Annotated in this window: 55 protein-coding genes and 6 tRNA genes; 25 read left to right on the top strand and 36 right to left on the bottom strand. The window is 60.9% G+C overall.

Annotated elements, in window-relative coordinates:
• Positions 1-231 precede the first annotated feature (231 nt).
• On the bottom strand, positions 232-768 hold the full coding sequence (locus tag IE111_RS16255; protein ID WP_189610647.1) for an energy transducer TonB: 537 nt from the start codon (positions 766-768) through the stop codon (positions 232-234).
• A gap of 474 nt (positions 769-1,242) precedes the next feature.
• Here IE111_RS16255 and IE111_RS16250 point away from each other — a divergent pair.
• Together IE111_RS16250 and IE111_RS16245 are read left to right on the top strand one after the other, a co-directional pair.
• Positions 1,243-1,318: transfer RNA gene (locus tag IE111_RS16250), tRNA-Asn, on the top strand.
• Positions 1,319-1,376: 58 nt separating this feature from the next.
• A tRNA-Asn gene (locus IE111_RS16245) sits at positions 1,377-1,452 on the top strand.
• 103 nt (positions 1,453-1,555) lie between these two features.
• On the opposite strand, the gene bamJ is transcribed toward IE111_RS16245, so the two are convergent.
• Together bamJ and IE111_RS16235 are read right to left on the bottom strand one after the other, a co-directional pair.
• Positions 1,556-2,308, bottom strand: coding sequence for a BamJ family beta-barrel-assembly machinery protein (gene bamJ, locus IE111_RS16240; RefSeq protein ID WP_189610644.1), 753 nt, complete (start codon positions 2,306-2,308; stop codon positions 1,556-1,558).
• A gap of 205 nt (positions 2,309-2,513) precedes the next feature.
• Positions 2,514-3,995 carry a hypothetical protein gene (locus IE111_RS16235; protein WP_189610643.1) on the bottom strand — a complete coding sequence of 494 codons (1,482 nt, stop codon included), beginning with the start codon at positions 3,993-3,995 and terminating at the stop codon, positions 2,514-2,516.
• Positions 3,996-4,175: 180 nt separating this feature from the next.
• On the opposite strand from IE111_RS16235, the gene IE111_RS16230 reads away from it, so the two are divergent.
• Complete coding sequence (locus IE111_RS16230) at positions 4,176-5,573, top strand: hypothetical protein (RefSeq protein ID WP_189610641.1); 1,398 nt, start codon at positions 4,176-4,178, stop codon at positions 5,571-5,573.
• A 143-nt stretch (positions 5,574-5,716) separates the two neighbouring features.
• On the opposite strand, the gene IE111_RS16225 is transcribed toward IE111_RS16230, so the two are convergent.
• Positions 5,717-7,147 carry an NAD(P)H-hydrate dehydratase gene (locus IE111_RS16225; protein ID WP_189610639.1) on the bottom strand — a complete coding sequence of 477 codons (1,431 nt, stop codon included), beginning with the start codon at positions 7,145-7,147 and terminating at the stop codon, positions 5,717-5,719.
• Positions 7,148-7,422: 275 nt separating this feature from the next.
• Here IE111_RS16225 and IE111_RS16220 point away from each other — a divergent pair, with 275 nt between their 5' ends.
• The gene (locus IE111_RS16220; protein WP_189610636.1) at positions 7,423-8,040 is read left to right on the top strand and encodes a TetR/AcrR family transcriptional regulator; all 618 of its coding nucleotides are present in this window, start codon (positions 7,423-7,425) and stop codon (positions 8,038-8,040) included.
• Positions 8,041-8,175: 135 nt separating this feature from the next.
• On the opposite strand, the gene IE111_RS16215 is transcribed toward IE111_RS16220, so the two are convergent.
• Genes IE111_RS16215 through dapA form a run of 5 tightly spaced genes read right to left on the bottom strand, consistent with a single transcriptional unit; the run spans position 8,176 to position 12,022 of the window.
• Positions 8,176-8,991 (bottom strand): TIGR04219 family outer membrane beta-barrel protein, encoded by an 816-nt coding sequence (locus IE111_RS16215; RefSeq protein ID WP_189610634.1) that lies wholly within the window; start codon positions 8,989-8,991, stop codon positions 8,176-8,178.
• 58 nt (positions 8,992-9,049) lie between these two features.
• On the bottom strand, positions 9,050-9,763 hold the full coding sequence (gene purC, locus IE111_RS16210; RefSeq protein ID WP_189610632.1) for a phosphoribosylaminoimidazolesuccinocarboxamide synthase: 714 nt from the start codon (positions 9,761-9,763) through the stop codon (positions 9,050-9,052).
• Between the two features lie 15 nt (positions 9,764-9,778).
• Complete coding sequence (locus IE111_RS16205; RefSeq protein WP_229805395.1) at positions 9,779-10,546, bottom strand: MBL fold metallo-hydrolase; 768 nt, start codon at positions 10,544-10,546, stop codon at positions 9,779-9,781.
• 2 nt (positions 10,547-10,548) lie between these two features.
• A complete protein-coding gene (locus IE111_RS24540; RefSeq protein ID WP_229805394.1) occupies positions 10,549-11,145 on the bottom strand; it encodes a hypothetical protein in 597 nt (198 codons plus the stop codon).
• A 1-nt stretch (position 11,146) separates the two neighbouring features.
• The gene (gene dapA / locus IE111_RS16200) at positions 11,147-12,022 is read right to left on the bottom strand and encodes a 4-hydroxy-tetrahydrodipicolinate synthase (RefSeq protein ID WP_189610628.1); all 876 of its coding nucleotides are present in this window, start codon (positions 12,020-12,022) and stop codon (positions 11,147-11,149) included.
• A 332-nt stretch (positions 12,023-12,354) separates the two neighbouring features.
• Between dapA and IE111_RS16195 the strand changes: the two genes are divergently transcribed.
• Positions 12,355-12,837 carry a peroxiredoxin gene (locus tag IE111_RS16195; protein WP_189610626.1) on the top strand — a complete coding sequence of 161 codons (483 nt, stop codon included), beginning with the start codon at positions 12,355-12,357 and terminating at the stop codon, positions 12,835-12,837.
• Between the two features lie 62 nt (positions 12,838-12,899).
• Here IE111_RS16195 and IE111_RS16190 read toward each other — a convergent pair whose 3' ends face one another.
• Both IE111_RS16190 and IE111_RS16185 read right to left on the bottom strand, forming a co-directional pair.
• Positions 12,900-14,039, bottom strand: a complete 1,140-nt coding sequence (locus tag IE111_RS16190; RefSeq protein ID WP_308427549.1) for an AI-2E family transporter — start codon at positions 14,037-14,039, stop codon at positions 12,900-12,902.
• A 1-nt stretch (position 14,040) separates the two neighbouring features.
• The gene (locus IE111_RS16185; protein WP_229805393.1) at positions 14,041-14,289 is read right to left on the bottom strand and encodes a sulfurtransferase TusA family protein; all 249 of its coding nucleotides are present in this window, start codon (positions 14,287-14,289) and stop codon (positions 14,041-14,043) included.
• A 74-nt stretch (positions 14,290-14,363) separates the two neighbouring features.
• Between IE111_RS16185 and IE111_RS16180 the strand changes: the two genes are divergently transcribed.
• Positions 14,364-15,764, top strand: coding sequence for a M48 family metallopeptidase (locus IE111_RS16180; RefSeq protein WP_189610624.1), 1,401 nt, complete (start codon positions 14,364-14,366; stop codon positions 15,762-15,764).
• 130 nt (positions 15,765-15,894) lie between these two features.
• Here IE111_RS16180 and nadA read toward each other — a convergent pair whose 3' ends face one another.
• The 15 genes from nadA to aspS form a co-directional block, all read right to left on the bottom strand.
• On the bottom strand, positions 15,895-16,944 hold the full coding sequence (nadA, locus tag IE111_RS16175; protein WP_189610622.1) for a quinolinate synthase NadA: 1,050 nt from the start codon (positions 16,942-16,944) through the stop codon (positions 15,895-15,897).
• 431 nt (positions 16,945-17,375) lie between these two features.
• Positions 17,376-17,451: transfer RNA gene (locus tag IE111_RS16170), tRNA-Lys, on the bottom strand.
• A 130-nt stretch (positions 17,452-17,581) separates the two neighbouring features.
• Positions 17,582-17,657, bottom strand: a tRNA-Lys gene (locus tag IE111_RS16165).
• 113 nt (positions 17,658-17,770) lie between these two features.
• Positions 17,771-18,445, bottom strand: a complete 675-nt coding sequence (gene queC / locus IE111_RS16160; RefSeq protein ID WP_189610619.1) for a 7-cyano-7-deazaguanine synthase QueC — start codon at positions 18,443-18,445, stop codon at positions 17,771-17,773.
• 78 nt (positions 18,446-18,523) lie between these two features.
• The gene (ybgF, locus tag IE111_RS16155; RefSeq protein ID WP_189610617.1) at positions 18,524-19,291 is read right to left on the bottom strand and encodes a tol-pal system protein YbgF; all 768 of its coding nucleotides are present in this window, start codon (positions 19,289-19,291) and stop codon (positions 18,524-18,526) included.
• 10 nt (positions 19,292-19,301) lie between these two features.
• Positions 19,302-19,868: a peptidoglycan-associated lipoprotein Pal gene (pal, locus tag IE111_RS16150; protein WP_189610615.1), complete on the bottom strand. Its 567-nt coding sequence runs from the start codon at positions 19,866-19,868 to the stop codon at positions 19,302-19,304.
• Between the two features lie 87 nt (positions 19,869-19,955).
• Positions 19,956-21,266: a Tol-Pal system beta propeller repeat protein TolB gene (gene tolB, locus IE111_RS16145; protein WP_229805392.1), complete on the bottom strand. Its 1,311-nt coding sequence runs from the start codon at positions 21,264-21,266 to the stop codon at positions 19,956-19,958.
• A complete protein-coding gene (tolA, locus tag IE111_RS16140; protein WP_189610612.1) occupies positions 21,263-22,195 on the bottom strand; it encodes a cell envelope integrity protein TolA in 933 nt (310 codons plus the stop codon). Before tolA ends, tolB begins: the two co-directional genes overlap by 4 nt.
• The gene (gene tolR, locus IE111_RS16135) at positions 22,182-22,619 is read right to left on the bottom strand and encodes a protein TolR (RefSeq protein ID WP_189610609.1); all 438 of its coding nucleotides are present in this window, start codon (positions 22,617-22,619) and stop codon (positions 22,182-22,184) included. The genes tolA and tolR overlap by 14 nt, the downstream gene beginning before the upstream one ends.
• Entirely contained in the window at positions 22,616-23,326 is a 711-nt protein-coding gene (gene tolQ / locus IE111_RS16130; RefSeq protein ID WP_229805391.1) for a protein TolQ, read from the bottom strand. Before tolQ ends, tolR begins: the two co-directional genes overlap by 4 nt.
• Positions 23,327-23,446: 120 nt before the next feature.
• Positions 23,447-24,460: a Holliday junction branch migration DNA helicase RuvB gene (gene ruvB, locus IE111_RS16125; protein ID WP_189610608.1), complete on the bottom strand. Its 1,014-nt coding sequence runs from the start codon at positions 24,458-24,460 to the stop codon at positions 23,447-23,449.
• Between the two features lie 191 nt (positions 24,461-24,651).
• Positions 24,652-25,257, bottom strand: a complete 606-nt coding sequence (gene ruvA, locus IE111_RS16120; protein WP_189610606.1) for a Holliday junction branch migration protein RuvA — start codon at positions 25,255-25,257, stop codon at positions 24,652-24,654.
• Between the two features lie 461 nt (positions 25,258-25,718).
• Positions 25,719-26,243 (bottom strand): crossover junction endodeoxyribonuclease RuvC, encoded by a 525-nt coding sequence (gene ruvC / locus IE111_RS16115; RefSeq protein WP_189610604.1) that lies wholly within the window; start codon positions 26,241-26,243, stop codon positions 25,719-25,721.
• 34 nt (positions 26,244-26,277) lie between these two features.
• Positions 26,278-27,009, bottom strand: a complete 732-nt coding sequence (locus tag IE111_RS16110) for a YebC/PmpR family DNA-binding transcriptional regulator (RefSeq protein WP_189610602.1) — start codon at positions 27,007-27,009, stop codon at positions 26,278-26,280.
• Between the two features lie 37 nt (positions 27,010-27,046).
• The gene (gene aspS / locus IE111_RS16105) at positions 27,047-28,819 is read right to left on the bottom strand and encodes an aspartate--tRNA ligase (RefSeq protein WP_189610600.1); all 1,773 of its coding nucleotides are present in this window, start codon (positions 28,817-28,819) and stop codon (positions 27,047-27,049) included.
• A 666-nt stretch (positions 28,820-29,485) separates the two neighbouring features.
• On the opposite strand from aspS, the gene IE111_RS16100 reads away from it, so the two are divergent.
• The gene (locus tag IE111_RS16100) at positions 29,486-30,055 is read left to right on the top strand and encodes a lytic transglycosylase domain-containing protein (protein WP_229805390.1); all 570 of its coding nucleotides are present in this window, start codon (positions 29,486-29,488) and stop codon (positions 30,053-30,055) included.
• Here the strand turns inward: IE111_RS16100 and IE111_RS16095 are convergent.
• Positions 30,052-30,324, bottom strand: coding sequence for an acylphosphatase (locus IE111_RS16095; RefSeq protein ID WP_229805389.1), 273 nt, complete (start codon positions 30,322-30,324; stop codon positions 30,052-30,054). The genes IE111_RS16100 and IE111_RS16095 overlap by 4 nt on opposite strands.
• 230 nt (positions 30,325-30,554) lie before the next feature.
• Between IE111_RS16095 and IE111_RS16090 the strand changes: the two genes are divergently transcribed.
• The 15 genes from IE111_RS16090 (at position 30,555) to fnr (ending at position 44,857) form a co-directional block, all read left to right on the top strand.
• Positions 30,555-32,015, top strand: a complete 1,461-nt coding sequence (locus IE111_RS16090; RefSeq protein WP_189610598.1) for a cyclic-di-GMP receptor FimW-related protein — start codon at positions 30,555-30,557, stop codon at positions 32,013-32,015.
• A 196-nt stretch (positions 32,016-32,211) separates the two neighbouring features.
• Positions 32,212-33,651: a cytochrome-c oxidase, cbb3-type subunit I gene (gene ccoN, locus IE111_RS16085; RefSeq protein WP_189610596.1), complete on the top strand. Its 1,440-nt coding sequence runs from the start codon at positions 32,212-32,214 to the stop codon at positions 33,649-33,651.
• A gap of 16 nt (positions 33,652-33,667) precedes the next feature.
• On the top strand, positions 33,668-34,273 hold the full coding sequence (gene ccoO / locus IE111_RS16080) for a cytochrome-c oxidase, cbb3-type subunit II (RefSeq protein ID WP_189610593.1): 606 nt from the start codon (positions 33,668-33,670) through the stop codon (positions 34,271-34,273).
• A 3-nt stretch (positions 34,274-34,276) separates the two neighbouring features.
• Entirely contained in the window at positions 34,277-34,462 is a 186-nt protein-coding gene (locus IE111_RS16075) for a cbb3-type cytochrome oxidase subunit 3 (RefSeq protein WP_189610591.1), read from the top strand.
• Complete coding sequence (ccoP, locus tag IE111_RS16070; protein ID WP_189610589.1) at positions 34,455-35,351, top strand: cytochrome-c oxidase, cbb3-type subunit III; 897 nt, start codon at positions 34,455-34,457, stop codon at positions 35,349-35,351. The genes IE111_RS16075 and ccoP overlap by 8 nt, the downstream gene beginning before the upstream one ends.
• Positions 35,352-35,487: 136 nt before the next feature.
• Positions 35,488-36,897 (top strand): cytochrome c oxidase accessory protein CcoG, encoded by a 1,410-nt coding sequence (gene ccoG / locus IE111_RS16065; RefSeq protein WP_189610587.1) that lies wholly within the window; start codon positions 35,488-35,490, stop codon positions 36,895-36,897.
• Between the two features lie 16 nt (positions 36,898-36,913).
• Complete coding sequence (locus IE111_RS16060; RefSeq protein ID WP_189610585.1) at positions 36,914-37,429, top strand: FixH family protein; 516 nt, start codon at positions 36,914-36,916, stop codon at positions 37,427-37,429.
• Positions 37,426-39,834 (top strand): heavy metal translocating P-type ATPase, encoded by a 2,409-nt coding sequence (locus tag IE111_RS16055; protein WP_189610583.1) that lies wholly within the window; start codon positions 37,426-37,428, stop codon positions 39,832-39,834. The genes IE111_RS16060 and IE111_RS16055 overlap by 4 nt, the downstream gene beginning before the upstream one ends.
• Before the next feature lie 257 nt (positions 39,835-40,091).
• Positions 40,092-40,298 carry a cbb3-type cytochrome oxidase assembly protein CcoS gene (gene ccoS / locus IE111_RS16050; protein ID WP_189610581.1) on the top strand — a complete coding sequence of 69 codons (207 nt, stop codon included), beginning with the start codon at positions 40,092-40,094 and terminating at the stop codon, positions 40,296-40,298.
• The gene (locus tag IE111_RS16045) at positions 40,288-40,929 is read left to right on the top strand and encodes a sulfite exporter TauE/SafE family protein (protein ID WP_189610579.1); all 642 of its coding nucleotides are present in this window, start codon (positions 40,288-40,290) and stop codon (positions 40,927-40,929) included. The genes ccoS and IE111_RS16045 overlap by 11 nt, the downstream gene beginning before the upstream one ends.
• A gap of 14 nt (positions 40,930-40,943) precedes the next feature.
• Positions 40,944-41,537, top strand: a complete 594-nt coding sequence (locus IE111_RS16040; RefSeq protein ID WP_189610577.1) for a gamma-glutamylcyclotransferase family protein — start codon at positions 40,944-40,946, stop codon at positions 41,535-41,537.
• Between the two features lie 126 nt (positions 41,538-41,663).
• Positions 41,664-42,206, top strand: coding sequence for an adenine phosphoribosyltransferase (locus tag IE111_RS16035; RefSeq protein WP_189610575.1), 543 nt, complete (start codon positions 41,664-41,666; stop codon positions 42,204-42,206).
• Between the two features lie 337 nt (positions 42,207-42,543).
• Entirely contained in the window at positions 42,544-43,023 is a 480-nt protein-coding gene (locus IE111_RS16030; protein ID WP_189610572.1) for a hypothetical protein, read from the top strand.
• Positions 43,024-43,108: 85 nt separating this feature from the next.
• The gene (ttcA, locus tag IE111_RS16025; RefSeq protein ID WP_189610570.1) at positions 43,109-44,005 is read left to right on the top strand and encodes a tRNA 2-thiocytidine(32) synthetase TtcA; all 897 of its coding nucleotides are present in this window, start codon (positions 43,109-43,111) and stop codon (positions 44,003-44,005) included.
• Positions 44,006-44,116: 111 nt separating this feature from the next.
• The gene (fnr, locus tag IE111_RS16020) at positions 44,117-44,857 is read left to right on the top strand and encodes a fumarate/nitrate reduction transcriptional regulator Fnr (protein WP_308427548.1); all 741 of its coding nucleotides are present in this window, start codon (positions 44,117-44,119) and stop codon (positions 44,855-44,857) included.
• A gap of 27 nt (positions 44,858-44,884) precedes the next feature.
• Here the strand turns inward: fnr and ccoM are convergent, their stop codons facing one another.
• The 3 genes from ccoM to IE111_RS16010 form a co-directional block, all read right to left on the bottom strand.
• Positions 44,885-45,010, bottom strand: a complete 126-nt coding sequence (ccoM, locus tag IE111_RS24665; RefSeq protein WP_268245034.1) for a cytochrome c oxidase subunit CcoM — start codon at positions 45,008-45,010, stop codon at positions 44,885-44,887.
• 477 nt (positions 45,011-45,487) lie between these two features.
• Positions 45,488-46,303 (bottom strand): NAD(+) diphosphatase, encoded by an 816-nt coding sequence (gene nudC / locus IE111_RS16015; protein ID WP_189610566.1) that lies wholly within the window; start codon positions 46,301-46,303, stop codon positions 45,488-45,490.
• Between the two features lie 11 nt (positions 46,304-46,314).
• A complete protein-coding gene (locus tag IE111_RS16010; protein ID WP_189610564.1) occupies positions 46,315-48,999 on the bottom strand; it encodes a bifunctional acetate--CoA ligase family protein/GNAT family N-acetyltransferase in 2,685 nt (894 codons plus the stop codon).
• 31 nt (positions 49,000-49,030) lie between these two features.
• Between IE111_RS16010 and IE111_RS16005 the strand changes: the two genes are divergently transcribed.
• Positions 49,031-49,975 (top strand): histone deacetylase family protein, encoded by a 945-nt coding sequence (locus tag IE111_RS16005; RefSeq protein ID WP_189610562.1) that lies wholly within the window; start codon positions 49,031-49,033, stop codon positions 49,973-49,975.
• 432 nt (positions 49,976-50,407) lie between these two features.
• Here the strand turns inward: IE111_RS16005 and ylqF are convergent, their stop codons facing one another.
• Genes ylqF through IE111_RS15990 form a run of 3 tightly spaced genes read right to left on the bottom strand, consistent with a single transcriptional unit; the run spans position 50,408 to position 52,907 of the window.
• Positions 50,408-51,274 (bottom strand): ribosome biogenesis GTPase YlqF, encoded by an 867-nt coding sequence (gene ylqF / locus IE111_RS16000; protein ID WP_189610560.1) that lies wholly within the window; start codon positions 51,272-51,274, stop codon positions 50,408-50,410.
• A 52-nt stretch (positions 51,275-51,326) separates the two neighbouring features.
• Entirely contained in the window at positions 51,327-52,202 is an 876-nt protein-coding gene (locus IE111_RS15995; protein WP_189610558.1) for a 1-aminocyclopropane-1-carboxylate deaminase/D-cysteine desulfhydrase, read from the bottom strand.
• 12 nt (positions 52,203-52,214) lie between these two features.
• Entirely contained in the window at positions 52,215-52,907 is a 693-nt protein-coding gene (locus IE111_RS15990; RefSeq protein ID WP_189610556.1) for a hypothetical protein, read from the bottom strand.
• Here IE111_RS15990 and IE111_RS15985 point away from each other — a divergent pair.
• Positions 52,890-53,219, top strand: a complete 330-nt coding sequence (locus tag IE111_RS15985) for a hypothetical protein (RefSeq protein WP_189610554.1) — start codon at positions 52,890-52,892, stop codon at positions 53,217-53,219. The genes IE111_RS15990 and IE111_RS15985 overlap by 18 nt on opposite strands.
• Before the next feature lie 2 nt (positions 53,220-53,221).
• Positions 53,222-53,647 carry a hypothetical protein gene (locus IE111_RS15980; protein WP_189610552.1) on the top strand — a complete coding sequence of 142 codons (426 nt, stop codon included), beginning with the start codon at positions 53,222-53,224 and terminating at the stop codon, positions 53,645-53,647.
• Between the two features lie 416 nt (positions 53,648-54,063).
• On the opposite strand, the gene IE111_RS15975 is transcribed toward IE111_RS15980, so the two are convergent.
• From IE111_RS15975 to IE111_RS15965, 3 genes are all read right to left on the bottom strand, one after another.
• A complete protein-coding gene (locus IE111_RS15975; protein WP_189610550.1) occupies positions 54,064-56,082 on the bottom strand; it encodes an NADPH-dependent 2,4-dienoyl-CoA reductase in 2,019 nt (672 codons plus the stop codon).
• A gap of 396 nt (positions 56,083-56,478) precedes the next feature.
• Positions 56,479-56,555 (bottom strand) — tRNA-Asp (locus tag IE111_RS15970).
• 6 nt (positions 56,556-56,561) lie between these two features.
• Positions 56,562-56,637: transfer RNA gene (locus IE111_RS15965), tRNA-Val, on the bottom strand.
• Between the last annotated feature and the right edge of the window lie 52 nt (positions 56,638-56,689).

Raw genomic sequence — 56,689 nt, 5'->3', positions numbered from 1 at the left:
GTAAATCCGTCCATGGAGCCTAGACCGCAGCATCCCTGCTGCGGACTTCCCCACAGGGGTAGCCCCGGCATCCGCCGCTAGTCTACTCGGCGAACTCCGAAACTTGAGCAACCCACCAATTGCCTACCCGGCCACTTTCAACAACCCATACGCCAACAAAAACAACACCGCCACCACAAACCCGGTCAACCGGACCTGCTGACACCGGCGACACGGTTTCTTCGCCATGGCTTACGCGGCCTTCCTGGGCATGTACCGCGTGCTCAGGGCGTCAAAAAAGCTTTCGCGCAGTTGTGAGATCTCGCGTTTGACTTCGTCGAGGCTGTGCATCTCTTCTCCGCTGAACTGCTGTTTCTCGGCATGCACCTGGCGGCGCAGGTTGACGATTTTGGAGCCGTAGATGCGCAGGGCGCGTTCGAGTTTTTTCTCGCCGAGCAGCAAGAGGGTGCTTTCGGCTTCGGTGAGGTCGCGGAAGACGTCGACCAGTTCCTGGCCGACGCGGCTCATTTCGTCGCGACGGGATTTTGGCCAGTGCTGTCCGTAGCGGGTGAATTCGGTGGCGAGGGCGAGGTATTGCTGGTAGACGTGGTGGACGCGGCCGACGTTGGCGGCGACCTGTTCGAGCAGTTCCCGGCGTTTGCGGATGTCTTCGACGATTTTCTGGTCCAGGGTACGGTGGCGACGCAGGTACCACCAGAAGACCAAGGCGCTGAACAGCATTCCCGCTGCGATTTTGACACCGGCATCGACCATTTCCAGCGTGATCATAGGCTTCCTCGTTGATATTTTGACGGTTATTGGGCCAATAAGGGTGCTGAGCAGGTTTCGTGCCTATTTTTTGTTGGTTTGGTGCCTGGGGCCGCATCGGTGTGGGAGTAGGGGTATCCAGGGTCGCCGTAAATACGTCCTTGTAGGCTAGACGGCGGCATCCATGCCGCCGACTTCCCTGGATACCCCTACTCCCACACCGCTGCTTTCCTAGGTGCCATCCATAAACACGAACCTGGGGTTTCTTTGTAGGGCAGAAGAGCGACAGCGTTATCTGCCAAGTGGGCGACAGCCCACCCATGCCCCCCACGAACAACAAATGGCACAATAAGAACGCTAACGCGTTCCCGGCAGATTACGCCTTAGGCTCTTCTGCCCTACATGTGAATTGGGGATACACGCAAAAAACCTAAAAAAAACAAGGCATTAGTGCTTGACACATATCCGCTGATCAATAGAATACAACGCCGTTGCTCCTCGATAGCTCAGTTGGTAGAGCAGTAGACTGTTAATCTATTGGTCGCAGGTTCGAGTCCTGCTCGAGGAGCCAGTTTTGATACTGGTTGTTTAATCGCTACAATAGGCACCGAACAATCAGGCAGGTTTATTCCTCGATAGCTCAGTTGGTAGAGCAGTAGACTGTTAATCTATTGGTCGCAGGTTCGAGTCCTGCTCGAGGAGCCAAACAAAAAAGGCGAACCCAAGGGTTCGCCTTTTTTATGCTTGGTGGTTTATTTGGTGTTGGATTACGGGCTTCGCCCTAATCCAACACCACGACAAAGGCTACTTAGCCTTCGCCGTCACCACCCTCGCCTTCACTGGCGATCACTTCCAGCAGTTCCACTTCGAAGATCAAGGTAGAACCGGCCGGGATGCTGGGGCTTGGGCTGTTGCTGCCGTAGGCCAGTTCAGACGGGATGTAGAACTTGTATTTGTCGCCTTCGGTCATCAACTGAACGCCTTCGGTCCAGCCTTTGATGACGCCGCTCAGCGGAAATTCGATCGGTTCGCCGCGGTCGACGGAGCTGTCGAAGACGGTGCCGTCGATGAGGGTGCCGTGGTAGTGAACCCGGACGGTGTCCTGAGCGGTGGGTGAGGCGCCGGAGTCGGTCTCGGACAGGACTTCGTACTGCAGGCCGGAGTCGGTGACGGATACTTCGTCGCGCTCGGAATTTTCAGCCAGGAACTCTTGGCCGGCGGCTTTGGTTTCTTCCGCTTTGGCTTGCTGCTGGGCCTGCTGTTCGGCCTGGGCTTGCTGTTGCTGCTGTTGCAGGGTCTGGATGGCGGCGTTGATGCGGTCGTTGCTCAATTCACTTTCTTCACCCGCCATGGCGGCGCGCAGGCCGGCGACGAGGGCGTCGACGTCGAGGTCGAGTCCCTGGGTCTGTTGCTTGAGGTTGGTGGCGAAGCCGTAGCCGATGCCGTAGGAGGCGACCTGCTCGTCGGTTTCCAGCGCGGTATCTTCCGCCAGTGCGTAGCCCGCCATGGTCAGCGCGCACGCGCCGGCCAACAAACCTGTTTTCAATTTTTTCAGTTGCATAGTGTTTTCCCAGTCGCGGCGGCCGATGTGGGGCTATCCCCTCGGGTTGGGCCGCCGAGAATTTCGAGCGGGGAAACCGTGCCCCGCCCATGTCAAGACAGCTTCCGGTGCCTATTCACCAGAGGGCTTGTCCAAGCCCTCTACAACGCTTTACCGAAAGTAGCGCCGCAGTGTAACCCGATGTACAGGCGGGAGACCACCGGGTTTACCGCGAATTGACCGTCATTTCGCCGTCGGTCGGCATGGATGTGAGGCGGGTATCACTGGGTCGGGTTTGGTAGGGGGCGGATGTCGCCTCGGGGGCGCCGGCCCGATTGGCCCAGCGCTCTTCCAGCCAGAGCGGCAGGCTGATGACCAGGTCGTACAGGGCGAGCACCATGTCGGCGAGGTAGCGCACCACGGTGGCGGCCAGGCGCAGAACCAGGCCGATGGCGTTCAGCACGAGCGCCAGGGCGTCGGCCGCGAGGGTGCGTATGGTTTCAAGCCAGCGCTCGAGCGGGACGGCGGTGAACAGCAAGGCGAACGGCAGGATAAAGCCGAGCAACATGCGGGCACCGATGGCGAGCCATTCGTCCAGCATCGGGGCTTCGACGACGACAACCGGGTATTGAATAAGGCCGCTGAGCGGGTCGCTCGCGTTCAGCACGGTTGCGCGCAGGTAGAGCAATCCGCTTTGCGACAGCGCAAGCAGCGTCAGCAGACCCAGCAGACACCAGAACAGGGCCTTGCGGCGAACCGGATCCATGCCGACGAACCCTTCGAAGAAGCGGGTGACCTGCAATACTTCGAGCAGCAGCAGTCCGAAGACGACTTCGAGCGTAATCAGCGCCATCGCCGCGAGGTCGGCGAGAGCCAGGCCGCCGACGGACTGGCCGGGCGTCATGCTTTCGGCCAGGGGTTGGCGTACCAGTTCGAAGTTCAGCCAGGCGATGCCGAACCAGGCGGCCAGTGCCAGGGAGGCGAACAGAAAGTGCGTCAGGGTGGAGACACGCAGCGCCCGTTCGGCGCGCTCGGTGCCGCTCTGGATCTCCCGGTACTGATTCAGGTGCTTGTCGATCTCGTCGGCCTGGGTCAGCAGGCTGCGTATGCCGGTGCCGACCCGCTGCAGGGCGTGGTTGAGCTTGCGCCACTGGGGCATCATGCCGTGCAGTAGCCGGTGGCGCTGGGTCATGCCCTTGCGGTAGTCGGCCAGCGACTGGCGGTGTTGTTTGTGGAGGTTGGTTTCCAGGTCCCGAAGGACGTTGGAGACGACCGGGTTACCGCTCTGGGTTTCGCGCAGACGGACGACCGCTTCGATGGCGTCGAGCCAGTCCGGCGCCGGCGGCGGTGTTTCGGCGGTGCGGTGGTAATCTTCTTCCAGCTTGTTGATGTGGTGGTCGATGTCGTGCTGAAGGTCGGGGAAGCGGGCCAGGTCGCGCTCGACGAAGGCGCGGACACGATGGAATTCCCGGTCCAGCCGCCGTTCCAGCCGGCTTTTACCCAATTCGAACAGGACTTCCCGGTTACGCTCTCGCACCTGATCGGCCATGTTCGTCAGGGCGCGTGCCAGCTGACGCAACAGGGCCATGAACAGCGACGCCAAACGACGCACGAGACGATGCACAGCCGCGCGGGACACGTAGAGCAACAGCCAGGCGGCCAGGGCGAGCAACGCCCAGGACCATGGGGGTAATTCGGCCAGGTTCATTCCGTTTCCACCTACTTCTTCGGGTTGAATCCGGGGCTCCGCCCGGATATTGATCAGGATTTAAACAGGAGAGTGTATCCGAAATCGGATGCCGGATGCGAGTCGCCGGGACCCATGCTCAAGAAAATACGGCCCGGGCCCGATACACTAACCATACACACCCCGATACAGGACACCCCGGTGATACCACGCTTCTCCCCTGCTCTACTCTGGTTCGCCCTGTCGATGCTCGCGCTCGCGGGATGCAGCCAGGATACCGGCGATTCGGACCCGACCGAAGACCAGGGCAGCGCGGAGACCTCCCCCAGCGTCCGCCTCGCCGGCACGGTCGCCACCGGACGACCCGGCGAATGGGCCGAGGTCTGTATCGGCGAAACCTGCAGCCGGGCCGACGCCGAGGGCGAATACCGGCTGAGCGGGGAGTTCGAAACCTCCGCCCTGGTCTCCGCCCGGATCCCGAACCCCGACGGTTCCGAGACCGAACTGACCAGTTTGCACCGGTATGACAGCGGTCAAACGACCTATCTGGTCAACATAAACCCGCTGACCGACGCCGTGCTCGACGCCTTCAGTCACTTCAACCGGGGGGAATCACTGGCGGACTGCCGCGCCGCTTCCGGCTGCGAACAGGCCTTAGTCGATACCTTCACCGGGGAGGTCCAGGCCACGGTCATCACCCAGCTCGCCGACTGGGCGGGCGACGCCTGGGAAACGCCTCGAGAGCCGTTTTCCGACCCCTACCGCGCCGACCCGTCGCTGGACTGGCTCGATAACCTGTTCGACCACCTGCGGTTCGACGTCGATGAGACTGGCCTTGGCATTCTCGACAACGACGGTTTCGAACTGGGCCGCCTGCCGCTCGATACCCTGTTCGACGACACCGTCGAGGTGTTACCGCTGGATGAAGAGCAATTGGCGCGAGCCCTGACGATCGAGCCGGCGGTTCAAAACACCAATGCGATCGAAATTCGTTATGAGGTTACCCCCGGGACAAACGTGACCGTGCCACAAGATGTGACCATCGATGCCTCCGCCAGTTTTTCGCCCGGCGGTGAGTTAACCATCCAGCACGAATGGGTGGCGCCCGATGGCACCGTCACCCGGTACGACTCGGCCAGCGCCACGGCGCCTATCGACGTGGCCGGCGGCCATCACTGGGTGATCCTGGCGACGGACGCCCAGGGTAACAGGCTCACGACCGGCCTGGACATCGACGCCCTGGCCAATGACGTGATCGAGGACCCGGAATTCGGGTCCGAAGGCAGTTGTCAAACGACCAACATGACCGCGAACAGCATGAACATCTGCGAGGAAACACTGGATGGCGGTGCGCTCGGGGTATGCGAACCCACCGTCAGCGGGTCGACCCAGACGCTGAAATCACCGGCGCCCTGCTCGCCGATCGAGCAGCACGGCGGGCGGTTTTTGGGGGTGTGCACCGTGGTGCTGAACGAGATTCGGGTGTTTCATTATGAGAACCCACTGCGGAATACCGGGTTGACGATGGCCGAGTTGCGGGCGTTGAAGGCGGAGCATTGTGTGGATGTGTTTGGGGGGAGTTGGAGTACCGAGCCGTAGGGTTGTGGGGGGTGTGGGGTTGCGGGGGTTGTAGGGCAGAAGAGCCTTAGGCGACATCTGCCGTTGATAGAAAACGGTGCCAATCGAAAGCCCATTGTCACCGTAGATTACCCACGGCAGATATCGCCCAAGGCTCTTCTGCCCTACCGGAGCCTGATGGCTTCAATCAAATCCGTCGCCAACACAATCCGATAACGCTGTGCCAACTGCGCACCCAGCTTCGCATGCCACCAAGCCCCGGTTTTAGCCGCTTCCTCAGCCCCCAACCCCTGTGCCATCAGCCCGGCGATCAACCCAGCCAGGGTATCGCCCATACCCGGTGTGGCCATGGCCGGGTCGCCGGGGTGATTGAAATACAGCCGCCCCTGATGGGCGATCAGGCTGCCGGCGCCTTTGAGGATGACGGTGGTCTGGTACCGCTCGCTCAGTTCCATCGCGGCCTGGCAGCGGTCGCTTTGGATGTCCTTTGTGGACCGGCCGAGCAGGCGGGCGGCTTCGCCGGGGTGCGGGGTGAGCACCCAGTTGTGGACCGGCTTGGGGAATCGCGCCAGCCAGGTGAGACCGTCGGCGTCGAGGACGCCCCGGGCGTCATGATCGTCCAACAGCAATCGCCGATACAGTGCCCCGGCGGTATCGCCCTGCCCCAGGCCCGGGCCGAGGACATGAATGCTGCCATCCGGTACATAGTCCGCCGTCAGTTCGGTGGACATGAGCTCGGGCTGGGCGATCAGGGCACTTTTGGCCTGTTCCGGGCTGGTGTGCCAATAGACCTTGCCGGCACCGGCGGCCAGAGCGGCACGCGCGGCGAGCAGGCCGGCCCCACCCATGCCTTCGGCGCCGGCGAGGACGCGAACACCGCCGAATTGTCCTTTGTGACTGTCCCCGGGACGGGCCGGCCGGTCCAATGCCCGGTCGAGGTATACGGCCTCGCCATCGCTCCAGAAACCGCCCGATGGCCATTCGACGCCGAGTGTCTCCAACACCAGTTCGCCACAGACGGCCGGCCCCTGCCCGGTCAGCAAGCCAGGCTTGTAGGCGATGAAACTGATCGTGCGGTCGGCCTTGAGCAAGGCCAGGTCGGCCTGGCCGGTGGCGGCGTTCAGGCCGGATGGAGCATCGACGGCCAGCACCGGCGCCCGGCGCTCGCGCACCCGGTTCAACAGATCGACCAGGTTGGCCTTGAGCTCACCGACGTGTCCGGTACCGATGAGGGCGTCGATGACCAAATCCGGCGAATCATAGGGCAGATTGGATTCCAGCGTCCCGCCCTGGTCGGCGTATTCCTGCCAGGCGCGGTAGGCATCGGTGTCGGGTTTCGGTTCGCCCGAGGGCGCGATCACCGTCACCGTCACCCCCACGGCCCGCAGACGCGCGGCGGCGATGTAGCCGTCCCCGCCGTTGTTGCCCCGCCCGGCCAACACCCAGACGTATTTCAGGCCCGGCCAGTGGTGGCAGGCCAGTTCCGCCACGGCGCTGCCGGCCCGGGTCATCAGAGGCCAGGTGGAGCCGCCATGGTTGTCGGCCCAGTCACGCTCGACAGATTTGACTCGGTTGACGCTGAGTACCGGTTGCATGGTGTGTTCCTTGGCGGTGAACTTTGTTGATGATTGTAGGGCAGAAGAGCCCCAGGCGATATCTGCCGGGGTTTTAGGTGGCAATGTCATGGCTTCAGGCACCGTATGCTATCAACGGCAGATATCGCTGTTAGCTCTTCTGCCCTACGGGTCCCGGGGTTCGATCGCGGGGTTCGGGTTCCGGGGTTCGGGTTCCGGGGTTCAATCCGACACGATGGATGAGAAATTCCGACCCATCAGGCACAATTTCAACCTAAACCCCTCATCGAGCCATTATGAAACGAGCCCGAGCTCCCGAACAGAAAGCGGCCCGGCGTGAAGCCTTGCTGGCCGCGGCGGCCCATTGCTTCATGACCAATGGTCACCGTTTGCCGTCCGCGGCCGAGGTCGCTCGAGCGGCCGGCGTGGCGAAGGGGACGGTGTATCTGTATTTCTCGACGAAGGAGTCGATGTTCCTGGCGCTGCTCGGGCATCAACTCCGGACGGTACTGGACCGGTTGAATACGCTCGATCAGCACGCCGATCTCGCGGATCAGCTGGCCGATCGCCTGCTGGCCTTTGTCCGGGAGGAACCGAGCTTTCTGCCGTTATCGGCCTTGCTGCAAAGCGTATTGGAGCACAACCTGGACGTCGAGACGTTGCGTACCTTCAAACGGGAGCTTTCTGGTGCCCTGGCTTCGACCGGTGCGCAGTTGGAACAGGCGTTTCAGTTGCCGGCCGGCATGGGCAGTCGTGCGCTGTTGCACAGCTATGCGTCGATGCTGGGGATCTGGCAGTTTGTGCAGTGGCCCGGGGCCTTGGCGGGGGAAGAATCAAACCCGGAGTTCGCGCCCTTGCGGCGGGATTTCGAGGAAGAATTGAAGTGGGTTTTGGTTAGGATTTGGCGTGTTTGAAGGGTTCATTGTTGGATTACGCTCTTCGAGCTAATCCAACAAAGGGGCCACGACACCAAGTCGTCCTGGCGAATATGATGTAGGTCGGATTAGCCCCGAAGGGGCGTAATCCGACAATAAGCCTAAACAGTAAGCTTAAAAGTGCAGCGCGGCGCCGGCAAAGAAGCCGGAGAAGTTCACGTCGGACGCGAAGTCGGAGGTGTCGGCACCCAGGGTGGACTCACCGATGCTCAGGCTGTAGTTCCGGTAGCCCGCTTCAACACCCAGCTTGACCAGGATGTTGGTCGGCATGGGCGCGTACCAGGTGCCCTTGATGTTCCAGTCGGTGACGTTGGTGTCGCCCAGCGGCAGGGTTTTGATCTCGCCACCGAACTTGACGTCCACCGGCAGCGGCGGTGTGACGGAGGCCGACAGGTAGCCCATGGGCACAATGATCGGGGTGCCGTTCACCTGGAAAGGCGCATCGATTTTCTCACCGGTGTTCTGACCTTCGGCTGTGAACCCACCAACCAGAGAGCGGAAGTTCAGACCGAAGTCGAATGAGGCCATCGGCAGCGGAATGCCGTAGGTCAGGCCCAGGTCGAAGTAGCTCATGTCGAATTCGGAAACGACATCTTCGCTGTAGGTAAAGGATTCACCGCCGTAGGACACTTCCTGGTTGACGGTATTGGTCCCGGAACTGACCAAGTTTTGGTACTGCAAGCTGACGTCCGGGAAGATAGGCCAGGAAAATTTGGCCGATGCATAGAGACCGTTTTCGGCTTCTTGAGCCAGACCGACCGGTTCGGACGAGCCGTCGGTTCCGGTCAGGTCGATGGAATCATTGGCCAAGGTACCTTCGTTCAAGCTGTTGAAGCTATACCCGATGGCGCCGTCGATATCGATCAACACCTTGGCGGAGGCTACGGGCGCGGTCATGGCCACGGCAGCGGCTACAATCCAGTACTTCATCGATGTTCCCCTTTTTTCGAATGGTTTTTTATCAATACGTGTCGAGTGTAGCAAAGGCTCAGTCAAACTGAATGCCGATGCGGCGGCCTACCGCTTCATAACTCTCGATCACATTACCCAGATTCTGGCGGAAACGGTCTTTATCCATTTTCTCCAGCGTGTTGGCGTCCCAGAGTCGGCAGCCATCCGGCGAGAATTCGTCACCGAGGACGATCCGGTCCTTGAAACGGCCGAACTCGAGTTTGTAGTCCACCAGTATCAGGTCTCCGCCGGCGAACAGGTTAGTCAAAACGTCATTAACTTGTAGCGTTAATGCTTTCATTTGTGCCACTTCATCCGCCGTCGCCCAACCGAAGGTTTCGATGTGCGAGTCGTTGATCATCGGGTCGTGCAGGGCGTCGTCTTTCAGAAAGAATTCGAACACCGGTGGGTTCAGCTCGGTACCCTCTTCGATGCCCAGGCGGCGGCAGAGGCTGCCGGCGGCCCGGTTGCGCACCACGCATTCGACCGGAATCATCGACAGGTTCCGCACCAGGCTCTCGGTCTTGGATAACTGATCGACGAAATGGGTCGCGATTCCGGCATCCTGCAGCTGTTTCATGACAAAGGCATTGAACTGGTTATTCACCTGGCCCTTGCGCTCCAGCTGCTCGACCTTCTCGCCATCAAAGGCCGAGGTGTCGTTGCGGAATTCGAGCACCAGCAGATCGGGGTCGTCGGTGGTGTAGACGGTTTTCGCCTTGCCGGCGTAGAGCTCGCCTGTTTTGTTCATGGTGTGGCCTCTCGTTTAGGCATGTTGCAATGTAATCCAGTCGCAGCCTTCGTCCTGGGACAGGGTATGGACGCGGGTCCGCTCCACCCCGTCCAGCACCGGCGCGAGCGCGGCCATGGCAAGATCGGGGTGGTTGTTGTGTTCGCTGATGTGGGAAATCATCAGGTGCTGCAGCCGGCCATGGTTGACCTCAGCGAGCAGACGCGCGGCCTGCTGGTTGGACAGATGCCCCCAGTCACCGCCGACCCGGCGTTTCAAGCTGGGCGGATAGGGGCCGTCGGCCAGCATTTGCGGGTCGTGATTGCACTCCAGCAGCAAAGCCTGACACTCGCGATAGGCCTGGGTCACCAGCGGAGTGATGCTGCCCAAATCGGTCAACAGGCCGAGCTGGAAGCCGTTGTGGTGAAACACGAACTGGCTCGGTTCCCGGGCATCGTGCGGCACGGTCACCGGTTCGATGTCGAGGTTGCCGATGGTAAACCGGCGATGAACGTTGATCGGCTCGAACACCGGAACCGGGGACTTGAAGGATCGGGCCGTGCCATGGGTCGTGTGGATGGGCAGATTATAGCGCCGGGCGAGCATGGGCGCGCCCTTGAGGTGATCACTGTGCTCGTGGGTGACCAGAATGGCGCTCAACTGCTCCGCCCGGATGCCGCGTGCGGCGAGGCGCGCTTCCGTCTCTTTCAGGCCGAACCCGCAGTCCACCAGGACCAGGGTTTCGCCGGCCTGTATCAGGGTGGCGTTGCCTTTACTGCCGCTCCCCAGCGAAGTGAAATTCACGACTATTGACCTTGTGACGTCTGGCCCTGTAACAGCTCGTTCCGCAACTGGGTCATCAGACGCTGGTTCTCCTCGGAGCTGAGCACCTGATCGTCCGAATACTCGGCGGAAATACCGGTGACACCGACCTTGGGCACCAGGATCAATTGTACATCCCGGCGTTCCTCGGTGAAAAAGGCTTTCAGCCGACCGAAAAAGCCGCGACCGGCGATGTCCGGGTCGCTCAGCTCCAGGCGGTACTCGCTGCGGTTGCGATCGGCGACCGGCCATTCCAGGCGGGTGACGGCGGCGTCGAGCAATTCCCAGGTCAGGCTGGCGTTGCGGTTCACTTCCAGGCTGATGTTGCCGAAGCTGTCGCTGACGGTTTCGACGGACAGCGAGTCCTGGCGGTCATCGTCAGGCGTCACGTCGGCGACGCGCAACGGCGGGCGCGGCAGGGTCGAGTCGTCCGACGTCACGGTTCGGGCCTGGTCGACCGGGATCGGGTACCAGTCGCCGCCGCTGTGGTCGGCGTCCGGCTGGTACTCGATATTCACCGGACGACCGCCACAGGCCGCCAACAGCAAGGTGCAGGTCAGAAGGGCTAGAAGGGTGCGCACGTCAGACGACACCCGAATCCATCAGCGCCTTGCGGACGATGTCGTGCATCGACTCCGACAGCGGGGTCAGCGGCAGTCGAATGCCTTCGGGAATCAGCCCCATGAGGTTCAGCGCCCATTTCACCGGAATCGGGTTGGCTTCCACGAACAGGTTGGTGTGCAGCGGCATCAACAGGTCGTTCAGGCGGGTGGCCGTCTCCCGGTCGCCCGCAATGGCGGCGGCGCAGAGGCTGGCCATCGCCTTGGGGGAGACATTGGCGGTTACCGAGACGTCGCCATGGCCGCCGAGCAGCATCAGTTCCATCGCGGTGGCGTCGTCGCCGCTGTAGATGGCAAAGCCCTCGGGGGCGTTGTCGATCAGGTAACGGGCGCGTTCCAGGTCGCCGGTGGCGTCCTTGATGCCGATGATGTTGGGTATCTCGGCCAGACGCAGGGTCGTTTCCGGCTGCATGTCGCAGGCGGTACGGCCCGGGACGTTGTACAGAATCTGGGGGATGTCGACGTTTTCGGCGATGTACTTGTAATGCTGGTACAGGCCTTCCTGCGTTGGCTTGTTGTAGTAGGGCGTCACCAGCAGCGCGGCGTCGGCCCCGGCGGCCTTGGCGGCCCGGGTCAGGTGCATGGCTTCGCGGGTGGAGTTACCGCCCGTGCCCGCGATCACCGGAATACGGCCCTTGCATTTGTCCACGGTGAAGCGGATGACCTCTTCATGCTCTTTCATGTCGAGCGTGGACGATTCGCCCGTGGTACCGACCGCGCCAATGGCGGCGGTGCCGTTTTCGATGTGGAATTCGATGAGCTGTTCAAGGTTGTCCCAGGCTACAGAACCGTCTGCATGCATGGGCGTCACCAGGGCAACAATACTGCCAGTGATCATGTAGAAAACGTCTCCCCACTGTCCCGTTTTGGTCAGGTCGTGATATGCGGTGCGCAAGCCATGGTGGCGACAGGTGCGCTCATGGCCGGGTCGGCTGCTGGCAACCCGGGCTGACAGTCCGGTTCGTAACGACCGGGGACCGCGACAGCGACGGGGTTGCACTCGGCGCAATGGTACTGGGGGCCTTGCGACGACACAAGGCGTGAAAGCGGTGCCAGCCCACCTTTTCTGGCACTTTTTCCTAGCGAAAAGGGGATTTTGGACCATACTTGGGGTTTGACTGGCCGGACTTCGCCGGCATTTACGCCGTTGGACCGAGAGGAGATAAGGATATGGCACTGCAACCAGGTCAACCCGTACCCGACTTTGTCGTTCCGGCCACGAGCCACAAGAACGTCCATTTGCGGGCTCTGAAGGGTTATCAGGTTTTACTGTATTTCTACCCCAAGAACCACACCCCCGCCTGCACGATCGAAACCCAGGACTTTGGCGCGAACTATCAGCGCTTCCGCGACCGGAACATCCTGGTGTTCGGTGTCAGCCGGGACACACTGGACAGCCATGAACGCTTCAAACGCGAGCAAAGCCTGCCGTTCGAGCTGATTTCGGACCATAACGAGGCCCTGTGCCGGATATTCGGAGTGTTGCGGGAAAAGGAATTGTTTGGCCGCCGGATATACAGTCTGGTCCGCAGCACCTTCCTGATCGATGAAACGGGTTGCCTCACCAGCGCCTGGCGCGATGTCGATGCCCGCAGCCACGTGCACCGGATTCTGGAAGAGCTGGAGCGGGGTGGGACTCGCAAAACCGGGTAGTTCCCTCTCCCCAACCCCTCTCCCAGGGGGAGAGGGGCTTAAATCACGTCGCCATTATCAGATTACTTGGCGTCCATATCCTTCTCCAGGGCAGGTTTTTGCGGCTCTTCCAGCCTGTTCGGCTCGTCCAGTTCCGGGTGTTTTGGCCAGGCATTGATGATCGCCTTGACGAAGGTGGCCAGCGGAATCGCGAAAAAGACCCCCCAGAACCCCCAGATACCGCCGAACAAGAGCACTGCGATGATGATGGAGACCGGGTTCAGGTTAACCGCCTCGGAAAACAGCAGCGGGACCAGGACGTTGCCGTCCAGGATCTGGATGATCATGTAGGCCAGCAGCACATAGTAGAGCATGTTGGTAAAGCCCCACTGAAAGACCCCGATGAAGAACACGGGAATAGTGACCACGGTGGCCCCGATATACGGGATCAGGACCGAAAGGCCGACCATCACGGCCAGCAATGCCGAATACTCAAGGCCGAACAGCTCGAAGGTGATGAAGGACACACTGCCGACGATCAGTATCTCGATCACCTTGCCGCGAATGTAGTTGGCGATCTGCTGGTTCATCTCCAGGGCGATCTGGTTCATCAGGCTGCGCTGGGTGGGCAATATCGCCTTGACGCTGGCCCAGAGCACGACACGATCCTTGAGCATGAAGAAAACCATCAGGGGGACCACGACCAGATAGACCAGTAACCCCATGACGCTGGGCAGCGTGCTGAGCGAGAAGGTCAACACCCGGGGGATCAGCCCGGACAACTGCTGGCTGATCCCGCGCAAGTCGAGACCGAGCAGCCATTGCTGGGCCAATTCGTTGGAAATCAGCTCCGGGTAGCGGTCGGGCAATGTCTGAATCTGGTCCTGAAACAGCTTGAGCATGTCGGGCAGTTCGGTGACCAGGCTGGTGATCTGACGCAGCAGCGCGGGCACGATGACCAGCATGCCGAGCACGAGAACCCCGAAAAAGGCCAGGCACACCAAAGTGACCGACAGAATGTGCGGCACTTTAAGGTTGTTCAGCTTGTCGACAAACGGCGACAGCAAATAGGCTAGAATGATGGCCGTGAACACGGGCGCCAGCACCTGACCCAGGCCATAGACCAGCAGAATGAAGAGCACGAGCAGGAAGAAGAAGATGACGGCTTCTTCATCGGAAAAATAGCGGTAGAAAAAGCCCTGTATAACGCGATACAGCTTCAAATCAATCCTCTCCCCGTTCGATCAGATAGCGATAATGGCCAGGTTGCGGCTCGCTTTTGTCCAGCAGCCGATGATGGGACTTTTCGATGTAGGCCGGAATATCGCGCCAGGACCCGGCATCGGTGGCGACCACTTCGAGTACGTCGCCGGCCGCCATCTTCATCAGTTTCTGTTTGGTGCGCAACAACGGCAGCGGACAACGCAGGCCGTCGGCGTCGAGGTATTCTGTGGGCATACTTTTACAAGTCAATTACACCCTCTCCCTGTCGGGTCTGTAACGGGCCCGTATTATAGGGCAACACAAGCCAACTGTATGGAGTCGATGTGCTTTTTTGCAAAGGCCGTTCGAAAACCGGTCCGCTGCGGCCCGCTTTGGGTCGAAGACTTGGCAAACTGCTGATTCCACTGTTCTCGGCCTGGCTGTCGATCGTGCCGGTATCGGTCGGGGCGGAAGATTTCGGCGACCAGTCCCTGGGCTGGACCCGCGCCCAGGAAGAAGCCGTCGCAGGCTACCTGAAACGGCGGATGCAGGCCAAGGGACAAATCCTCAACGACGTCTGGATCGAATACTGGCTGGCGGAACGGGCCGAGCGACTGCGTCAGGCATCCACGGCGCCGCTGGGCAACCTCTCGGTGGTGCTCATCGACGATCATTCCTTCAATGCGTTCGCGCTGCCCGGCAACGTCATGGGTTTTCACCTGGGCCTGTGGGAAACGGCTCACACCGAGGCTGAATTCGTCTCGGTGCTGGCGCACGAGTTGGCGCACCTGAACTTGCGGCACTTCAATCGCCTGATGGAAAACAACCGTCAACAAACCTGGCTGGCCCTCAGCGGCGCGCTGCTCGGCATCGCCCTGATCGGGGTCGACCCGGAACTGGGCGGCGCCGCCTTCACCAGCTCCCAGGCCGGCGCATTGCAACAAAGCCTGGCGTTCAGCCGGTCCATGGAAACCGAAGCCGACCGTTTCGCCAGCCAGGTGCTGAAAGACGTCGGCTACGACCCGAGCGCCGGGGCGGCGGTGTTCCAGCGGCTGCAGCAGCAAATCAGCTTTCAACCGGGCCTATCCGACTTCTGGCAGACCCACCCGCTGCCCGCCAGCCGGGTCGCCCGACTGGACCAGGCCGATGCGCCCGAGGGCGAAAGCCCCGAACACCACTACCCGGCCTTGCGCTGGTACCTGAACCAGCGCTTCATGCCCGAGGACGACTTCGCGGAACGGCCGTCGGTCTATTCCGAGATCGAGGCGAAGGCCGGGACCCCGCTGCCGGCGTCCCTGATTGCCAAAGCCGACCCGAACCTGCCGTTCGGCTGGATTCTGTGGCAGAACGGCCGGGCGAACGCCGACATTCAACAGGAACGACTGACCGAACTGACCCGCCTGTTTCCGGATTTCGACCCGGCCTGGTATGAACTGGCCCGTCGCACCGCCCCGGAAGGCAGCGAAAACAGCGACCGCTGTCAGCGGGCACTGGGTTATCTCAGCCGGGTGAATGGGACCTACATCGAGGTGCTGGAGATGAAACGCCGCCTGACGGCACTCTGCGAGCCTCAACGGGAACCGGAGGCCACGGCGCTGTGGTTGTGGCACAAAGGGGAAGAGAACCGGGCGATGAACCTGCTGCGCCGGGCGGTCGAGAACCCCCAGAGTGCAAGCCAGGTGGCACGATTGCGGCAGTTGTTGACGCAGTTTGAGGAGCAGCGGGCGTTGTTGCCGAGGGGGTGATCTGTGGGATGGCTGAATTTGTTGGATTACGCGCTATCGCGCTAATCCAACCTACTAGTGAGTAGGCTGGATTAGTGAGTAGGTTGGATTAGCGCGATAGCGCGTAATCCAACACCACCCCTACTCCGCATCAAGCCGCTTTCTTGGTCGCGAAATCCAGCATGCGACCCAGCGGAATCCGGGCTTTTTCAATCAGGTCCGGCGCGACGTCGATTTCCTGATCCTTGTTGATCAACACCCGCTTCAACCGCTCCAGATCGTTCATCGCCATCCAGGGGCAGTGGGCGCAGCTGCGGCAGTTGGCGCCCTGCCCGGCCGTCGGCGCTTCGATCAAGGTCTTGCCCGGCGAGCGTTGTTGCATCTTGTAGAAGATGCCGCGATCGGTGGCGACGATGAATTGCTGGTTGGTCATCCGCTCGGAAGCGGCTATCAACTGGGTGGTGGAACCGACGACATCGGCCAGTTCGATGACCGATTCCGGCGACTCGGGGTGAACCAGCACGGCCGCGTCCGGATACATGGCCTTGAGGTCGACCAGGCCCTTGGCGCGGAATTCCTCGTGCACGATGCAGGAGCCGTTCCACAGCAGCATGTCGGCGCCGGTCTCACGCTGGATGTACCGGCCCAGGTGCTGGTCCGGCGCCCACAGAATCTTTTCTCCGCGGCGGTCGAGGTAGTCGGCGACGTCCAGGGCGATACTGGACGTCACGACCCAGTCCGCCCGCGCTTTGACGGCGGCCGAGGTGTTGGCGTAGACCACGACGGTGCGGTCGGGGTGCTGGTCGCAGAAGGCGGCGAATTCATCGGCCGGACAACCCAGGTCGAGGGAGCAGGTGGCTTCCAGCGTGGGCATGAGCACGCGCTTTTCCGGGCTCAGGATCTTGGCGGTTTCGCCCATGAACCGGACACCGGCGACCAGGACGGTGTCGGCATCGACATCGCGGCCGTAACGGGCCATTTCCAGGGAGTCACCGATAAAGCCACCGGACTGCTCGGCCAGGGCCTGGACGAGGGGGTCGGTGTAATAGTGAGCGACCAGGACGGCGTTGTTCTGGTTCAACAGCTCGATGATCTCGTCGTTCAGAGCCTTGACTTCCTCCTGACTCAGATCGCTCGGGCGCTCTGCAATGGGGATTTCGAAGTCGATGGTCAGATCGGACAATACGGCGGAATCAGTCATGGCTTCTCTGTTGTCTCCGGTTCGGCGCGGTATTCTACCTCGATTGGGTCCTGGGCCCAATTCCGGTTGCGTCGGATATGTTGCCTAGGTTGCCTCTTTGAATGGGGTATTTTGGGGACAACCCCGCATTAGACAATACCCAAAGATATATTTTCTTTGCATCAATTAATGCGTTTGCAGTCGGTTCCGACTGGAATGAGTGCTGTACAGAGGCGTGGACATGTAGGGCAGAAGAGCTCTAAAGCGATATCTGCCGGGGGCGGACTCAGGCCGCCCTGGTTTGGGTCTTTTACCCTGGAAAGAGGGCTTTGCCCTCTCGGCAGATGTCGCCTTCAGCTCTTCTGCCCTACGGTCCTGGTGCCATAATCGATATTGCGGAGGCGGGATGACACAAACAAAAAAGGAGAGCCGAAGCTCTCCTTTTTGCAATTTGGTGGGTCGTGCAGGATTCGAACCTGCGACCAATTGGTTAAAAGCCAACTGCTCTACCAACTGAGCTAACGACCCTCAACTTGGCGTGGTATTCTACCTTCCCAATTCAAAAAAGCAAGTATTTTCAGATACTTAGCTTATCCAACCGTGCCACTTTCCGGCTCAGTCCGGTCAACCATCGGCGCCACCGATCGGTTGGGGAAAGTGGTGGGTCGTGCAGGATTCGAACCTGCGACCAATTGGTTAAAAGCCAACTGCTCTACCAACTGAGCTAACGACCCGAAGGAGGCGCATATAATATGTATTTTTTGAGTGGACGCAACCCCGATTTTTACTTTTTTCCAGCCAAGCCTTTGATCTAAAAGGGCTTTGGGCGGTTCACGCGCCGATCCCGTCAGGCCTGGTAGCGGGTGGGGTCGGTGACTCCGGCTTCTTCGAAGCCCTTGATACGCAGGCGGCAGGAGTCGCATTCACCGCAGGCTTCGCCCGCCGTGTTGGCCTGGTAGCAGCTGACGGTCAGGCTGTAGTCGACGCCGAGCCGGTCGCCGAGCTGGATGGTGGCGGCCTTGGTCAGGTTGATCAGCGGGGTGCGAATGCGGATGTGCCGGCCTTCGACGCCCATTTTGGTGGCGAGGTTGGCGAGCCGCTCATAGGCGGCGATGTATTCGGGGCGGCAATCGGGGTAGCCGGAGTAGTCGACGGCGCTGACACCGATGAAAATGTCCTGGGCTTCAAGCACTTCGGCCCAACCGAGGGCGATGGACAGGAAAACGGTGTTGCGGGCCGGAACATAGGTGACCGGAATGCCGTCGGACTCGGTCGTGGGCACGTCGATGCTGGCGTCGGTCAGGGCCGAACCGCCAATACCGCTGAGGTCCATCGGGACGACCTTGTGTTCGATCACGCCCATGGCGCCGGCGATGGCCCGGGCTGCGTCGAGTTCGGCGTCGTGGCGCTGGCCGTAGTCGAAACTGAGGGCGTAGAGGTCGTAGCCTTCGGACTTGGCCTGGGCCAGGACGGTGGTGGAGTCTAGCCCACCGGACAGGAGTACTACCGCTTTCTTGTTCACCTTGGATTACCTGACAGAGTACGCCGGGCGAGACCCGGCGCGTTCAAATGGAATGGCATGGGACGGCCAATGGCCGGCTCAGTTGCTGTTCAACCGGGCCTGGGCCAGTTTGGCGCTTTGACTGTCCGGAAACTCGTTGATCACCCGCTCGAAATAGCGCTGTGCATCGCTGGTATTCCCCTGTTGCTGGGCGATCACACCCAGTTTGTAGAGGGAGTCCGGCACCTTGGCGTCGTCGGGGAAATTGTTGATCACCTTCGCGAACGCCTGTCTCGCGGGCTCGACCTCGCGACTGACGTATTGAACCTCACCCAGCCAATACCAGGCATTGGGCGTCAGGGCGTGGTCGGGGTGAGCTGTGGTGAATTCGGACAGAGCCTTGATGGCTTCCGGGAAGTTACGCTGACGGATGTGTTCGCGAGCGGCGTTGTATTCGGCCAGGATGTCTTCGTCGCTGACGGCCGATGTCTTCGGCTCCGACGAGGAGGCCGACCGGGCGGCCGCGGACTGGGAGGCATTATTCAGGCGCTCCTGCAACGACAGGATGCGTTCATCCAAGTCGATGTAGCGCTGCTTCTGTTCTTCCGTGAGGACCTGGACCTGATAGGTCAATTCCTCGATCAAGCCCCGTTGCTCGGCCACCTGCTGCTGCAGGTCCTGGACCTGAACCATGAGGTTCTCGACCAGGGCCGCGCTCGGGCCGGGTGACGATTGCCCACGGGACGACTGTCGGTTGTCGAAATCCGGTTTGGACTCTTCGACCGGCGGCGTGTTTTCCGCCTGTACTGACACAACAAAAGTGCTGCCCAGAAGGGCAGCACTGTAGATTACCAGTTGTCTGATCATGGTTTACCGATTACTGGTACTTGATCTCTACGCGACGGTTCTCGGCGTAGTCGGCTTCGGTGCTGCCCAGGGCCAGCGGCTTCTCTTCACCGTAGCTGACGGTGTCGATCTGGCCGGCGCTGACGCCTTTCAGCATCAGGTAGTCGGCAACGGACTTGGCACGACGCTCGCCCAACGCCAGGTTGTATTCACGAGTACCGCGCTCGTCGGCATGACCTTCCAGCACAACGCTCATGTTGGGGTTGGCGACCAGGTTCATGGCATGTGCGTTCAGCACGGTGCGGAACTCGGTGCGGACGTTGGACTTGTCGAAATCGAAGTAGATGAGGGTCTGGTCCAGCAGAGCTTCGAACTCGCCGGTGACGTCCTGCTCCATCTCTTCCATCGGCTCTTCTTCCATCACAGGTTCCTGCTGCTCTACTTCCAGAGTCAGGTCGCCGAGACCTTCGTCTTCAGCTTCGGTACCTGTTTCAGTGGTTTCAGCGCCTGAAGTCTCTTCAGTGTCCTGGCTGGCACAGCCGGCCAGGAAGACAGCAAAAGTGATAGCGACTGCTTGAATCAGTTTGGATTTAGCCATTTTCCTTATCCCATCGGTTGTAGTTCGTTTTTTTAGGGCCGTTTTGCTGAACCCATGCCTTCAAGGCATCTTGCCCTGCAAAACAGCCTAGTTCAAGTACGGGGACCATGCCGGTTCGATCACATCCCCGTGTATAGAAGGCATTTCACTGGTTACCTGACCATCCAGGGATACCCAGGCCAACACCCCTTTTCCCCTTTTCTGGGTGGCATAGACCAGCATGGTGCCATTCGGCGCTATGCTGGGTGACTCATCCAGATTGGTTTCGGTAAGCACGCGGATATTCCGCGTGGCCAGATCCATCGCAGCAACGTGGAATCGACCCTGATACTGATGAATGAATACCAGATATTGCCCGTCGCTGCTGTATTGGGCCTTCAAATTCTGACTTCCTTCAAAGGTTAAGCGCTCGATACGCTTGCTGGCAAGATCCATTTTATAAATTTGTGGACTCCCTCCACGTTCTGAGGTGTAGACCAGAGATTTCGAGTCCGGAGAAAAGCTGGGCTCGGTATCAATGTATGAATTTCGTGTCAGTCGTGTACTGCGACCGTTGGAAAAATCATACAAATACAGTTCCGGATTTCCCTCGGCACTGGATACATACGCCAGATATCGTCCATCCGGAGAAAACGACGGTGAACTCGTGTACCCGACCTGACTGGATATATTGGTCGATTTTCCACTGGCCAGCTCCTGCACGAACACCTTCCAGCGGTCTCCGACCTTGTTGGCGAACGCGATCCGCTTGCCGGTGTGGGACCAGGCCGGCGAGATGATGGGTTCGTTGGAGCGGTACACAGTGCGGGCCCGCTGGCCGTCGGCATCCGCCACCTGCAGGCGGTACTCGAATTCATTACCGGTGGTACCCCGGCGGGTCACAAAACCGATTTTGGTGGAGAAGATGCCTCTGACCCCGGTGATGCGCTCATAGATCACATCGGATATGGAATGGGCCAGGTCGCGCAGTTGGTACACACCCACCGTCTGGCTGCCGGCCACCACACGCTGCCCCTTGACCACGTCGAACAGGGCGAAGCGAACCGAGACCTGGCTGTCACCGGCCGGTTCGATATTGCCGATGACCAGGTATTCCTGGTCGAGCAGGCGCCAGTCCCGATAGAAGACTGCATCGTCCGAGGTCGGCTGGCTCAGCATGTCACGCGGCGGCAAGGTGTCGAAGCGGCCGGTGCGCGACAGATTGTTCTGAACGATGTCACTGACCTCTTCGGGCAGCGACTGGCTGCCGCCCCAGTAGAACGGGACGATCGCGATCTTGGTTTTGGTGTCGTAACCGCGGGTTACGACGATGTTGAGATCCTCGGCTTGCACCCAGGCCGAGAGGGCCAGGATCACAAGGCTGATAAAACAGGTTGTGACGGAGTGTTGGCGTTTCACTTCATCAGGTCCTCTGGTCGGAAGGTAATGGTCAGGCTGCGAAAACTGCGCTCAAACACCTTGGGGTCGTCCGGCACGTCGAAACGACGCACCCGCTGAATGGCCCGCAATGCGGATTGATCCAGCGTTGGCAGGCCACTGCTGGAGACGATTTCCGGTGACTCACGCAATTCTCCGGTCGGTAGTAGTTGTATGCGTACAACGGTTTCACGCCCGGTCAGATCCAGAGCCCGCAATTCCATCGGTCGGGTCCAGGCCTGGGTCGCCTGCTGCTGTATGCGGGAAGCGTAGGCTTCGGTCGTCTCGGCCATCTCGGCCTCGGCCGCCCGCTCCTGCTGTAATTGCTCCTGTTGCTGCTCGATCAACTCGTCCTCGCTCTCGAGACCGGCCATCAAATCATCCAGTGCGGCGGATTCATCGAACTGCGGCTGCCTGGGTTCCGGCTTGGGCTCGGGTTTGGGTTCCGGCTTGGGCTCGGGAGTCGGCTCCGGCTGAGGTTTGGGCTCCGGTTTGGGCTGAGGCTCGGGCTCCGGCTCGGGAGTCGGCTCCGGCTGAGGTTTGGGCTCCGGTTTGGGCTGAGGCTCGGGCTCCGGCTCGGGTTTGGGCTCGGGCTTGGGTTCCGGCTTTGGCTCAGGCTGGGGCTCCGGTTCAGGTTGCGGTTCGGGCTCCGGTTGCGGCTCAGGCTCAGGTTGAGTTTCCGGTTCCGGCTCGGGCTGGGATTCCGGCTTGGGCTGTGGCTTGGGTTCGGGCTTGGGTGGCGTCTTCAAGCTCGCCTGCATGGTCGGCGGCAACTCGAATGAGTCCGGCTCGGGCTCGGTGAAGCTGAACCCGACCAACAACACCGCCGCCAGTACGCCATGCAGAAGGACAGCCTGTACGACGGGCAGCGAGAGCCGCCGCGTCACCGACGGCCAATCAGTTGCTCTCATCGGGCGCCTCTGTAATGAGCCCCACCGACTGAATGCCGGCCCCCTGCAAGGTGGCCATCACCTGCATGACGGTGCCGTAGTCGACCCGGTTATCGCCTCGAATATAGACTTCCAGACTCGGTTGCTGCTGCAGGATCGTCGCGACGTAAGGACCCACTTCGTTCGGTTGAACCGACTGGGGCGCTTCCTCGCCCCGCTCGATGAACACCTGGCGCTGCGCGTCGACAGCGACGATCAGGTATTCCTGGTTTTCATCCCGCTCGAGCGGACCGGACGTCACCTCGGGCACGTCGACCTCGACGCCCTGCATCATCATCGGCGCCGTTACCATGAAGATGATCAACAGGACCAGCATCACGTCGATGTAGGGCACGACGTTGATGTCCGACATGGGTTTCTTGCGTCCGCGGCGAACCGAAATCATGCCGGCACTTCCCGTTTCTTGCCCTGGGTGACCAGCAGATGCGCCTGGCGGTGCAGAATGGCGGAGAACTCTTCGGCAAAGGTCTCGTAGTTGGCGACCAATTTGTCCGATCGGGCTGAATAGCGGTTATAGGCGATCACCGCCGGGATGGCCGCGAACAAGCCCATGGCTGTGGCGATCAGCGCCTCGGAAATGCCCGGAGCGACCGTGGACAGTGTGACCTGGGGAACCGAGGCGAGCCCCCGGAACGAGTTCATGATGCCCCAGACCGTGCCGAACAGGCCAATGTACGGGCTGGTTGAGCCGACCGTGGCGAGGAACGACAGATGCTGGTCGAGCTTTTCCATCTCCTTGCTGACCGAGACCCGCATGGCCCGCTGACAGGCCGCCATGATGGCGTCGGCGTCGGTCACCTGTTGCTGGCGCAACCGGCTGAACTCCTTGAACCCGGCGCGGAAGATCTGCTCGCCGCCGTTGTCGGTGTCCGGGTTGGCGTTGATCTGCCGGTACAGTTGAGACAAATCCATGCCGGACCAGAACCGCTCTTCGAAGTTCGCGAAGCGCTTATAGGCCCCGCTGAGAACCCGGCGGCGCTCGAAAATGAATATCCAGGTGGTAACCGATAACACCAGCAGGGTCAGCATCACCAGCTGAACCAGCAGCGAGGCTTCGCTCACCAATTCCCATATCGATAATTCAGTGCCCACAGGCTTTCGTCCTCACGCTATATCAACCGGCTAGGCTAAAGAAGTTTCCGGGCAAAAGCCAGATACCCCCTCGGAGCCTCCGGCCTTTTTCAATCCCTTTTCACAGCGCCGTGCGGGTGTTCAACCGGTATGGGGGCGGGGCAGGTCGAAATGCAGGTAGGCCAGGTCGGTGACCAGACGGCCACGCGGGGTGCGCATCAGGAACCCTTGCTGTATCAGATAGGGCTCGACCACGTCTTCGAGGGTGTCGCGTTCTTCGCTGAGCGCCGCCGCCAGGCTTTCCACGCCCACCGGGCCACCGCCGAACTTTTCGATCAGGGTGACGAGCAGGCGACGGTCGAGGTGGTCGAAGCCGGCTTTGTCGACATTGAGCATGTCCAGTGCCTGGTCGGCGATGGTCTGGTCGATACGGCCTTCGTGCTTCACATCGGCGTAGTCGCGTACCCGGCGCAGCAGGCGGTTGGCGATGCGCGGCGTGCCCCGGGAACGGCGGGCCACTTCTTCGGCTCCACTCGTGTCGATCTCGACTTCCAGCTTGCCGGCCGAGCGGATGACGATCTCGGTCAGTTCGGCGACGGTGTAGAATTCGAGGCGTTCGACGATGCCGAAACGGTCGCGCAGGGGCGAGGTCAGCAGGCCGGCCCGGGTGGTGGCGCCCACCAGGGTGAAGGGCGGCAGTTCGATTTTGATGCTGCGTGCGGCCGGGCCTTCGCCGATCATGATGTCGAGTTGGTAGTCTTCCATCGCGGGATAGAGTACTTCTTCGACGTGCGGCGACAGCCGGTGGATTTCGTCGATGAACAGGACGTCGCCGGATTCCAGGTTGGTCAGCATGGCGGCCAGATCGCCGGCCTTTTCGAGGACGGGTCCGGAGGTGGTTTTGATGCTGACGCCCATTTCGTTGGCGATGATGTTGGCCAGTGTCGTTTTGCCGAGGCCGGGAGGGCCGAACACCAGGGTATGGTCGAGCGGCTCTTTGCGCATGCGGGCGGCGCTGATGAAAATTTCCATCTTCTCGCGCACGACGGCCTGGCCGATATACTCTTCCAGGCTGAGCGGACGGATGGCCCGGTCATACTGTTCTTCTTTGGCTCCCTGTGGTTCGGGAGCGATAAAACGATCGGTTTCTATCATCTTGCCCAGTCCGCTGTTTATTCGGAATCCGCTTTCGGTGGTTTAACCCGCACAGGATGCCGGGTGCGCCTATTCGGGGTCGCTGTGAACCCATCCATGGGAGCTTGACGGCCGCCGTCCGGGCGGCCGACATCCCCGAATAGGCGCACCCGGCACCCTGCGCTAGCCTTCCAATGACTTCGTCAATTGAGTCACATCATCTGTTTGAGCGCGGCCTTGATCAATTCTTCCGAAGAAATACCCGGCTTGTTGACCTTGGCGATGGCACGAGCCGCTTGCTGTGGTTTGTAGCCCAGGGTGACCAGCGCGGTTTCGGCATCTTCTTCGGCACTTGAGTCTCTGGGCTCGGTCTGGTCGGCCAGGGGCATCGCCAGCAGTCGCTCGGTGCCGCCCAGATCCTTGATTCGGTCGCGCATTTCGACGATCAGGCGTTCGGCTGTCTTTTTGCCGACGCCCGGGATCTTGACCAGCATACTGGGATCGTCGTCGTGAATACACTGCACGAAGCGATCCGGTTCCATGCCGCTGAGGATTGCCAGCCCCAGTTTCGGGCCAACGCCGCTGGTCTTGATCAGGGCCCGGAATAAGGCGCGCTCGTCCTTGGAAGAAAAGCCGAACAGGACGTGAGCATCTTCTCGAATCGCCAGGTGGGTGTGCAAGACCACCGTCTGGCCCACGGCGGGAAGGCGGAATGCTGTGGACAGGGGTGCCTGGACGTCGTAGCCGACGCCGCCGACGTCGATCAGCAGGTCCGGGGCTTTGTTTTCCAGCAGTGTGCCTTGCAGGCGGCCTATCATGTGTTGTGCTCCTGATTTGTTTTGGTAATTGGCCGTTGTAGGAGCGCACGCTGTGCGCGATGCCTTCCCGGGCCACCGAATCCGGAGGGTCGCGCACGGCGTGCGCTCCTACGTGGATCGGTTGGTAGGGCAGAAGTGGTCCGACACATCGGGCTGAAGGCGTTATCTGCCGGGAGGGCGAAGCCCTCTTTTCGGGGTAAACAATCAAAACCAAGGCGGACGATGTCCGCCACGGCAGATGTCGCCCTAGGCTCTTCTGCCCTACGTGTCTTGGTTGGCGGTGGCACTCGGGTTGAGGTGTGGATGCCGGGTGCACCCATTTGGGGATGTCCGCAGCAGGGATGCTGCGGTCAAGTCTACATGGATGTATTCACGACGACCCCAAATGGGTGTACCCGGCAGCCGCACCGGATTCCTGGCACCAACCCCGACCCAGCCAATGCCAACCCTGGCACCCTATCCTACTCCAGCCACCGCCCCCGCCGGGAATGCCGACTGCCGGCGACGCGCACGAGGCCGGCCTGGGTATGGGCGTGGCAGAGGGCGACGGCGAGGGCGTCGGCGGCGTCTTCCTGCGGAAGACCGGGGAGTTTGAGCAGGAACTGGACCATGTGCTGGACCTGGACCTTGTCCGCCCCGCCCTTGCCGACCACCGCTTGTTTCACCTTCCTCGCGGCGTATTCGCTCACGTCCAGTCCCGCCTGTGTGGCCGCTAGCATGGCGGCGCCCCGGGCATGGCCCAACTTCAGCGCGGAATCGGCGCTGCGGCCCATAAACACCTGCTCAATGGCGGCGGCTTGTGGCGTCCATTGCTCGATGACTTCGGTCAGGCAGATGTAGAGGTTGTTCAACCGTTCTGGGAAGGTGGGAAAGGATTCGAGCCGAATCACGCCCGAGGTGACGTATTCCAGCTTGGCACCGACCTGATTGACGATGCCGAAGCCGGTCTTGCGGGAACCCGGGTCGATGCCGAGGATCAGGCTCATACCCGGCTCCCGCCTCGCGACGCGTTCACGTTGATCAGGATGTCTCGGTTTCCGGGAAGGCGGCGTTGGTGTACACCGCCTGTACGTCGTCCAGGTCTTCGAGCATGTCGATCAGGCGCTGGATTTTCTCGGCGTTCTCTTCATCCAGTTCGGTTTCGGTGCTGGGAATCATGGTGACTTCGCCTTCCACCTCGTAACCGGCTCCGACCAAAGCTTCTTTGACGTCCAGGAAGTCTTCCGGCGCGGTGCGAATCTCGAAGCTGCCGTCGTCGTTGCTGATGACGTCTTCGGCGCCTGCTTCCAGCGCGACTTCCATGATGGCGTTCTCGTCGCCGTGTTCGATGAACAGTTGGCCGGCGTTGCTGAACAGGTAGGCGACCGAGCCGTCGGTGCCGAGGTTGCCGCCGCACTTGGTGAAGGCGTGGCGAACTTCGGAGACGGTGCGGTTGCGGTTGTCGGACAGGCATTTGACGTAGAAGGCGACGCCGTTCGCGCCGTAGCCTTCATAAGTCATGACCTCGTAGTCGTCACCCTCGCCGGAACCGGCACCGCGCGCGATCGCTTTTTCGATGGTGTCTTTCTTCATGTTCGCCGTCAGCGCCTTGTCCATGACAGAGCGCAGCGCCGGGTTGTCTTCCGGCGCGGGGCCGCCATTGCGGGCGGCGACGACGATTTCACGAATCAGCTTGGTAAAAATCTTGCCCCGCTTGGCGTCCTGGGCCGCCTTGCGGTGCTTGATATTGGCCCATTTACTGTGACCTGCCATACCTTACCTCTTAACGTTTCGTACCGAAGCCGCTCCCTCAGGAGTCGGCGACGGGTTTGCGTACTCGGATGTTCAAATCGCGCAGCTGGTCGTTGCTGACGTCGCTCGGCGCCTGGGTCAGCAGACATGCCGCGGTCTGGGTTTTCGGGAAAGCGATGACTTCGCGAATGGAGTCGGCACCGGTCATCAGCATGACCAGACGATCCAGGCCGAAGGCCAGGCCACCGTGCGGCGGGGCGCCATAGCGCAGGGCGGAGAGCAGGAAGCCGAACTTCTCTTCCTGTTCCTCGGGGCTGATGCCCAGCACTTCGAAGACGGTGTGCTGCATGGCTTCATCGTGAATACGGATGGAGCCGCCGCCCAGCTCGACGCCGTTCAGCACCATATCGTAGGCACGGGACAGGGCCGTTTCCGGGTTCGCTTTCAGTTCCTCGGCACTGCAGTTCGGTGCGGTGAACGGATGGTGCAGGGCCTGCAGGCGGCCATCGTCGCCTTCCTCGAACATCGGCCAGTCGACGACCCAGAGCGGCGCCCAGTCGGCGGTGTAGAGGTTCATGTCCTCGCCGATCTTGCAGCGCAGCGCGCCCAGGGCGTCGTTGACGACGTGGGTCTTGTCGGCGCCGAAGAAGATGAGGTCGCCGTTTTCGGCTTCAACGCGTTCCAGTAACTGCTTCAGCACGGTTTCGGGCATGAACTTGACGATCGGCGACTGCAGGCCGTCCGGCACGCTGGTCTTGTCGTTGACCTTGATGTAGGCCAGACCCTTGGCGCCGTAGATGCCGACGAACTTGGTGTAGTCGTCGATCTGCTTGCGGGTCAGTTCGGAACCGCCCGGTACTTTCAAGGCGGCGACGCGGCCTTTCGGGTCGGTCGCGGGGCCGGAGAAGACCTTGAAGTCGACATCGGTCATCAGGTCGCTGACGGTCTTCAGTTCCAGCGGGATACGCAGGTCCGGCTTGTCGCTGCCGAATCGCTCCATCGCGTCGGCATAGGTCATGCGCGGGAAGCTGTCGAACTGGACGTCGAGCACATCCCGGAACAGGTTGCTGATCATGGTCTCGGTGATGGCCATGATGCCGTCTTCGTCCATAAAGGACGTTTCCAGGTCGATCTGGGTGAATTCCGGCTGACGGTCGGCGCGCAGATCCTCGTCGCGGAAGCATTTGGCGATCTGGTAGTAGCGGTCGAAGCCGGAGACCATCAGCAATTGTTTAAACAGCTGCGGGGACTGCGGCAGTGCGAAGAATTCGCCCGGATGGGTACGGCTGGGTACCAGGTAGTCGCGTGCGCCTTCGGGTGTCGCCCGGGTCAGAATGGGGGTTTCGATGTCGAGGAACCCCTGGTCTTCCAGGTGACGCCGAATGCTGGCGGTGATACGGGAGCGCAAGACCAGTTTTTGCTGCATCTCGGGACGACGCAGGTCCATGAAGCGGTTGCGCAGGCGGACGTCTTCGCCGACGTCGGAGTATTCATCCAGCGGGAACGGCGGTGTCTTGGCCGAGTTCAGGACTTCGATGTCCAGACCCAGCACTTCGATTTCGCCGGTGGCCATGTTCGGGTTGATGGTGCCTTCGGGGCGCGAGCGCACCCGTCCGGTGACCTTGATGACGTATTCGCTGCGGACCCGATCGGCGGTATTGAAGCTGTCCGGGGCGTCGGGATCGAAAACGACCTGGGCGATACCGGCCCGGTCACGTACATCGAGAAAGATTACACCACCGTGGTCGCGGCGGCGGTGGACCCAGCCGCAGAGGGTTACGGTGTCGTCGATGTGAGAACTGTTCAATTCCCCGCAATAATGGCTTCGCATAAGATTTCCTGATCTGGCGGTTCGTTTTTCGCAAAGGGCGGGCATTATACCTGTATTTTCTCAGGAATTAACCCGTGGGTTGGTTGCCCCTGATTCGGTTAGGTGCCAGTAACCCGCGCCGGCTGCCGGGTATGCTCCTCCAGGGTCGTGCGGGGTGCCGCCCACTCAACCCATCCATGGGGCCTAGACCGCAGCATCCATGCTGCGAACTCCCCTGGATGAGCATCCCCGGCATCCGTCGCTAGCCATCGACGCTAACATTCGTAGGTTGGATCGGTCCGAAGGGCGTAATCCAACATGGCTGCTGTGTCGATGGCCAGACTCGTGGCACCACTGTCTTTGTTGTTGGATTACGCCTTCGGCTAATCCAACCTTTTAGCTTGCCCCTCTCCCAAAGGGAGAGGGAACGGGTATTTGGCACGGCAGCAAGCCCCTGAGGCGGGGGTAGCCCTCCCAGGGGATGTGGGCCGCCTGGACGGCGGCCGTCAAGCCCCCATGGACGGGTTCACGGCGGCCCCAGGGAGGGCTACCCCCGCCTCAGGGGCGGACCCAGCTACAGTACCGGCAGCAGACCCAGCCACAGAACCTGCAACCCCCACTACTGCCCTTTACTTCCTTTAATGTACACTGGCGGTCGTTTTAACCGCGCTCCGGAGACAAAGCCCCGTGATTCGAGCCCTGACCCTGGTTCTGCTGTTTGTGCTGCCTTTAATAAAGGCCGGCGCATCGACCGATCCGGACCCGAGACTGTTGAACGCCCTGCAATCGGCCCTTTCCAGGGATTCCTCGTTCGAGGATCCGTATCTGGGCCAGGTCTGGCTGGCGAAGATGTCCGGCCAGCTCGACCGCTGGGTGGGCGAGCCGGAGCAGCGCATCGATCTGTTGAATCGCATCCATCGAGAGGCCACCTTGGCGGGCCTGGACCCGGGCCTGGTGCTGGCGCTGATTCAGGTGGAAAGCAACTTCGATTCCTTTGCCATTTCCAGTGCCGGCGCGCGCGGTCTGATGCAGATCATGCCGTTCTGGAAGAAGGAGATCGGCCGGGCCGAGGATAATCTCTTCGACATCGACACGAATCTGCGTTACGGCTGCACCATTCTCGCGCATTACCTGGAGGTGGAGAAAGGCAGCCTGATCCGCGCTCTGGCGCGTTACAACGGCAGCCGTGGCCAGACCTGGTACCCGGAGCGGGTGTTGCGGTACTGGCACCGGAATTGGCGTTTCGAGACCGGTTAGCCGGTCATGAACCCCTGGGGCGGGGTTTCGCCGGTGGAGACCCGTTCGACGTCGACCCCGAGCACCTGGGAGAATCGCGGGCCCTCGTGCAGACTGTCGATCATGGCCGACAAGGCGTCTTCCTCGCCGTACATCAGCACTTCCACCCGTCCGTCCGGCAGGTTCTGCGCATAGCCTGCGACACCCAGTTCCCGGGCACGTTTGCGGCAATACATGCGATACCCCACGCCCTGGACCTTGCCATACACCCAGGCTTTCATACACAGCATAGTGTCGTTCTCCCTCCATCCATTGTCGTGCGTTCCAGGGGATCCCCAGTTTACCGCCCTCCACGCCGGAGACAACAGGGCATTTCGTCCACTGGACCAAAAAATGAATAGTGTTAAAAACGAGACTTAGATCACATAACCCGACAATTGAGGGGTGTGTCGCAGGCAGATACGGGGGATACGAACTATGGTGACGAAATCACCCCCGGGCCAGAGAAAGGGAGGCCGCCATGAGCTTTGCCGCCTTGCGATTGACGCTGCCCAATCAAGGATTGCACATCAGTCGGGAAACCCTGGCCTTGTATCGCGATGTTCTGGTCGATCAGGTCATGGATTCCGACGATGTCGGTCCTCATCTTGAGAAAATCACACCCTATCTGCACAACCTCAATCGCATGCCGCTGGACGGCGAGACGCGCCTGTCGCTCACCGAGTCGCTGATTCACCACTATCTGCTGTTCATTCAGCAGGTCGACCGGGGCGAGGAGTCGCCGGAGAAACACCTGGCCAAGCTGTTGCCGGAGTGCAACCGCGAGATTTCCTACGCCGCCAAGCTGATTCTGCGTGACTGCGCCCATCACTCCAAGGAGGAGCAGGCCCGCTTTGTTTATTGGTCCGTGTGCGCGCTGGCCGAGCACCTGGCGGACTTCAGCCGCCATTACCGGCCACAGCCGGGGGCGCTCTGGGGCGAACTGCACCGTTTGTATCTGCATGCCCGACAGCGCTGGCTGACGGACTTCCGAGGCAACCCGCCGGATCGTCGGGACATAGAAAGCCGCTATAAACAGTCGCTGCTGCTCGCGGCTTCCCAGCCCGAACACCTGAGCCCGACGGAGCAGGCGATACTGGATGGCTATCTGCAACGCTGGAGCTTTCGTGCCCGGCTGGACCATCAGGAAAGCCGTGAATTCAACTCCCGTTATTTCTACGTCGATCTGGCCTCCAATCTGGGTGTGCAGACCGCGCGCCAGATCCAGGGCGCCGGCAACGACGAATCCATTCTGGTTTTGAACCCCCTGCCGCTGATCGAACAAGGGCGGCATCATATGAAACAGGTTCGCCACGGATTGGCAGCGGAGAAAGTGGGCTTGCCGTCGAACCTGGACAACATCGATCTGTTCATGGCGTTGAAAAAGGGCATAGCCGCCTGGCGGCAGGAGGGTTCCAGACGGTTCGAACGCAACGACTGCGACAACCCCACTCAGGTGGCCGTCGGTCTGCACACCATTCATCATTATTTGCGCGTGCCGGGTCAGGCCTCCAACGACCTGGTTCCGACGCGCCTGCTCAACCGAAGCAAACTCGGGGCCTGCTTGCGCCTGGAGGATCCCAACATCGCTGTCCACGTCGGCGACATCATCATCCACCGCGACCCGGGCGACAGCAAGGAACATCTGGGTGTTATCCGCTGGCTTCGCCAGTCCGGCAAGGGGCGTGTCTTCGGTCTCGAATACCTGGTGGGCAACTTCCAGCCCGTGGCCGTGCGCATCGACGATCGGATTTCCGAAGCGGTGCTGCTGAGCAATCAGGAATCGGATTCGCTGATCACCCATAAAGGCTACTGCACCACGAATACCTCGGTGCGATTGAAAAATTTCAAACAGGGACTCGCGCTCGAGGCCCGGGCTCAGTCCCTGGTCCAACGTGGTCAGACCACCGACCAGGTTCGTCTGAAACGCACCGCGGTTTGACCCCCGCCAATCAGTGATTCACAGCCAGTCGGTTCCGACCGGAGCCGGCGTGGTTGGCGGTTATCCGGAAACGACCACTGTTCCCCACAATTGGTAGAACAATTGACATAGGTCATTTGCAAATGCCCTATCGACTCAGCATACTTGCGCCGCCTTTGTCTCTAACCCAAGAAAAATCCCTATCGGAAGCTGATCCATGACCAACTCTACCACCGCGTCCCAAGCGCAAGAGACGTACAACTACACAGTTGTCCGTCAGTTTGCGATCATGACCGTTGTCTGGGGAATTGTCGGCATGCTGGTCGGTGTTATCATCGCCGCCCAAATGGCCTTTCCCGAACTGAACTTTGGCCCCTACTTTCACTTTGGTCGTCTCAGACCGCTGCATACCAACGCCGTCATCTTCGCGTTTGGCGGCTCTGCGTTGTTCGCCACCTCTTACTACGTGGTACAGCGGACCACCCAGGCTCGGCTGGCCTTCGAAGGCCTGGCCAAGTTCACTTTCTGGGGCTGGCAAGCCGTTATCGTTCTCGCCGCCATCACGCTTCCGATGGGCCTCACCACCAGTAAGGAATACGCCGAACTGGAATGGCCGATCGACATCCTGATCGCCCTGGTCTGGCTCTCCTATCTGGCTGTCTTCCTCGGCACCATCCGTAAGCGCAAGATGCCGCACATTTATGTCGGTAACTGGTTCTATCTGGCGTTCATTGTCACCGTGGCCATCCTGCATGTGGTCAACAGCGCCGCCATTCCGGTGAGCCTGACCAAATCCTATTCCATGTACGCCGGCACCATGGATGCCATGGTCCAGTGGTGGTACGGCCACAACGCCGTCGGTTTCTTCCTGACCGCCGGTTTCCTGGGCATGATGTATTACTATGTGCCCAAGCAGGCGGAACGCCCGGTCTATTCCTACCGGTTGTCCATCGTCCATTTCTGGGCGCTGATCGCCATCTATATGTGGGCCGGCGGCCACCACCTGCACTACTCCGCCCTGCCCGACTGGGCCCAGAACCTGGGCATGGTGATGTCGCTGATTCTGCTGGCACCGAGCTGGGGCGGCATGATCAACGGCATGATGACCATGAGCGGCGCCTGGCACAAACTGCGCACCGACCCGATTCTGCGCTTCCTGGTGGTTTCCCTGTCCTTCTACGGCATGGCCACGTTCGAAGGCCCGATGATGTCGATCAAGACGGTCAACGCCCTGTCGCACAACACCGACTGGACAATCGGTCACGTCCACTCCGGCGCACTCGGCTGGGTGGCGATGATTTCCATCGGCGCGATCTATCACACCATTCCTCGTCTCTACGGTCAGACGCTGATGTACAGCACATCCCTGATCAACGCTCACTTCTGGCTGGCGACCATCGGTACCGTACTGTACATCGCCGCCATGTGGGTCAACGGCATCGCCCAAGGCCTGATGTGGCGTGCGGTCAACACCGACGGCACTTTGATGTACAGCTTTGTGCAGGGTGTCGAGGTGAGCTGGCCGGGCTATGTGGTTCGGATGATTGGCGGCGCTGTCTTCCTGGCCGGTATGTTCCTGATGGCATACAACGTCTGGATGACCATCCGCAACGAGAACAAAGAACGCGTGAGCAGTCCCGCGACACAAGCGGCGTAACCATAGGATTGACGAGATGCAACACGAAAAGGTCGAAAAGAACGTTGGCCTGATGGTCATCCTGGTGCTGATCGCCATCAGTTTCGGGGGCCTGGTCGAAATCGTGCCCCTGTTTTTCATCGAAGACACCACCGAACCGGTCGAGGGCCTGGAGCCGTACTCGGCCGTGGAACTCGAAGGCCGGGATATCTACATCCGTGAAGGCTGCCATGTCTGCCACACCCAGATGGTGCGTCCGCTGCGCGCCGAGGTGGAGCGCTATGGCCCTTACTCGCGCGCCGGTGAACAGGTTTACGAGCATCCCTTCCTGTGGGGCTCGAAGCGTACCGGTCCGGACCTGGCCCGTGTCGGCGGCCGCTACAGCGACGAATGGCAGAAAGCGCACCTCTATGATCCGCGCTCGGTCGTACCGGAATCGAACATGCCGGCCTTCCCCTGGTTGTTCGAACGCACGCTCGACGGCGAAGACACGGCGGCCAAGATGCGCGCACTGCGCAAGGTGGGCGTGCCCTACACCGACGAGCAGATTGCCGGTGCGAAGGAAGCGGTCGAAGGCGTCACTGAAATCGATGCCCTGGTCGCTTATCTGCAGCAACTCGGTACCGTCATGACAGGGCGTTAAGCCATGGATATCAACGATTTCAGAAGTCTGGCGACCGTCCTGACCATGATCGCCTTCATCGGCATCGTGATCTGGGCCTACAGCCGCAAGCGCAAGTCGCGCTTCGACGAGGCCGCCCATTTGCCATTCGATGATGAAGAGATGCATCGGAAGTCGTCGCCGACGCAGGAGAAGAAGAACGATGAGTAGTTTCTGGAACTTCTATATTTTCGCCCTGACCCTGGCCTGCCTGGGCGGGATTGTGGCGCTGATCATCCTGACCCGGCGTATGCCGGACCCGGGTGGTGCCGACGCCGAAACCACCGGTCACAGCTTCGACGGCATCGAGGAGTACAACAACCCGATGCCGAAATGGTGGCTGAATATGTTCTGGCTCACCATCATTTTCGGTCTGGGCTACATGATCGCCATGCCGGTGGGCAACTGGCCGGGTGTGCTGGGTTGGACGTCGGTCGGCGAACTGACCGAAGACCAGATCGAGCACGACCGTAAATACGGTGAAATTTACGAGCGACTGGCCTCGATTCCGGTCGAGGACCTGCCCGATAATCGGCAGGCCATGCGCATCGGCCAGCGTCTGTTCGAAGACAACTGCGCGCTGTGTCACGGCCAGGCCGGTACCGGCAGCTACGGCTTCCCCAACCTGACCGACGACGACTGGCTCTACGGCGGCAGCGGCGAGACCATCAAGACGACCCTGTTGAGCGGGCGTCGCGGTCAGATGCCAGCCTGGGGCGATGCGCTGGGCGACCAGGGCATTCGGGCGGTCACCGAGTACGTGATGGATCTGTCCGGCCAGGACGATGTCGATCAGGCGCTGGCGAGCCGGGGCGAAGCCCTCTATAACGCCAGCTGTGCGGCCTGTCACGGGCAGGATGGAACCGGCAACCAGGCTTTGGGCGCCCCCAACCTGACCGACGATACCTGGCTGTACCGCATTCCGGGCGAGACGTTGCGTCAGTCGGTCGAGACCACACTCGAGAACGGTCGCGCCGGCAACATGCCCGCCTGGGAAGGCATCCTGGGCGAGGAGCGGGTGCATATCCTGTCCGGCTACGTGTATAGCCTGAGCAATTGATGGAAAAAGTTGTCGGATGATGCGTCTCCGGCGCTGATCCGACCTACTCGGGGTGGGCATCGCCCACCCCGGCGAATGGTTTCGGAAAGGCCAGCGGGTTCCGGCCTTCCCCAAGCCATTCTCACAACCTGGTGTCATGACCAAAAAGATTGAAGTCAAAGACGTTACGGATGACGCCGTCCAGAAAGTAGACCTCTACCAGTCACGGGAGAAGATCTACATCCGCCGCATCAAGGGGTTTTATCGCTCCCTGCGTGTGTATGGCGGCGCTTTCCTGTTCACACTCTACTTCGGTACGCTCTGGCTCGACTGGAACGGACGACAGGCCGTACTGTTCGATTTACCGGCCCGACAGTTTCATATCTTCGGCATTACGTTCTGGCCACAGGATTTCATGCTGCTGTCCTGGGCGCTGATCATCTGCGCGTTCGCGCTGTTTTTTGTGACCGTTTTCGCCGGGCGTGTCTGGTGTGGCTACACCTGTCCTCAAAGCGTCTGGACCTGGATTTTCATGTTCATCGAGGAAAAGACCGAGGGCAAACGCAACGCCCGGATCAAACTCGACGAACAACCGATGACGGTGAACAAGTTCGGCCGCAAACTGGCCAAGCATGCGCTGTGGGCGCTGGTCGCGCTGTGGACCGCCATCACCTTCGTCGGCTACTTCTCGCCGATCAAGGAACTGCTGCCGGATCTGGCCACCTTCCAGGCCAATGGCTGGGCCATTTTCTGGATCGCCTTTTTCACCCTCGCGACCTATGGCAACGCCGGCTGGCTGCGCGAACAGGTGTGCATCTACATGTGCCCCTACGCCCGTTTCCAGGCCGTGATGTTCGACCAGGACACCCTGATCGTCAGCTACGACGAACGACGCGGTGAGCCACGTGGTGCCCGCAAACGCGGCATCGACCCGCGCACCCAGAACCTCGGCGACTGCATCGACTGTGAACTCTGCGTTCAGGTATGTCCGACCGGCATCGACATTCGCGACGGCCTGCAGTACGAGTGCATCGGCTGCGCCGCCTGCATCGATGCCTGTGACAGCGTCATGGACAAGATGGGCTACGAACCGGGTCTGATCCGCTACACCACGGAACACAATCTGGAAGGCAAGAAGACGCACATCCTGCGTCCCCGGTTGATCGGCTATGCCGTGGCGCTGGTCGTCATGGTGAGCCTTTTCGCCTACGTCATCGCCACACGGATTCCCCTGGAACTGACCGTGGAACGCGGACGCGGCACCCTGCACCGGATCACCTCGGACGGCCTGGTGGAAAACAGTTATCAACTCAGTGTGATCAACAAGTCCCAGCAGGACCATCGCTATACCATCGACATCTCCGGTCTCGAGGGATTGCGATTGATCGCTCCGGACACCATCGCCATCGAGTCCGGCAAGGTCTCACAGTTCCCGGTGCGTTTGCTGCTGGATCCGGAAGCGTTGCGACTGCCCAACAACGAAATCTATTTCGAGGTAACGGCCCTGGACGATCCGTCCATTCAGGTGGAAACCGAAAGCCGCTTCTTCGGCCCCGCTAATTTTTAAGACAGGTAGACTGACCTTGAACGACACCGCTGCGACGCCCTGGTACAAACAATTCTGGCCCTGGTTCATTCTCTCACCGCTGATCATGGTGATCTTTGCCAGCTTCTGGATGCTGTACATTGCCACCGTGACCCACGATGGCGCCATCGTCGACAATTACTACAAGGACGGCCTGTCCATTATCGAGCGGACCGAGCAGGATCAATGGGCGGCCGAGATGAATCTCGGCGCCCAGCTGCAGACCATCGGCGAAAAGGTACAGCTTCGCGTAAACGGCGATCTGGACGCGTGGCCGAATACGCTGACGCTGCTGTACGTGTTCAAGACCAAAGCCAGCAAAGACGTCGAAGTCCGACTCGAACGTACTCCCGACGGTCGCTACATCGGTCAGTTGCCGCAAACCATCCGGGGCGAACGTGACCTGTTGCTGGAACCCGCCAGTACGCCCAAAGACGGCAAACACTGGCGTCTGCACGGGCACGCCACCCTGCCCTCTTCATCCATCCAGACACTGCAACCCCGGGTGGAATGACGCTCACCTGTTTTCACTGTGGTCTTCCCGCCTACGATGCGCGCTTCCAACTGACCGTTGGCGAGGCACCGCGCACCTTCTGCTGCGTCGGTTGCCTGGCCGCGGCCCAGACCATTCTCGACAACGGCCTGGGCGACTATTATCGCTTCCACGACCCGGACCAGACACCGGCCGCACCGCCGGTCAACGAACGCGACCGGGAACGCTTGGCGTTGTACGACCGCGACGATGTCCAGGCGGACTTCGTGCGACACGATTCGGACGTCGAACGCAGCGCCACCCTGATGATCGAGGGCATCAGCTGCGCCGCTTGCAGCTGGCTGATCGAGAAACGCTTGCGTCAGTTACCGGGCATACAGCAGGCGCACTTCAATCAGACCAATCATCGACTGACGGTGCACTGGAACGCCACCGAATTGCGCCTGTCGGATGTGTTTATCGCCTTGCACGCCCTGGGCTACCGCGCCCAACCGTTCAAGGCCGACGCCGAAGCCGATTTGCGCCAGAAAACCGCCCGTCAGTATCTGTTGCGCCTGGGTGTGGCCGGCATCGGCATGATGCAGGCGATGATGAACGCCGTGGCGCTGTACAGTGGCAACATCGAGGCGCAACACGAAAGCTGGCTGCGCTGGACCAGCCTGGTGCTGACGCTGCCGGTCGTCATCATCGCCGCCGGCCCTTTCGTCACCGCCGCCTGGCGCAGCCTGAAAGCCCGGCACCTGAGCATGGATGTCTCGGTCTCCATCGCCATCCTCGGCGCCTTTCTGGCAAGTGTCTGGGCCACAGTGAGCGGCGACGGCGAGGTCTACTACGAATCCGTCAACATGTTCACCTTCTTCCTGGTGCTGGGTCGCTATCTTGAGTTTCGCGCGCGCAGCTCGGTACATGCGTCCGGCAATGCCCTGCTGCAGCATCTGCCACCGACCTGCCTGAAATGGACCGGTGAGCGTTTCGAACGCGCCCCGGTACGCGACCTGGCCGTCGGCGACCGGATTCAGGTACTGGCCGGCGAGCTTTGCCCGGCCGATGGCGAGGTCAGGGCGGGACGCAGTCAATTCGATGAATCGCGCCTGACCGGAGAATTCGCCCCTCGCGATAAGGTGGCGGGCGATTCGGTGCTGGCCGGCACCCTCAATCAATCCCAACCGATCGAATTGGAAGTGACGCGGCTCGGACCGGACAGCTCCGCCTCCAGCCTGGTGCAATTGCTCGAACGCGCCGCCGGCGAAAAACCCCGCATCGCCGAACTGGCCGACCGGGGCTCGCGTCACTTTGTGCTCTCGACGCTGATCATCACCGCCCTGATCGGCCTGGTTTGGTGGTGGATCGCTCCGGAACGCGCCTTTTGGGTGGTCATCAGCGTCCTGGTGGTCACCTGCCCCTGCGCCCTCAGCCTGGCCACGCCGACCGCACTCGCCCAGGCCACCCACAGTCTGAGACGGCAAGGCCTGGTTGTCACCCGGGGCCACACTCTCGACCGGCTCGCCGACATCACCGACCTGGCCTTCGACAAAACCGGCACCCTGACCGAAGGTCGCTATCGTCTGGTCTCTGTCGAACCGCTCGCAGGCGCCGGCACTCTATCGTTATCCGAGTCCGACCTGACTGAGCTCGCCGCCGGTCTCGAAGCCAGCAGCGAACACCCCATAGCCCAGGCGTTCGAGGCCGCCGTGGCTCACGGCACCCGTCTGCCCGAATTCTCCGATCGGCGGCAGCACCCATCGGCCGGGCTGAGCGGACGGTTCGAAGACGGCGACTACCGGCTCGGCACGGCCCGATTCACACTCGACCAGGCGGTTGAAGAGGCTTCGGACCGACGTCAGCGCGTCTGGCTCAGCCGCAACGGCGAGGGTCTGGCCGTCTTCACGCTCAGCGACGAAGTCCGCAGCACGGCGCGCACGGCCCTGGACGAGCTTGAAAGCCTGGGCTTGCGCTGCCATGTATTGACCGGGGACCCGAGTCGGGACGTGGACCCGAGATTGGCCGATCTACCGTTGCAAGGCGACTATCTCAGCGGCCTCAGCGCCCAGGCGAAACTGGACTGGATGCATGAGCAACAGCGCAACGGCCGCCAGGTGGCCATGGTCGGCGACGGCATCAACGACGCCCCGGTCCTGGCCGGAGCGCCGGTATCGATTGCCATGAGTTCGGGTACGGACCTGGCCAAGCAGGCGTCGGATGCGCTCTTGCTGAACGAGAACCTGCGCGTGCTGGCCACCGCGATCCGCGCGGCCCGCAAGACCCGCCGGATCATTCGCCAGAATTTACTGTGGGCGCTGCTCTACAACGGTTTGGCATTGCCACTGGCGGCGGCCGGATGGGTGGCACCCTGGCAGGCCGCCATCGGCATGTCGTTGAGTTCTCTGCTGGTGGTGGGGAATGCCCTGAGATTACGATCGTTTTAGGGGTTGGGAGTTTTTGGGTACCTGTGGTCCGTGAGAGGTGGGGGGTCGCCCTCTGGCTTGCATTGGAAACCACGGCAACATATTGCGGGCGAAACAGTAGGGCAGAAGAGCCCCAGGCGACATCTGCCGTTATTCGACCGTGGCATTGGCTTCCCCAGTGGCCGGATATACTACCCCACGGCAGATGTCGCCTCCGGCTCTTCTGCCCTACCGATAGGCCCAGGGCCTACTCCAAATTCAACAAGGTGATCGAACCGATGGACATCCTGTTACTGCTACTCCCCGTCAGCCTCTTCCTGCTGGCCGTCGGCGGCGGTCTGTTCTGGTGGACGGTGCACAGCGGGCAGTATGACGATCTGGACAGTCCGGCCCAGCGCATCCTGTTCGACGACGACGAGGACATGATCCCCAAGGACACCCAGCACGGGCAAGACCGCTCCGACGAGGACCGGGATGCTCGCTGACGCCCTTTCGGCCGCACTCATCGGACTGATTTCCGCGGGTCACTGCCTCGGTATGTGCGGCGGCCTGACCGTGGCGTTGGGCTTTCACAGCCAGGGCTCCGCCACTCTGCTGGCCTACAACCTCGGTCGCATCAGCACCTACGCCTTTCTCGGATTGCTCGTCGGCGCCGGATTATCCTGGCTGCCGCCGCAAGCCATGCCCTGGCTGCGCCTGTTGGCCGCCGCCCTCTTGGTCCTGATCGCCCTGTACTACCTCAACCTCGGTGCCTGGATCACCCGCATCGAACAACTGGCCCTGCCGCTCTGGCGCCGGCTTCAACCGCTGACGCGAAAGTGGTTGCCGGCCCGCCGCCCCGGACAAGCATTTCGGGTGGGTCTGGTGTGGGGTTTTCTGCCCTGCGGGCTGGTTTACACCGCGCTCGGCTACGCCGCGACCCAGGCCAACGCCGGCCAGAGCGCGCTGATGATGCTCGCCTTCGGCGCCGGCACCCTACCCGCCATGCTGGCCACCGGCGCCCTCAGCCAGCACCTGAACCGCTGGCTGAAACGTTCCGGCACGCGCTGGGTGATCGGCCTGACCTTGCTCTTCTTCGCCGCCTGGCTTAGCGTTCAAGCCATCCGAATGATCTGAACCCGAGGACCCCCATGCACTGTTTATTTGGTTACGGCAGCCTCATCTGCGCCGACAGCCGCAGCCGCACCGGCATCAGCGGCGACGCCATCCCCGTCGAAGTCACCGGCATCGCCCGGCGCTGGTCCGTACCGGTCCCCAGCTACCGGGCCACCGCCGTCGGCGCCCACCAGGACCCCGACAGCCACTGTAACGGCGTCATCTTTCTCGTCGACGACGACAACCTCAGCCGCTTCGATACCCGCGAACAAGGTTACCGCCGCCTGCGCATCGACTGGACCGACGTCAAACCCGCCGGCGACCACACCCTGCCCGACCACTACCCACTCTGGGCCTACGTCGGCCACCACACCGACGAACCCCAGCCCGACCGCCCCATCATGCAGACCTACCTCGACGTCATCCTCAACGGCTGCCTGGGCTACGGCGAAACCTTCGCCCGCCGCTTCCTGCAAACCACCACCCCGTGGCAGCACCTGGTGGACGACCGTCACGCTCCCAACTACCCGAGAGCGATGCGGGACACATCCATCCACCCCATCGTGGATGGGCTCTTACACACAGAACTTCCGGAACTGATCACAGGCAGGCAAACCTACACTCCATAAGGAAACGGAGTAATTTGACATTTGAGTTCACCGGCCAGCCGTCGCGGGTTCCAATCCGGGGTCTTGAAACCGAAACCCAATTTCTGTGCTATACCCTAAACAGTTTCATCGCTTAAGGAGTGCGGCATGCGTTTCGACCAGATCACCCTGAAAAACCTCATTCACAGCTACAAAGACTGGCCGGTCGAAGGCAACACCTTCCGCGACCTCACCCCACTGTTCAACGACAACAAAGCCCTGCACCTGTGCGCCCACGCCTTCGTCGAACGCTACCTCGACTACGGCCTCACCCACCTCGCCGCCATCGAAGCGCGTGGTTTCATCCTGGGCAGCATCGTCGCCTACCAACTCAACATCCCGATCATCCTCGTCCGCAAGGACGGCAAACTGCCCGGCAAGGTCATTCGCGACACCTTCACCATGGACTACGGCGAACGCACCCTCGAGATCCAGGACGGCAGTTGTGGAGAAGGCGACAACGTCCTCATCTTCGACGACCTCATCGCCACCGGCGGCTCCATCCTCGCCGCCTCCACCCTGATTCGTAAAGCCGGCGCCGACATCGCCGAAGCCGCCGCTGTGGTGGATCTGCCGGATTCCGGGGGAGTGGAAGTGCTGGGTGAGGCCAATATTCCAACGTTTACATTGTTGGCCTACGAGGGGAAGTAAGGTTCGAACGAAGGCACTGAAGCAAGCAGTGGATGCCCGGGGTGCTCATTCGGGGATGTGCGCAGCAGGGATGCTGCGGTCAAGCCCCCATGGATGGGTTCATGGCGACCCCGAATGAGCACCCCGGGCAGCCGCTGCGGGTTTTGGCACCCAACCAGTCACAACAAGACTGGCAACCAAAGTTGCCACAAAAAGTAACCCATTAAGATTGGAAATTTGGAACCATCCGCCGCTACAGTCGGTATAAACGAATAGGATATTCATTCAGGGGACATTCAGAGCCGGGAGGCCAGGATTAGGGAGCCCCCATCACACAGGGAAGCCGTAGAGGTGAATCATGACAACTGTATGCATTGACTTGAAGAAAACCGTCATCGAACCCGCCCTGATGGCCGCGGGCCTTGAAACCGACAACCTCAGCCGACTGCTCGACGCCATCGCCATTGCCGAACAAAACCGCCACCGGCCCAATCGCCACGGCCCCTTCGGCATGACCGCCTGGATGCACCGCCGGGTCTGGGACCATTACATCGTCCAATCCCCCGATCTGGCCTGTCGCATTCGCGGCCTCGCCAGCCAGCGACGCTTCCTCGACGACCCGCACAGCGAACTCGACCTCAACTGGGGCTACGCCACCGCCCTGGCCGGCCTCAACTGCCTGTTTCACGCCCAGGGCACGCTGCCCGACAGCGACCGGGTCGACGACGCCGTCGAACTCTGGCGCCGGGCCTTCCACCGGGGGCATCGCGTCGACGACCGTGTTTTCCGCGCCGCCTACTGCGGAGAACGCCCCCGCACCCTGGTACTCGCCGCCTGAACAACACCGTCTCGCGGCAAGGCTTGTACACAACCGGCATTGGTGGTAGAACACGCGCCCGAAATAACCAGACAGTGAACGCATCATGACCGCGCAGCCGACCGCCGACAAACAGTCCAAAACCGAATTCAACAAGCTGCAGAAGCGCCTGCGGCGGGAAACCGGCCGCGCCATCGCCGACTTCAACATGATCGAGGAAGGTGACAAGGTCATGGTCTGCCTGTCCGGCGGCAAAGATTCCTACACTATGCTGGACATCCTGCAGAACCTCCAGCGGAGCGCCCCGGTCTCCTTCGAACTGGTCGCCGTCAACCTCGACCAGAAGCAACCCGGCTTTCCCGAGCACATCCTGCCGGACTACCTGAAACAGGTCGGCGTGCCCTACCACATCCTGGAACGGGACACCTACAGCATCGTTCAGGAAATGGTCCCCGAGGGCAAAACCACCTGCGGTATCTGCTCGCGCCTGCGGCGAGGCACCCTCTACGCCTTCGCCGACCAGATCGGCGCCACCAAGATCGCGCTCGGACACCACCGGGACGACATCCTGGAGACCCTGTTCCTCAACATGTTCCACGGCGGCAAGCTCAAGGCCATGCCGCCCAAGCTGCTCAGCGACAGCGGCACCAACATCCTGATCCGCCCCCTGGCCTACTGCCGCGAAGCGGACATCATTCGCTTCGCCGAGCAGCGAGAGTACCCGATCATTCCGTGCAACCTCTGCGGCTCCCAGGACAACCTCCAGCGCCAATCGATCAAGGCCATGCTGCGGGACTGGGAAAAGCAACACCCGGGCCGGATCGAAAACATTTTTCGTTCCATTCAGAACATCGCACCGTCCCAACTGGCGGACAGAGACCAGTTCGACTTCCTGTCCATGCAGGCCACCGGCATCCCGCTGGCGCCGGTCAGCGACGGTGGCGAGTACAGCCCCATGGCGCAAACCACGGTGAACACCTGGGACCCGGTGGAAAAAGACTGATTTTTACTCAATTTCACTGGAAAGCCGTGTATGATCCGCTACCATGCGATGTATTGGCTGGCCTAGGATGCCAGCTGTTACATACAGTCTTTGTTGGACCGGAGACGAATCTTGAAACTGACAACTCACTGCAGTACCTGCAGCCTTCACCCGCTTTGTCTGCCTCTGGCTCTCAATTCGGGGGAAATGGACAAGCTGGATTCCATTATTCGGCGAGGGCGCCCGGTAAAAAAGGGCGAAATGATCTTCCATCAGGGAGATCCGTTCGATTCTATCTTCGCAGTGAGAACCGGAACGGTTAAAACCTTTACTCTGACTCGCGAAGGCGAAGAGCAGATCACCGGCTTTCACCTCGCCAGCGAACTGATCGGCCTGGACAGCTACGACTCCGTCACCTTCCCGGCCTCGGCCAAGGCGCTGGAAACCACCAACATCTGCGAAATACCGGTGGACCGTCTGGACGACCTGAGCGGCCAACTGCCCGAATTGCGGCGTCAAATGATGCGCCTGATGGGCAAGGAACTGCGCGAGGAGCAACAAATGATGCTGCTGCTCAGCAAAAAAAGCGCCGAGGAACGCCTCGCCTCCTTCCTGCTGAACCTGGCGGCTCGCTTCAAGCGTCGTGGCTATTCCGGCACCACCTTCCGTCTGACCATGTCACGCAGTGACATCGCCAACTATCTGGGCATGGCGGTCGAAACCGTCAGCCGCGTGTTCACACGCTTCCAGAAGCAGGGCATCCTGACCGACACCGGCAACGCCAAAGACATCCAGATCGCCGAAGTCAGCGCCCTGGTCGATATGGCCTCCCTGGCGGACTGTGAGCGGGTTGAATTGGGGCTCAGCGCCTGACCCGCTCGGCCCTACCCTCTTACCCGGCTACTTATGTGATCTGTGCGGATGCTTCTTCATATCCTTGCGGATCACATAAACGAACCCTCCCATAAAGGCGAACATCGCCGCCACGACGACCAGACTGGATACGACCACCACATCGAAATACATGAGACTGACTCCTTTTGGACCGGAATGAGACGATAGAGTCAGTTTAAGGTGTATTAGAGAAGGGAATTTGATCCAGGTCAGTCACCGGTTTCAGGCTAATTGACCTGGATCAATCAATGTTGCGTTCGCGGTCTTAGCCGGTGGCGGAGCGGTTGATGGGGTGGTGTTGTGGGCATTGAGCTCTTGGCTTGGTCGGATACGGCAGATGTCGGCTAGGCCTCTTCTGCCCTACGGGGGAGCTAGGAGGTATTGGGAGTAGAGCGGATTCCACCATGTGTTAGCGACGGATGTCCAGGGTGCCCATCCAGGGATGTCCGCAGCATGGATGCTGCGTTCAAGTCCCCATGGATGGGTTGAGTGGGCGGCACCCCGCACGACCCTGGATGGGAACCCTGGACAGCCGGCGAGAGTTCCCGGCTCCCAACTTGACCGTGCCGCACTCTACCCAGGCACCCAACCCAACCAATACCACAGCATTCAGCCATTCCGGGCGTGCCAGTATTCCCGATATTGCTGGATCATCCAGCCGGCGATGGAGAACGCCGGGGAGACCTTGGGCAGACGGTCGATGTGGAACCACTGGGCATCGTGGATCTCTTCCTCCTCCAGACGGATGTCCCCGCCGGCATAGTCCGCCCAGAACCCCAGCATCAACTGATGCGGAAACGGCCAGGTCTGACTGCCCTGGTAGCGCAGATTGGTCAGTTCCACACCGACCTCTTCGCGAATCTCCCGATGCACCGCCTGCTCCGCCGACTCACCCGTCTCGATAAACCCCGCCAACGTGCTGTACCACCCGCTGGAACGGTGCCGCATGCCCTGGGCCAGCAACACCTCAGGACCGCGGGTGATCAACACGATCACGCACGGGCTCACTCGTGGATAGAACCGAAGACGGCAGGGTTCGCAGTGCATGGCCGGCTCACCGGGAATGGACGTCGTCGGGCGACCGCACTGACCGCAAAAGCGGTGCTGACGGCGCCAGTCCAGCAAGCCCTTGCCGCGCGCGGCGAGCGTGAAGGCGGTTTCGCTGTGCATGGCCAGTTCGCGCAGCGGCTGACGCGGCAGTTCGGGTTCGCCGGACACCCGGGCGGTAAAATAGGGATGGCCATCGAGGTAACCGATGAACTCCTCCGCCTCCATCGCCAGGGTCACATCGGCGCGTTGGTGAACAATGGAGTCGTCGGTGAGTATCAACTCGCCGTCCTGCCACAGCAACAGACGGTCGGAATCCCGGGGGGCCGGGGCCCGACCGGGCAGGTCGATGCGGTGATCGTCCAGTTCGTAGAGCACGCGTTCTCCTGTCAGTGGTCGAGCGGGAGCGACAAGTGTACTACGCCTTCCTCATCGTGCTCAGCCGAAAAATCGAAATAGCGACCCAAAGCGAGCATGGGGTAATTCTCGGGCAGGACATCGGCAATAATACGATCGACACCCTGGCTGCGGGCGTAATCGATGGTCTTGTGCATCAAATGCGTCGACAGACCCGTGCCCTGGTGCGACGACGCCACCATGATGGCGAATTCCATGGTGTTGGTGTTCACATCGGTCCACAGCCGCATCTCGGCGACAATGGTGTGGTCGGCCAGCGCCACAAACACCATCTCGCGGCGATAATCGATCTGGCAGAGGGTCGCCAGTTCCCGATGTTCGAAGTGCAGACGACTGCCGAAAAAACGCAATCGCAGCGATTCGGCATCGAAGCCGCTGTAGAAAGCTTTCAGCGCGGGTTCGTCTTCGCCCCGGATGGGGCGGATCAGAACGGTCCGCTCGCCTCTCAGTTGGGCGGTCTCGACCCACTCCGACGGATAGGGGTTCAACGCCGGGCGTTGCGGTTCGCCCAGACAGGCCGCCACCCCCAGCACCAACAAGCCCTCTCCCGGCTGCAGCAGGACATTCGCTTCCAGACCGGCCAGTTCCGGCAGGTCGGTCACCATCTGCGCCAGCGCTTTCAACGCGCGTACCAGATGCGCCATGTCGGTGGCCAGATCGTCCGAACGCTCAGCCAGAACCTCGTAACTGTGCGAGCGCATGATCATCTGGCTGGCCAGGGTGGAGTTGAGCGGCGGCAGTGCGACCTGACGGTCGGCCAGCATGTCCGCGCGCGAACCGCCTTCGCCGAAAATGATCAGCGGGCCGTAATCCTCATCCCGGGTCATGCCCATGCTGAATTGAAGATTGTCGATCTTGCGGCGCATCGGCTGGACACCCCAGCCGAGAATGCGGCTGTCGGGGAAACGCTCGGCCTTCTCCTCCTCCAACTCTCGCCGGGCCGTGTGCAACGCTTCCGGATCGGCCAATTCAATGCGCACGCCCCGCCAGCGCTCCGACGGATTCTCGTTGTAGGCGAACGGAAAGCAGTAATCCTCGTGCACCAGGCGCAGCGACGCCGGGAAGTAACGGGGCGTGAGGCGTTCGACTACCCGGTCGAAATCCACCCCGAAGGTACTGTCGACCAGATTGAATCCATAGAGCCGCATCAGCATGCGCGCCTCGGCCCAGGTGAAATAGGTCCGCCGTTGCTCCCTGGCCTGGCGAAACAGTTGTTCGCCTTGATCCCGGTCCGGCTTGAATCCGAGTGCCATGGACGTCGGCGTCTCGCGCAACCTATCCTGCGCGACCTGGTGTCGGGCCAGGGTAAAATAGGCTTCCACGGCATCGTTGGGGGAATCGAAATTCAGCAGACCGGCATCGTCGAAGGTCTTGCGCGCCTCCACGATGCTGACGCCGCCGAGAAAACAGGTCAGGATCATGCGGCGACTGCGGCGGATATAGGGCAGCAAGTGAGTGGCTACTTCGGAGCTGTCAGAGCGCTGGTTGGGACTGTGGATGACCAGAATACCGCCGATGGCCGGATCCTTTTCCAGAATGCGGAGCAGGCGAACATAGTCCTCGCCGTTGGCCTCGGGCGGCAGCACGGCCGGGTTGTAACCGGTCTCGTCGGAGTACCAGAGATCCTCCAGTTGGTCTTTCAATCGCTCGATCGGCGCCCCTTCCCCGCCGAGCTCGTCCAGTTGCCGACGCGCCAGCATCGCCGTGCCCAGCCCGTTGCTGACAATCGCCAGGTTGGCGCGATGCAGCGGCCGAGAGCGGGACAGGATCTCCAGCCCGCTGAACAGGCCGTCGACGCTGTCCACCTGCAACACCCCGGCGCGGTTGAAATACTCGTCGTCCACCGCACGCCGGTCGGTCAGCCCCGGCGGCAGCGATTCCTGAGCCTGGGTACGAATCGCCAGCACCTTTTTTGAACGGGCAGCCGCCCGCAAGGCGATCAGCAGCCGATTGGCATCCCGGATCTGTTCCAGGTGGACCAGGATGGCCCGCACCCGCCGGTCGGTGGACAGATAATCGATCACGTCCGAAATGCGCAGATCGGCGCTGGCCCCGGTGGTCAGGAAGTGGGAAAAGCCAATGCCCCGCGCCCCGGCCCAATCCAGCAAGGCCGAGCCCAGCGCTGCCGAATGACCGACATAAGCCGAGCGGCCGGGCAAAGCATCGATGTGGGTGAAGCTGGCGTTCAGGTGTTCGTCCGGCACCAACACCCCCAGGCAGTTGGGCCCCAATATCCGGATATTCAGTTCCCGGGCCAGACGTTCGATCTGATCATTACGCCGCTGACCGAGGGACAGGCGGCGCGACAGGCCGCCGGTCAGGATGATGACGGCGCGAATGCCATGGCGCGCCAACTGCCGCAGAACCCGCAGCAAGGTCTCCGGAGGCAGGCAGATCACCGCCAGATCGATGGTGTCGGGTACCTGGCGCACGTACCGGTAACAGGGGTAACCGTAAACGCTCTTGTAGCCCTTCAAATTAATCGCGTAGATCGGATTGGGAAAGCCGGCCTGTTTCAGGTTTTGCGTAACCACGGAACCCATACTGCCGGGTCGCTCGGACGCCCCCAGGACTGCGATACTCTTGGGCTGGAAAAAACTGCTCAGGTCCGGCATGGTGCCACCAAAGTCGGGATGCAACGGCGATACTCTAGACATATACTGCCATGCCTTTCAATGGGAACCCACCATGAATCGAACAGCGCTCATACATCACCCGGTGTGCCAGCTCCATGATATGGGCGAAGGACACCCGGAATCACCGAAGCGGCTGGAAGCCATTCTCAGCCGTCTCGACGACCAACAGCTGACCGAACGCATGGACGTGCGCGAGGCCATGTTGGGTAACGAAGCGATGGTATTGCGCATCCACCACCCCATTTACGTGGAGCAAATCGACCGCATCAGCCCCTCTCACGGCCTGATTCACGTCGATCCCGACACCCTGATGGGTCCCTATACCTGGGAAGCGGCCTACCGTGCCGCCGGCGCCGGTGTTCAGGCCGTGGACGACATCATGGCCGGCGAGTACCAAAACGCCTTCTGCGCCATTCGCCCGCCGGGTCACCACGCCGAACCGGCCGTGACCATGGGCTTCTGCTTTTTCAACAACATCGCCGTCGCCGCCGCCCATGCGCTTGAACATCACGGACTGAAACGGGTGGCCATCCTCGATTTCGACGTCCATCAGTGCAACGGCACCATCGAGGCGTTCCAGGACCGGCCCGAGGTCATGGTCTGCAGCTCGTTCCAGCACCCGTTCTATCCGAATTCGCATTGGCAGATCGAACACCCCCACATCGTCCTGACGCCCCAGGTCGCCTTCGCGACCTCGGGTGACATGCGGGATGATTGGGAACAGAGCTGGCTGCCGGCCCTGAAGCGGCACCAGCCCGAGATGATCTTCATTTCAGCCGGTTTCGACGCCCATACCATGGATCCACTGGGTCAGTTGAACTGGCAGACGCACGATTACTACTGGCTGACGCGGCGGATCGTGGAAGCGGCGGAGGACCTCTGCAATGGCCGCGTCGTCTCCATGCTGGAAGGCGGCTACCACCTCAAGGCCCTGGCCGAATCAGCAGAACAACACGTCAGGGCGTTGATGGGGTTGCCCGAGGATGGGGTTGAATAAGGAGACTTTTTACCACTGGTGTCTCCAGAGCCTCCATCAGTAGGGTGGGCATCGCCCACCAATACCACTGCCACAACAGCAAACCCAACCCCGTAGGTCGCATTAGCCCGAAGGGCGTAATCCGACTAAGATTCGGAGGCACTCATTCAGACCAGGGCCGCCCTAAGCATTTAGGCGGTCGTGATTGATAGGGGTTTCATTACCTTCGAAGGTGGGCGGTGCCCACCCTACAGGGCTACATCGTAGGTAAAGAGGAAACCGTGGCACGGTTGCGAGGGCCGGGGTGCAGGCGTTTTGGGGATGTCCGCAGCAGGGACGCTGCGGTCAAGTCTACATGGACGTATCTACGACGACCCCAAAAACGCCCGCACCCCACCCCGGCCCGGACCACTGGTACAAAATGTCGGATTACGCCCTTCGGGCTAATGCAACCTACGGGGCGTCGGACTCCAGCTCCCTGTAAGGGACATCCCGATCGGGCTCTTCCAGGCTGATGCGGCCGAGAATGCCACCCCGGAACTCCTTCAGGACGATCTCGCTGACGCGGTGCCAGTCCACTTCGCGGCCGCGAACACAGGCCCGTTTGCGGGCGATGTCGGCCAGGCAGTCCATGGCGCCATCCGGGATATCCGTCAGCTTATAGCGCTCTTTCAGGCGCTCCGGGTAGCGTTGCATCAGGTAATCGACCGCGAACAGCGCGATGTCTTCATACTCCACCGCCGTGTCGCGGATAGCGCCGGACGCGGCCAGACGATAACCGCCGACTTCGCTGTCCGGCGACGGCCACATGATGCCGGGGGTGTCCATCAACGTGAAATCGTCGGCGATCTGGATGCGTTGCTGGCGCCGGGTGACCGCCGGTTCGTCGCCGACCCTGGCGATCCGGCGGCCGACCAGGCCGTTGATCAGCGTGGACTTGCCCACGTTGGGAATGCCGACGACGACGGTACGTACGGGCTTGCCGATGCCACCGCGATGCGGGGCGAGTTTTCGACAGAGATCCGGGACCTTGTTGAGCTGGCGCTTGTCGGTCATGACCAGGGGCATGACGGTCATGTTGTGTTCTTCACTGTAGAAACGGCGCCAGGCGTCCGTGATCTCGGGGTCGGCGAGATCGGCCTTGCTCAGCAGCCGAACGACGGGCTTGTCACCGCGTACTTCGGACAGGACCGGGTTCATGCTCGATCGGGGAAGACGGGCGTCGATGACTTCGATCACGACGTCGATCTTGGGCATCAATTCGCTGATTTGGCGACGGGCCTTGGCCATATGGCCCGGGAACCAATTGATTTTGGCCATGGGTGCGACTACCGGATGGTGAAACGGCCGCGCAGTGTACCACAGTTGGGCGTCAGCCGGTTCGGCCCTGAAGCCCGCCGGTATGCAGAACACCGATGCGGCTGTCTTTCAACGACGGATCCCGATTCAGCCTGGAAGCCAGTGCGAGAAAGGTCTTGCGGGTGTAGACGGGATCGAGCTCGTAGCCGTTCCGGGCTTCGAATCGCTCGCCGAAGGTGCGTTCGGCTTCGCTGCTGCGTCCGAAGCCACGTCCGGCGTGACCGCTCCAGATCCGGTACCGGTCGGCGCTGATGCCTTGCTCCGCCAGTTTCCGGCGCAGATCGGTGTACTCGTCCGGATCGCGGTAGACCGGGACACCGACGACGCGACAGCGGGTCGGGGCGGAGAGGATCAATCCGGCCAGGGTGGTACCGGACCCCACCGGGCAAACCAGCCAATCCAGATCCCGACCGGCCAGCTGCCACCAGTTGGCCGACCCCTGGATGGCTTCCGGCGACCACCCGCCTTCGGCGATAAAATGACCGCCGGGGTACTCGGCCCGCCACTGCTCCTCGAACCGTGTCGAATACCGCTCGGCGTAGTCGGTCCGCGAGATGAAGCGCAACGTCATGCCCCAGGCGAGACAGTCCTGGAGTGTCTGGGAATACTCGTCCGGTTCCGGTCCGCGAACGATGCCGACGGTATCGAACCCCCAACGGTGGCCGGCATAGGCCAGGGCGTGCAAATGGTTGGAATAGGGTCCGCCGACGGAGACCAGAGTCTGAATGCCGCGCAATCGGGCGAATTCCAGCAACGGCAGCAGTTTGAACCACTTGTTACCGGAGACGACCGGGTGCAAGCGGTCGCCGCGCACGGTAAAGATGGTCTCACAGTCGTTCCAGGGCGTGCGGTCGACGTCCAACCGCACGGGATCGGGCCAGGATTTCATGAAGGATCGGTGTCAGCTGGACTTGCGAAAGGCCGTGACGTTACCGGACACCACCCGGTGACGCGAGCAGAAATTGTGGGTACCGGCTTCGAAATCCGCCGGTTGATCGACGCGTTTGACCGGAACACCGCACTCTTCGCACTCCGGGCTGTCGTAGTGAATCAACCAGGCTTTGTATTGCTCCGGGGTCACACCGCATTTCTGAGCCGCGAAGGTGAGCGGTCGTTCCAGGTAATCCTGCAGCTGCCGCGCCGGCATGCTGATGTGACCGGCACCCGGATGATAGGCCACGAAGACCAGCTCCATCCCCTCCAACCGTTCGAAGAAGGCTTCCTGTTCGCTGGTATCCTGCTCCATCTCGACCATCTGATCCTTGACGTTGTCCGCCTCGGCGATCAGTTGGCGCACACGATCGTTCAGATCGTCGATCTCGATGTTCTTCTCGGTCAGCGCCTCTTTCAGCGCGACCACTTTGGCGTGTTCACCGGCCTCGGTGGTCTGCTGGGTGCGCAGCAGATCGAAATGCTCGTCTTTCAGTTCATCGTACCGGGCTTTGTAGGTATCGGCCTGGTCCTGCAGCAACACCCGGTCTTTTTCCAGCTTGCGGTAGTTGGACTGGAGCTTGTCGAACAGCACCTTATTCTGGTTGCACTGTTGCTCCAGCTCCTGAATGCGGTTGCGATAGGTTTGGGCTTCGTTGCGCATGGCCCGTTTGACCTGCTCGATCTCTTCCTTGTGCTGCTCTTCCAGACCGGCCAGTCGCTGTTTCTGGCGCTGGGCCAGAATGGACAGTTTTTCCTGGTATTCACGCGCCTGCTTGGCCAGCTCGGCCTTGAGGTCTTCTTCCGAGTAACCGGTCAGGGCCTGGGGCTCGACCTGGTCGGAAATGACCGGCAGATCCTCGAAATCGCCGACATCCTAACCTGCTCCTGCATCACCGGCGGCTCCAGCGGCGCGCTCGGCTCTTCGGTGATGATGCCCAGTTTGTTGCGTTTGACGGCGTCGCGAATCAACTGAAAATGGTTCAGGCCACCACGGCCGCCCGGCTCCCACAGTTCATTCTGGTACCAGGATACGGAACACTGGCTGCGGCAGGACAGGCGAATCGGCCCCTTGCCAAGATCGGGCCCGGAACCGGCGGTATCGGCCAGATGACGCAGGGGGATGTTCCAGTCCTGATCGGCGAAACCGCGATCGTCGAAGTCGATCAGGAAAAGAACTACGGAATGAACATCGAGGGACGGGGTGATTCGCAGATACGCAGCCTGCACCTCACGGGAGGAGAGTCCGGTTATACCGACCACGCCGTCAAGCACGGCCTCGAATTCGGTGTAGCGCATCTCTTTGCTGATGCCCTTTTTACCGAAGAAGAATACCGCCTCGATCAGATCTTTGTTACTGCGAAATGCCATAAGCTACCCCAGGTCATACCAACGTCCTGTTGAAGATCGGTGTTGGCCCCCAGCCTGACTGTCATGGCCGGGTAAGAAAAGCATGATACGCCAAAACCGAGTTAAGGAGTGTAACGTCTGTTGTCATTGGGAAATGTGACGGGATCGGCAATTGGCCGGAGGTTATGGCATGGATGTTGGAATCTGTGAACTTGTTTGTTCACAAAATGAGCAAAATGTCCGTTATGGGTGTTGTTTCAGGTCCTTTCGCGGCCAATGGGTGCTTGGGCAGACTGGTGCCTGGGTTGGTGATTGTGCCCTTGGTCCGTGCCGGTTGCCGGGGGATGCTTCCTCGGGGGAGCCTACCTCCTCACCGGGCACGGACCACTGGCACTAAGGTCAGCCTAGACAGAACAGACCGTGGCAATTCAAAGAACCGGGGGCACCACTTAGCATGAGGCCTAAGTGACCTACAATTCAGCCGCCAACTCGGATCCCTGACGAATGGCCCGCTTGGCGTCGAGTTCACCCGCCTTGAAAGCACCGCCGATGCGGTGGCCGGTGATACCACGCTGTTCGAGTTCATGGAACAGGTCGAGTCGGGACTCCTGACCGGCGCAGATGACGATCTGGTCGGCGGGCAGGGTGCGGTCCTCGCCGTCTATGGTGATGTGCAGGCCGGCGTCGTCGATGCACCGGTATTCGACACCGCGCAGAAACTCGACGCCCTTGTGTTGCAGGGTCGCGCGGTGAATCCAGCCGGTGGTTTTGCCCAGGTTCTTGCCGACTTTGCTGGTCTTGCGCTGCAACAGCCATACCTGGCGCGGGCTGGGTGTGTGTTGTGCGGGAATAAGCCCGCCCGGGGTACCGACATTGAGGTCGACGCCCCACTCTTTCATAAAGACATCGACGTCGAGGCTGGGGGATACCCCTTCGTGGACCAACACCTCGCCGACGTCGAAGCCGATGCCACCGGCGCCGATAATAGCAACGTGCTGACCGGGTCGGACCCGTCCACTGACAAGGTCGACGTAGGAGACGACGCTGGGGTGGTCTATGCCGTCGATATCCGGCGTTCGGGGGTTGATACCGGTAGCGATGACGACTTCGTCGAAATCGGCCAGATCATCCGCCGTCACGCGCTTGTCGAGCCGGATATCGACCTTGTTCCGCTCCAGTTGAACCTTGAAATAACGCAGGGTCTCGTGGAATTCCTCCTTGCCCGGAATGCGTTTGGCGAGGTTTAACTGGCCGCCAATCTCGTCGTGTTCGTCGAACAGCGTCACCGTATGGCCGCGCTCGGCCGCGACGGTCGCCGCGGCCAGCCCGCCCGGACCGGAGCCGACGACCGCGATGCGCTTCGGAGTCTTCGTCGGCACATAGTTGAGTTCGGTTTCGCGGCAAGCACGAGGATTGACCAGGCAGGACGTCAGTTTCATTTCGAAAATGTGGTCCAGACAAGCCTGGTTGCAGGCGATACAGGTGTTGATCGCTTCGGCATCGCCGGCTTCCGCCTTATTGACGAAGAACCCATCGGCGAGGAATGGCCGCGCCATGGACACCATATCGGCCTGGCCCGAGGCAATGATGTTTTCGGCCACTTCCGGGGTGTTGATGCGGTTACACGCCACCACCGGGATGGACACCTCTTTACGGATCCGCTCGGTTACCCGTGCGAACGCGGCTCGCGGAACCGACGTGGCGATGGTGGGAATACGCGCTTCGTGCCAGCCAATGCCGGTGTTCAACAAATGAACGCCCGCTTGCTGCATCACACGAGCCTGTTCGACGATTTCGTCCCAGGTGTTGCCCTCTTCCACCAGATCGATCATCGACAGACGGTAGATGACCAGGAAATCATCGCCGCACTGAGCGCGGATTTCCTGAACAATGCGCTCGCCCAGGGTGATGCGATGACGAATGTCACCGCCCCAGTCATCGTCGCGGTGATTGGTACGCGGCGCGGTGAACTGATTAATCAGGTAGCCTTCGGAGCCCATCACCTCGACCCCGTCGTAGCCCGCCTCCTTCGCCAGAACGGCGCAATGGGCGAAGTCGTCGATGGTGCGTTGAATCTGTTCGTCGGTCAGGGCCTTGGGCTTGAACGGATTGATCGGCGCCTGGATCTCAGACGCCGATACATTGTTCGGGATATAGGCATAGCGACCGGTATGCAGGATCTGCAGGCTGATGCGACCACCGGCTTCATGCACGGCCCGGGTGATCGTCTTGTGTTTTGAAGCCTCTTCCTGGGTGGTCAGCTTCGCGGCGCCCGGATAGGTCAACCCCTCCTCATTGGGCGAGATGCCCCCGGTGACGATCATCGCCACGCCGCCTTGTGCGCGTTCGGCATAGAAAGCAGCCATGCGTTCGAAACCGTTCTTGGCCTCTTCCAGCCCGGTGTGCATGGAACCCATCAGAAAGCGGTTTTTCAAAGTCAGCGGTCCGACTTCAAGCGGTGTAAACAGATTGGGATATGGATGCGTCATGAGAAATCCTATCAGCCGTTTCAAACGGTTGTTTTAATTTTAGCAATAGCACCATAGGAGGGGCGACGCGTCAAGGAGGTTTTGTGGTCGACCACCGAGAGACCGCACATCATAGGTTGATCGGGGTGGGTGGTAGGGAAGAAGTGGTACGACATTTCGGGCGACAGCGTTATCTGCCGGGAAACATATGGAGGCTCGGGACGGTCCACGGGCACGTTATTCTACCAACGGCAGATTACGGGCTCACGCCCTCTTCTGCCCTACATGGGCGGTGCACAGGGTATTAACGCAAGAATCTGACTGAGAAAGGAAATGGCGGAACGGACGGGAGGCGATTGGACCGGCACACCGGACCGCGACCAGGGCCTTGCCCTGACAGCCTAACAAGAAAGGAAATGGCGGAACGGACGGGACTCGAACCCGCGACCTCCGGCGTGACAGGCCGGCATTCTAACCAACTGAACTACCGCTCCGCGAAATGGTGGGTGTGAACGGGATCGAACCGCTGACCCTCGCCTTGTAAGGGCGATGCTCTCCCAGCTGAGCTACACACCCAAATCGCGATGAATTTTAAGCCTTCCGGCTGGATTCTCCAAGAGGAGAGATG

The organism is Saccharospirillum salsuginis (assembly GCF_014651855.1).
GTDB lineage: Bacteria > Pseudomonadota > Gammaproteobacteria > Pseudomonadales > Natronospirillaceae > Saccharospirillum > Saccharospirillum salsuginis.
The sequence above is the reverse complement of the archived record's forward strand: the minus strand, read 5'-3'. Positions and strand labels throughout refer to the sequence as shown.

Excerpts from the sequence above, each read along its gene's own strand:
- IE111_RS16255 (WP_189610647.1), bottom strand. The coding sequence starts at position 768 with ATGATCACGCTGGAAATGGTCGATGCCGGTGTCAAAATCGCAGCGGGA.
- bamJ (WP_189610644.1), bottom strand. The coding sequence starts at position 2,308 with ATGCAACTGAAAAAATTGAAAACAGGTTTGTTGGCCGGCGCGTGCGCG.
- IE111_RS16235 (WP_189610643.1), bottom strand. The coding sequence starts at position 3,995 with ATGAACCTGGCCGAATTACCCCCATGGTCCTGGGCGTTGCTCGCCCTG.
- IE111_RS16225 (WP_189610639.1), bottom strand. The coding sequence starts at position 7,147 with ATGCAACCGGTACTCAGCGTCAACCGAGTCAAATCTGTCGAGCGTGAC.
- IE111_RS16220 (WP_189610636.1), top strand. The coding sequence starts at position 7,423 with ATGAAACGAGCCCGAGCTCCCGAACAGAAAGCGGCCCGGCGTGAAGCC.
- IE111_RS16215 (WP_189610634.1), bottom strand. The coding sequence starts at position 8,991 with ATGAAGTACTGGATTGTAGCCGCTGCCGTGGCCATGACCGCGCCCGTA.
- purC (WP_189610632.1), bottom strand. The coding sequence starts at position 9,763 with ATGAACAAAACAGGCGAGCTCTACGCCGGCAAGGCGAAAACCGTCTAC.
- dapA (WP_189610628.1), bottom strand. The coding sequence starts at position 12,022 with ATGATCACTGGCAGTATTGTTGCCCTGGTGACGCCCATGCATGCAGAC.
- IE111_RS16195 (WP_189610626.1), top strand. The coding sequence starts at position 12,355 with ATGGCACTGCAACCAGGTCAACCCGTACCCGACTTTGTCGTTCCGGCC.
- nadA (WP_189610622.1), bottom strand. The coding sequence starts at position 16,944 with ATGACTGATTCCGCCGTATTGTCCGATCTGACCATCGACTTCGAAATC.
- ybgF (WP_189610617.1), bottom strand. The coding sequence starts at position 19,291 with ATGATCAGACAACTGGTAATCTACAGTGCTGCCCTTCTGGGCAGCACT.
- pal (WP_189610615.1), bottom strand. The coding sequence starts at position 19,868 with ATGGCTAAATCCAAACTGATTCAAGCAGTCGCTATCACTTTTGCTGTC.
- tolA (WP_189610612.1), bottom strand. The coding sequence starts at position 22,195 with ATGAGAGCAACTGATTGGCCGTCGGTGACGCGGCGGCTCTCGCTGCCC.
- tolR (WP_189610609.1), bottom strand. The coding sequence starts at position 22,619 with ATGATTTCGGTTCGCCGCGGACGCAAGAAACCCATGTCGGACATCAAC.
- ruvB (WP_189610608.1), bottom strand. The coding sequence starts at position 24,460 with ATGATAGAAACCGATCGTTTTATCGCTCCCGAACCACAGGGAGCCAAA.
- ruvA (WP_189610606.1), bottom strand. The coding sequence starts at position 25,257 with ATGATAGGCCGCCTGCAAGGCACACTGCTGGAAAACAAAGCCCCGGAC.
- ruvC (WP_189610604.1), bottom strand. The coding sequence starts at position 26,243 with ATGAGCCTGATCCTCGGCATCGACCCGGGTTCCCGCAAGACCGGCTTC.
- IE111_RS16110 (WP_189610602.1), bottom strand. The coding sequence starts at position 27,009 with ATGGCAGGTCACAGTAAATGGGCCAATATCAAGCACCGCAAGGCGGCC.
- aspS (WP_189610600.1), bottom strand. The coding sequence starts at position 28,819 with ATGCGAAGCCATTATTGCGGGGAATTGAACAGTTCTCACATCGACGAC.
- IE111_RS16095 (WP_229805389.1), bottom strand. The coding sequence starts at position 30,324 with ATGCTGTGTATGAAAGCCTGGGTGTATGGCAAGGTCCAGGGCGTGGGG.
- IE111_RS16090 (WP_189610598.1), top strand. The coding sequence starts at position 30,555 with ATGAGCTTTGCCGCCTTGCGATTGACGCTGCCCAATCAAGGATTGCAC.
- ccoN (WP_189610596.1), top strand. The coding sequence starts at position 32,212 with ATGACCAACTCTACCACCGCGTCCCAAGCGCAAGAGACGTACAACTAC.
- ccoO (WP_189610593.1), top strand. The coding sequence starts at position 33,668 with ATGCAACACGAAAAGGTCGAAAAGAACGTTGGCCTGATGGTCATCCTG.
- IE111_RS16075 (WP_189610591.1), top strand. The coding sequence starts at position 34,277 with ATGGATATCAACGATTTCAGAAGTCTGGCGACCGTCCTGACCATGATC.
- ccoP (WP_189610589.1), top strand. The coding sequence starts at position 34,455 with ATGAGTAGTTTCTGGAACTTCTATATTTTCGCCCTGACCCTGGCCTGC.
- ccoG (WP_189610587.1), top strand. The coding sequence starts at position 35,488 with ATGACCAAAAAGATTGAAGTCAAAGACGTTACGGATGACGCCGTCCAG.
- IE111_RS16055 (WP_189610583.1), top strand. The coding sequence starts at position 37,426 with ATGACGCTCACCTGTTTTCACTGTGGTCTTCCCGCCTACGATGCGCGC.
- ccoS (WP_189610581.1), top strand. The coding sequence starts at position 40,092 with ATGGACATCCTGTTACTGCTACTCCCCGTCAGCCTCTTCCTGCTGGCC.
- IE111_RS16045 (WP_189610579.1), top strand. The coding sequence starts at position 40,288 with ATGCTCGCTGACGCCCTTTCGGCCGCACTCATCGGACTGATTTCCGCG.
- IE111_RS16040 (WP_189610577.1), top strand. The coding sequence starts at position 40,944 with ATGCACTGTTTATTTGGTTACGGCAGCCTCATCTGCGCCGACAGCCGC.
- IE111_RS16035 (WP_189610575.1), top strand. The coding sequence starts at position 41,664 with ATGCGTTTCGACCAGATCACCCTGAAAAACCTCATTCACAGCTACAAA.
- IE111_RS16030 (WP_189610572.1), top strand. The coding sequence starts at position 42,544 with ATGACAACTGTATGCATTGACTTGAAGAAAACCGTCATCGAACCCGCC.
- ttcA (WP_189610570.1), top strand. The coding sequence starts at position 43,109 with ATGACCGCGCAGCCGACCGCCGACAAACAGTCCAAAACCGAATTCAAC.
- ccoM (WP_268245034.1), bottom strand. The coding sequence starts at position 45,010 with ATGTATTTCGATGTGGTGGTCGTATCCAGTCTGGTCGTCGTGGCGGCG.
- IE111_RS16010 (WP_189610564.1), bottom strand. The coding sequence starts at position 48,999 with ATGTCTAGAGTATCGCCGTTGCATCCCGACTTTGGTGGCACCATGCCG.
- IE111_RS16005 (WP_189610562.1), top strand. The coding sequence starts at position 49,031 with ATGAATCGAACAGCGCTCATACATCACCCGGTGTGCCAGCTCCATGAT.
- ylqF (WP_189610560.1), bottom strand. The coding sequence starts at position 51,274 with ATGGCCAAAATCAATTGGTTCCCGGGCCATATGGCCAAGGCCCGTCGC.
- IE111_RS15995 (WP_189610558.1), bottom strand. The coding sequence starts at position 52,202 with ATGAAATCCTGGCCCGATCCCGTGCGGTTGGACGTCGACCGCACGCCC.
- IE111_RS15990 (WP_189610556.1), bottom strand. The coding sequence starts at position 52,907 with ATGCGCAACGAAGCCCAAACCTATCGCAACCGCATTCAGGAGCTGGAG.
- IE111_RS15980 (WP_189610552.1), top strand. The coding sequence starts at position 53,222 with ATGGTTCAGGCCACCACGGCCGCCCGGCTCCCACAGTTCATTCTGGTA.
- IE111_RS15975 (WP_189610550.1), bottom strand. The coding sequence starts at position 56,082 with ATGACGCATCCATATCCCAATCTGTTTACACCGCTTGAAGTCGGACCG.